The organism is Westiellopsis prolifica IICB1 (assembly GCF_004323185.1).
Classification (GTDB): Bacteria; Cyanobacteriota; Cyanobacteriia; order Cyanobacteriales; family Nostocaceae; genus Pelatocladus; species Pelatocladus prolificus_A.
The window spans coordinates 1918782-1976452 of record NZ_NAPS01000001.1; the positions used below are offsets into that span (position 1 = coordinate 1918782).

Annotated in this window: 50 protein-coding genes, 1 other RNA gene and 2 pseudogenes; 35 read left to right on the forward strand and 18 right to left on the reverse strand. The window is 40.4% G+C overall.

What is annotated here, in order from left to right; genetic code table 11:
- Positions 1-115: 115 nt before the first annotated feature.
- Together B4U84_RS08135 and B4U84_RS08140 are read right to left on the reverse strand one after the other, a co-directional pair.
- Positions 116-391 (reverse strand): TM2 domain-containing protein, encoded by a 276-nt coding sequence (locus B4U84_RS08135; RefSeq protein WP_017309078.1) that lies wholly within the window; start codon positions 389-391, stop codon positions 116-118.
- Positions 392-1231: 840 nt separating this feature from the next.
- Positions 1232-2809: a CPBP family intramembrane glutamic endopeptidase gene (locus B4U84_RS08140; protein ID WP_017309079.1), complete on the reverse strand. Its 1578-nt coding sequence runs from the start codon at positions 2807-2809 to the stop codon at positions 1232-1234.
- Positions 2810-3080: 271 nt separating this feature from the next.
- On the opposite strand from B4U84_RS08140, the gene B4U84_RS08145 reads away from it, so the two are divergent.
- Positions 3081-3260 (forward strand): Sec-independent protein translocase subunit TatA/TatB, encoded by a 180-nt coding sequence (locus B4U84_RS08145; RefSeq protein WP_016860062.1) that lies wholly within the window; start codon positions 3081-3083, stop codon positions 3258-3260.
- A 48-nt stretch (positions 3261-3308) separates the two neighbouring features.
- Here B4U84_RS08145 and cphA read toward each other — a convergent pair whose 3' ends face one another.
- The 3 genes from cphA to B4U84_RS30445 all read right to left on the reverse strand — a co-directional run bounded on the left by cphA (position 3309) and on the right by B4U84_RS30445 (position 7494).
- A complete protein-coding gene (gene cphA, locus B4U84_RS08150; protein WP_131118806.1) occupies positions 3309-6011 on the reverse strand; it encodes a cyanophycin synthetase in 2703 nt (900 codons plus the stop codon).
- A 171-nt stretch (positions 6012-6182) separates the two neighbouring features.
- Positions 6183-7046, reverse strand: coding sequence for a cyanophycinase (locus tag B4U84_RS08155; protein ID WP_016860064.1), 864 nt, complete (start codon positions 7044-7046; stop codon positions 6183-6185).
- 49 nt (positions 7047-7095) lie between these two features.
- A complete protein-coding gene (locus B4U84_RS30445) occupies positions 7096-7494 on the reverse strand; it encodes a hypothetical protein (RefSeq protein ID WP_165490260.1) in 399 nt (132 codons plus the stop codon).
- 415 nt (positions 7495-7909) lie between these two features.
- Between B4U84_RS30445 and trmD the strand changes: the two genes are divergently transcribed.
- The 8 genes and pseudogenes from trmD to B4U84_RS08200 all read left to right on the forward strand — a co-directional run.
- On the forward strand, positions 7910-8650 hold the full coding sequence (gene trmD / locus B4U84_RS08165; protein WP_017309082.1) for a tRNA (guanosine(37)-N1)-methyltransferase TrmD: 741 nt from the start codon (positions 7910-7912) through the stop codon (positions 8648-8650).
- Positions 8651-8730: 80 nt separating this feature from the next.
- Complete coding sequence (gene ispF / locus B4U84_RS08170; protein WP_131116826.1) at positions 8731-9210, forward strand: 2-C-methyl-D-erythritol 2,4-cyclodiphosphate synthase; 480 nt, start codon at positions 8731-8733, stop codon at positions 9208-9210.
- Positions 9211-9371: 161 nt separating this feature from the next.
- The gene (locus B4U84_RS08175; RefSeq protein WP_131118808.1) at positions 9372-11168 is read left to right on the forward strand and encodes an ABC transporter substrate-binding protein; all 1797 of its coding nucleotides are present in this window, start codon (positions 9372-9374) and stop codon (positions 11166-11168) included.
- A gap of 136 nt (positions 11169-11304) precedes the next feature.
- A complete protein-coding gene (larB, locus tag B4U84_RS08180) occupies positions 11305-12093 on the forward strand; it encodes a nickel pincer cofactor biosynthesis protein LarB (protein WP_131116829.1) in 789 nt (262 codons plus the stop codon).
- 217 nt (positions 12094-12310) lie between these two features.
- Positions 12311-12496: a hypothetical protein gene (locus tag B4U84_RS08185; protein ID WP_017309086.1), complete on the forward strand. Its 186-nt coding sequence runs from the start codon at positions 12311-12313 to the stop codon at positions 12494-12496.
- Positions 12497-12630: 134 nt separating this feature from the next.
- The gene (gene argH / locus B4U84_RS08190; protein ID WP_017309087.1) at positions 12631-14016 is read left to right on the forward strand and encodes an argininosuccinate lyase; all 1386 of its coding nucleotides are present in this window, start codon (positions 12631-12633) and stop codon (positions 14014-14016) included.
- A gap of 187 nt (positions 14017-14203) precedes the next feature.
- A pseudogene (locus tag B4U84_RS32095) lies at positions 14204-14885 on the forward strand (IS982 family transposase); the annotation flags it as partial.
- 112 nt (positions 14886-14997) lie between these two features.
- Positions 14998-15195: pseudogene (locus tag B4U84_RS08200) on the forward strand (transposase); the annotation flags it as partial.
- A 139-nt stretch (positions 15196-15334) separates the two neighbouring features.
- On the opposite strand, the gene B4U84_RS30450 reads toward B4U84_RS08200, so the two are convergent.
- Positions 15335-15499, reverse strand: a complete 165-nt coding sequence (locus tag B4U84_RS30450) for an Asl3888 family RNA-binding protein (protein WP_016860072.1) — start codon at positions 15497-15499, stop codon at positions 15335-15337.
- A 1405-nt stretch (positions 15500-16904) separates the two neighbouring features.
- Here B4U84_RS30450 and B4U84_RS08205 point away from each other — a divergent pair.
- Positions 16905-17399, forward strand: coding sequence for an NUDIX domain-containing protein (locus B4U84_RS08205; protein WP_017309088.1), 495 nt, complete (start codon positions 16905-16907; stop codon positions 17397-17399).
- A 99-nt stretch (positions 17400-17498) separates the two neighbouring features.
- Positions 17499-18308, forward strand: a complete 810-nt coding sequence (locus B4U84_RS08210) for an alpha/beta fold hydrolase (protein WP_044452316.1) — start codon at positions 17499-17501, stop codon at positions 18306-18308.
- A gap of 11 nt (positions 18309-18319) precedes the next feature.
- Here B4U84_RS08210 and B4U84_RS08215 read toward each other — a convergent pair whose 3' ends face one another.
- Positions 18320-19117: a pantothenate kinase gene (locus B4U84_RS08215; protein ID WP_044452315.1), complete on the reverse strand. Its 798-nt coding sequence runs from the start codon at positions 19115-19117 to the stop codon at positions 18320-18322.
- A 359-nt stretch (positions 19118-19476) separates the two neighbouring features.
- Here B4U84_RS08215 and B4U84_RS08220 point away from each other — a divergent pair, with 359 nt between their 5' ends.
- Together B4U84_RS08220 and B4U84_RS08230 are read left to right on the forward strand one after the other, a co-directional pair.
- On the forward strand, positions 19477-21195 hold the full coding sequence (locus B4U84_RS08220; RefSeq protein ID WP_017309091.1) for a diflavin flavoprotein: 1719 nt from the start codon (positions 19477-19479) through the stop codon (positions 21193-21195).
- Positions 21196-21394: 199 nt separating this feature from the next.
- Positions 21395-23104 (forward strand): diflavin flavoprotein, encoded by a 1710-nt coding sequence (locus tag B4U84_RS08230; protein WP_131116831.1) that lies wholly within the window; start codon positions 21395-21397, stop codon positions 23102-23104.
- Positions 23105-23242: 138 nt separating this feature from the next.
- Here the strand turns inward: B4U84_RS08230 and B4U84_RS08235 are convergent, their stop codons facing one another.
- Positions 23243-23779 (reverse strand): phycobiliprotein lyase, encoded by a 537-nt coding sequence (locus B4U84_RS08235; protein WP_131116837.1) that lies wholly within the window; start codon positions 23777-23779, stop codon positions 23243-23245.
- A gap of 1209 nt (positions 23780-24988) precedes the next feature.
- Here B4U84_RS08235 and B4U84_RS08240 point away from each other — a divergent pair.
- The 3 genes from B4U84_RS08240 (at position 24989) to B4U84_RS08250 (ending at position 30347) form a co-directional block, all read left to right on the forward strand.
- Positions 24989-26365 carry an efflux RND transporter periplasmic adaptor subunit gene (locus B4U84_RS08240; RefSeq protein ID WP_131116839.1) on the forward strand — a complete coding sequence of 459 codons (1377 nt, stop codon included), beginning with the start codon at positions 24989-24991 and terminating at the stop codon, positions 26363-26365.
- A 95-nt stretch (positions 26366-26460) separates the two neighbouring features.
- On the forward strand, positions 26461-29733 hold the full coding sequence (locus B4U84_RS08245) for an efflux RND transporter permease subunit (RefSeq protein ID WP_131116842.1): 3273 nt from the start codon (positions 26461-26463) through the stop codon (positions 29731-29733).
- A gap of 35 nt (positions 29734-29768) precedes the next feature.
- Positions 29769-30347 (forward strand): Uma2 family endonuclease, encoded by a 579-nt coding sequence (locus B4U84_RS08250; RefSeq protein WP_131116845.1) that lies wholly within the window; start codon positions 29769-29771, stop codon positions 30345-30347.
- A 46-nt stretch (positions 30348-30393) separates the two neighbouring features.
- Here the strand turns inward: B4U84_RS08250 and B4U84_RS08255 are convergent, their stop codons facing one another.
- The gene (locus B4U84_RS08255) at positions 30394-31755 is read right to left on the reverse strand and encodes a PrsW family glutamic-type intramembrane protease (protein WP_131116848.1); all 1362 of its coding nucleotides are present in this window, start codon (positions 31753-31755) and stop codon (positions 30394-30396) included.
- A gap of 670 nt (positions 31756-32425) precedes the next feature.
- On the opposite strand from B4U84_RS08255, the gene B4U84_RS08260 reads away from it, so the two are divergent.
- From B4U84_RS08260 to B4U84_RS08270, 3 genes are all read left to right on the forward strand, one after another.
- On the forward strand, positions 32426-34426 hold the full coding sequence (locus B4U84_RS08260) for a serine/threonine-protein kinase (RefSeq protein WP_131116851.1): 2001 nt from the start codon (positions 32426-32428) through the stop codon (positions 34424-34426).
- Between the two features lie 220 nt (positions 34427-34646).
- On the forward strand, positions 34647-35381 hold the full coding sequence (locus B4U84_RS08265; RefSeq protein WP_131116854.1) for a cytochrome c biogenesis protein CcdA: 735 nt from the start codon (positions 34647-34649) through the stop codon (positions 35379-35381).
- Positions 35382-35480: 99 nt separating this feature from the next.
- Positions 35481-36899 carry a cytochrome c biogenesis protein gene (locus B4U84_RS08270; RefSeq protein ID WP_242677572.1) on the forward strand — a complete coding sequence of 473 codons (1419 nt, stop codon included), beginning with the start codon at positions 35481-35483 and terminating at the stop codon, positions 36897-36899.
- Positions 36900-37035: 136 nt separating this feature from the next.
- Here the strand turns inward: B4U84_RS08270 and queF are convergent, their stop codons facing one another.
- The 5 genes from queF to B4U84_RS08295 form a co-directional block, all read right to left on the reverse strand.
- Positions 37036-37458, reverse strand: coding sequence for a preQ(1) synthase (gene queF / locus B4U84_RS08275; RefSeq protein WP_131116857.1), 423 nt, complete (start codon positions 37456-37458; stop codon positions 37036-37038).
- A 115-nt stretch (positions 37459-37573) separates the two neighbouring features.
- Positions 37574-37978, reverse strand: a complete 405-nt coding sequence (locus tag B4U84_RS08280; RefSeq protein WP_131116860.1) for a hypothetical protein — start codon at positions 37976-37978, stop codon at positions 37574-37576.
- Positions 37979-38300: 322 nt separating this feature from the next.
- A complete protein-coding gene (locus B4U84_RS08285) occupies positions 38301-38690 on the reverse strand; it encodes a phasin family protein (RefSeq protein WP_131116863.1) in 390 nt (129 codons plus the stop codon).
- A gap of 26 nt (positions 38691-38716) precedes the next feature.
- Positions 38717-38813, reverse strand: an RNA gene (gene ffs / locus B4U84_RS08290) — signal recognition particle sRNA small type.
- Between the two features lie 35 nt (positions 38814-38848).
- Positions 38849-39115 (reverse strand): YciI family protein, encoded by a 267-nt coding sequence (locus tag B4U84_RS08295; protein WP_026082222.1) that lies wholly within the window; start codon positions 39113-39115, stop codon positions 38849-38851.
- 62 nt (positions 39116-39177) lie between these two features.
- Between B4U84_RS08295 and B4U84_RS08300 the strand changes: the two genes are divergently transcribed.
- The 5 genes from B4U84_RS08300 (at position 39178) to B4U84_RS08320 (ending at position 42837) form a co-directional block, all read left to right on the forward strand.
- Complete coding sequence (locus B4U84_RS08300) at positions 39178-39741, forward strand: 2'-5' RNA ligase family protein (protein WP_131116866.1); 564 nt, start codon at positions 39178-39180, stop codon at positions 39739-39741.
- Between the two features lie 115 nt (positions 39742-39856).
- On the forward strand, positions 39857-40993 hold the full coding sequence (locus B4U84_RS08305; RefSeq protein WP_131116869.1) for a Gfo/Idh/MocA family protein: 1137 nt from the start codon (positions 39857-39859) through the stop codon (positions 40991-40993).
- A gap of 72 nt (positions 40994-41065) precedes the next feature.
- Positions 41066-41518, forward strand: a complete 453-nt coding sequence (locus tag B4U84_RS08310; RefSeq protein ID WP_131116872.1) for a DoxX family protein — start codon at positions 41066-41068, stop codon at positions 41516-41518.
- A 135-nt stretch (positions 41519-41653) separates the two neighbouring features.
- A complete protein-coding gene (locus tag B4U84_RS08315) occupies positions 41654-42127 on the forward strand; it encodes a TspO/MBR family protein (protein WP_017313839.1) in 474 nt (157 codons plus the stop codon).
- A 236-nt stretch (positions 42128-42363) separates the two neighbouring features.
- Positions 42364-42837, forward strand: a complete 474-nt coding sequence (locus tag B4U84_RS08320; RefSeq protein ID WP_131116875.1) for a TspO/MBR family protein — start codon at positions 42364-42366, stop codon at positions 42835-42837.
- 132 nt (positions 42838-42969) lie between these two features.
- On the opposite strand, the gene B4U84_RS08325 is transcribed toward B4U84_RS08320, so the two are convergent.
- Positions 42970-43677 (reverse strand): M15 family metallopeptidase, encoded by a 708-nt coding sequence (locus B4U84_RS08325; RefSeq protein WP_131116878.1) that lies wholly within the window; start codon positions 43675-43677, stop codon positions 42970-42972.
- Between the two features lie 630 nt (positions 43678-44307).
- Between B4U84_RS08325 and B4U84_RS08330 the strand changes: the two genes are divergently transcribed.
- The 3 genes from B4U84_RS08330 to B4U84_RS08340 all read left to right on the forward strand — a co-directional run bounded on the left by B4U84_RS08330 (position 44308) and on the right by B4U84_RS08340 (position 46214).
- Positions 44308-44913 carry a vWA domain-containing protein gene (locus B4U84_RS08330; RefSeq protein WP_016858573.1) on the forward strand — a complete coding sequence of 202 codons (606 nt, stop codon included), beginning with the start codon at positions 44308-44310 and terminating at the stop codon, positions 44911-44913.
- An 86-nt stretch (positions 44914-44999) separates the two neighbouring features.
- Positions 45000-45605, forward strand: coding sequence for a vWA domain-containing protein (locus B4U84_RS08335; RefSeq protein WP_017313835.1), 606 nt, complete (start codon positions 45000-45002; stop codon positions 45603-45605).
- Positions 45606-45815: 210 nt separating this feature from the next.
- Complete coding sequence (locus tag B4U84_RS08340; RefSeq protein WP_131116881.1) at positions 45816-46214, forward strand: salt stress protein, Slr1339 family; 399 nt, start codon at positions 45816-45818, stop codon at positions 46212-46214.
- 25 nt (positions 46215-46239) lie between these two features.
- On the opposite strand, the gene B4U84_RS08345 is transcribed toward B4U84_RS08340, so the two are convergent.
- The 3 genes from B4U84_RS08345 to B4U84_RS08355 form a co-directional block, all read right to left on the reverse strand.
- A complete protein-coding gene (locus B4U84_RS08345) occupies positions 46240-46824 on the reverse strand; it encodes a Uma2 family endonuclease (protein WP_131116884.1) in 585 nt (194 codons plus the stop codon).
- 75 nt (positions 46825-46899) lie between these two features.
- Positions 46900-47238: a winged helix-turn-helix transcriptional regulator gene (locus B4U84_RS08350; protein WP_131116887.1), complete on the reverse strand. Its 339-nt coding sequence runs from the start codon at positions 47236-47238 to the stop codon at positions 46900-46902.
- 108 nt (positions 47239-47346) lie between these two features.
- On the reverse strand, positions 47347-47628 hold the full coding sequence (locus B4U84_RS08355) for a hypothetical protein (protein ID WP_017313831.1): 282 nt from the start codon (positions 47626-47628) through the stop codon (positions 47347-47349).
- A gap of 477 nt (positions 47629-48105) precedes the next feature.
- Here B4U84_RS08355 and B4U84_RS08360 point away from each other — a divergent pair, with 477 nt between their 5' ends.
- The 8 genes from B4U84_RS08360 to dapB all read left to right on the forward strand — a co-directional run bounded on the left by B4U84_RS08360 (position 48106) and on the right by dapB (position 57651).
- Complete coding sequence (locus tag B4U84_RS08360; RefSeq protein WP_131116890.1) at positions 48106-48774, forward strand: class I SAM-dependent methyltransferase; 669 nt, start codon at positions 48106-48108, stop codon at positions 48772-48774.
- Between the two features lie 121 nt (positions 48775-48895).
- Positions 48896-50365, forward strand: a complete 1470-nt coding sequence (locus B4U84_RS08365; RefSeq protein ID WP_131116893.1) for an MFS transporter — start codon at positions 48896-48898, stop codon at positions 50363-50365.
- Between the two features lie 610 nt (positions 50366-50975).
- Positions 50976-53507 (forward strand): glycogen/starch/alpha-glucan phosphorylase, encoded by a 2532-nt coding sequence (locus B4U84_RS08370; RefSeq protein WP_131116896.1) that lies wholly within the window; start codon positions 50976-50978, stop codon positions 53505-53507.
- 54 nt (positions 53508-53561) lie between these two features.
- Positions 53562-53933: a cyclic nucleotide-binding domain-containing protein gene (locus B4U84_RS08375; protein WP_044452304.1), complete on the forward strand. Its 372-nt coding sequence runs from the start codon at positions 53562-53564 to the stop codon at positions 53931-53933.
- Positions 53934-54270: 337 nt separating this feature from the next.
- A complete protein-coding gene (locus B4U84_RS08380) occupies positions 54271-54759 on the forward strand; it encodes a DUF1269 domain-containing protein (protein WP_017313825.1) in 489 nt (162 codons plus the stop codon).
- Positions 54760-54943: 184 nt separating this feature from the next.
- Complete coding sequence (thiD, locus tag B4U84_RS08385; RefSeq protein ID WP_131116899.1) at positions 54944-55774, forward strand: bifunctional hydroxymethylpyrimidine kinase/phosphomethylpyrimidine kinase; 831 nt, start codon at positions 54944-54946, stop codon at positions 55772-55774.
- Positions 55775-55854: 80 nt separating this feature from the next.
- On the forward strand, positions 55855-56574 hold the full coding sequence (locus B4U84_RS08390) for a hypothetical protein (protein WP_131116901.1): 720 nt from the start codon (positions 55855-55857) through the stop codon (positions 56572-56574).
- Between the two features lie 240 nt (positions 56575-56814).
- A complete protein-coding gene (dapB, locus tag B4U84_RS08395; RefSeq protein WP_044452302.1) occupies positions 56815-57651 on the forward strand; it encodes a 4-hydroxy-tetrahydrodipicolinate reductase in 837 nt (278 codons plus the stop codon).
- Positions 57652-57671 lie beyond the last annotated feature (20 nt).

Below are 57671 nucleotides of genomic sequence, written 5' to 3' on the forward strand. Positions count from 1 at the left end.
ATTGGGGATCGGGGATCGGGGATCGGGTATTGGGGAAGGGAGAAATTAATAGCTACTAACGACTAATAACCAATAACCAATGACCAATAACCAATAACCAATAACCAATAACCAATTAAAACCAACCTTGTTTGTTAACAAAGTAAGTATCAACAAATTGGTTGTAGGACTTGTTGAGGTAGATCATCCCTTCTAGCAAACCCACAAGCTGCATGATGAATAAGGTTAAGCCGTAGGTAAAATAACCTCCCACCAAAGAAATCATGAGCATAATAAAGCCCTCTACGGTATAACCCAAAACAAACTTATGAATTCCAAGACCCCCTAACATAATGCCGCTATATCCAGCTAATAGTTGTTTGGTGGCATGACTGGGGTTGAGATTTGCCATATGAGTGCTACTCCTTTATGAACTATGTATAAAATTGAAATTCTATATTTTTAGCAAAAAGTAAATCTACTGACTATCTTATTTCCACTATGTTTCGGGAAAATCAACAATTTTTTACTTTTTATTCAGTATAAACACTGTTAAAAGTAGATATGCAGAAATGGCGTAACTTGAAATCGCAAGTACGCTTTCTCAGGAGATAAGTGTTCAGACATAGCCTGAAACTATGTATCTCCACAAAATTATTTTGAATAACAACAAAAAACCGCTACACAAATGTTTTGAATATTAAGCTATAAAACTCTGTTTTACAGAATTAACAGCTATCATCATCAAACAATTGCGTCGTACTACTTTTTACACATCAGATAGTATCATTTCCGGATTTTTTTATTTTTGCGGCAATAATTTAAGGATACTGATTTAAAGTAATGTAGACGCCTTATTTAAGCGGCTCTTTGCACATGGTTTTCTAAGTCTAGTCAAGCAATTAATTACAAACTAATGTGTGTAAATCTTCCGTAATCACTTAAGTGAACACGGAACTTAGAAGCTAGTATTCCCAAACCATAACTGGAAATAAGCAATCCTCAGCCACAAAAGACTAATTTCTTATTTTTTTAACTTTATTGCTTGAGTTTTTTATGAGATATGTATTTTCTCTCAACCTAGCATTTTTTTATAGTTAATATCAACATACCGTTGGTAGATTTTTGTGACATATACGGATAGGGGAGTGTGGGGAGACAAGGAAGCTCTTAGCAGGGAGCTCTTAGCAGGGAGACAAAGGAGAATAACCAATGCCCAATGCCCGATCCCCGATCCCCGATCCCCGATCCCCTAATTACTACTACCAAGGATAAATAAGCTAAGTAGGGTGCCGCTGTTCCAAAGGCTATGGAGAAGCATGGGAGCAAGGAGGTTGCGCGATCGCGTGTACACTATCCCTAAAACAACTCCCAGGGCAAACAGGGGTAAAACTTCTGATAAACTCAGGTGAGCGATCGCAAACAAAAAGGCACTGGTGATAATTGCCCACCACACAGACACGTAGCGAGTTAGGGAAGGTAACAGAAAACCACGAAAGAGGAATTCTTCAAATAATGGAGCAGCGATCGCGGCAGTTACAAAAAATATACCCAATGCTACAGAATCTTGACCTTCCAATGCTAACTGCAACAGAGGATTACTACCACCTTGACCTTGCCATATTTGTTGATTAATCAGGGATACCACTACAACCACTGGTAACGCTGCACAATAACCACCGAATCCCCACAAAAACCACTTACCACCTAAGTTGAAGCGAAACCAGCTAGACTCTAGCGGTAAAAAACGTTTAATAGATAAATACAATACCGATATCGCGCCCAATGCCACTAAGATGTAACTTAAAAATACATAGAATGCTTGGAGTCGCAGATTTCCGGCAGCACGGGGGATAGGAAGCAGCTGTAACACAATGGGAATCAATATTTGTCCCATGAAGAAAAAGCCCACGACAAATACTTGCAAAATTGTTTCGCCATCCCAAGGTACTGACCAACTGGTGTTAGCATTTTGCTCCAATAAACTAGCTTTCCCCTTGACAACACGTTGAGCAATCAGAAAAATCACTAGTCCAACACCAATAAAAGCTCCCAGGGCTGGAATAGTACCAATAATCGCTAATTTCACAAAAGCTTGTTCAGCAGCTTTTTGTTCTGCTATTTTCAGGTTTGCAACAGCTTCTTGACGTTGCTGGAGTTGGTAAAGTTGAGTCAAAGCAGTAAAGCGAAACCAGCCATCTAGATGATCTTGAATCAGTTGTTGAGCATTGGGAAGCAAACGAGGTGGATCACTCCACATTCCACTCAACGCCGTCGCAGTTTCACGTAATTCAGGTTTAATTTGGGAATTTTGCTGCAATTGCTTCCAACTTTTAACAGCTGCATCTGTTTGTTTTTGCTGTGCTTGTAAAATTCCTAAGCGCAAATCGATCTCAGCAATTGATTTTTGTAGTTGATCAATAGTTTTTTCTAATTCTTTTTGCTGTACTGAACGAGAAGTATTAGTCGCAGGAGGAATTTCCGGTTGAGGTTTAGGAGTTGTGGGAGTCGTTACAGGTTCAGAACTAAGCTCTATGAGTTGTTTTTTAGCTTTTTCCAAATTAGTTTCAGCCGATTTCCGTGTTTCTTGATACTGCTTAGTCGCGGTTTCCAGGGGTTTTTCACCTATAATTGCTTCCTTCGCTCCTTGCAAATTCTCATCTTTGCGATCTGAGGCTTGCCACTGGGAAGCTTCTAGGACAATATTTGTCTGATAAAGATCCAGACTATTTTGAAACTGTGGTTCTTGCCAACTATTTAGTAAAGACGAACCAGCAACAAAGATAGCTAATAATGTTAACAAAAATAAACCTAACCGCTTAGGTGTCATCTATTCTCCCCTTGACTCATACTGAGTTGCAATTAAATCATCATAATTAAAAAATATGGAGAACTGGGGAGGAAGGGAAGACCCATCAGCCTATCAGTCTCCACGACTAAATACTACTTTTTTTATCAGCATTTTGGAGTGGTTGCGGATGCGTGAAAATTTGCGATCGCTCTCAACAACTAGTCTCCCGTGTCCCCCGTGTTTCGATGTTTCAGATAGACATTCCCCACCCTACTATATTTTAAGTAGGGTTTTTCCACAGGAGATAGATATGTTTGGATTGGGATGGACAGAAGTCGGTGTAATAGCGATCGTCGCTTTGCTAGTTTTTGGGCCAAAAAAAATCCCTGAACTGGGAAGCGCACTAGGTAAAACCTTACGGGGTTTTAAAGAAGAACTGAATAAAACCACCAGCGATGAAGATTCCACGCCAGAGGAAGAAGAAAAATAGTCATTTGTCCTTGGTCATTTGTAAACACAAAGGACAAATGACAAATGACTAAATAATCGAATTGACAATGGATGAAGTCACACCCATTTGAGAATCTACAGTTGGGGGGGTGGTATTTTGTTGAGGAACTTCTTCTTTAACAACACCACGCGCCTTAATCAACTTGATGGCACGATTGACACTTTCTGGTAAGATAACCACCAAACTGTTCTCAGGGGCGATATCCAAAGCTTTATTAATTGCTTGGGTTTCATCCAGAATCGCTTCATATTCGTAATCAGGATTGACTTGTTTAATACCTTGAATAATTAATTCCGCAGCTGAACCCCGCGCCCTTCCTCTGGTGTCGTCGTCTTCTTTGATGATTACATAATCAAAAATTTCGGCTGACAGTTTACCCAAAGCCACAAAATCTTGATCACGCCGATCACCAGGGCCACCGATCACACCAATGCGATCGCCATTTGTCCAGTTACGAACAAAGGAACCCAAAGCTTGGTAGCTGTGGGGGTTGTGGGCATAATCTACCAAAGCGTGGAAGTTACCCAAGTTAAACAAGTTCATCCTTCCTGGCGTTTGACTTACCGAAGCTCGGAATGTGTTTAAACCAGATCGAATTTGCTCAATTGACACATTCTGGACAAAGGCCGCTAAGGAAGCTGCTAAGGCGTTAGCAATCATAAATGGCGCTCGTCCACCCATTGTCAGGGGAATATTTTCTGCCCGTTCAATCCGGTGTGTCCAATCGCCTTTTAATATTGACAAAAAGCCATTTTCATACACTGCTGCAACTCCGCCTTTTTGGATGTGGTTTCGCACCAGTTCCGATTCTGGGTTCATGGTGAAGTAAGCAATATTAGCTTTTGTGCGTTCTGCGATCGCCGCTACACGGGGATCATCGGCGTTGAGAACAGCGTAGCCATCAGGATAAACAGCTTCGGCAACTATACTCTTGAGGTGTGCCAACTGGTCAATTGTGTCAATGTCACCAATACCCAAATGGTCAGCAGCAACATTTAATACAACACCGACATTAGAGGCTTCAAAAGCTAATCCAGAGCGGAGAATCCCACCGCGAGCCGTTTCCAGGACTGCTACTTCTACCGTCGGGTCTTGCAAGATTAACTGGGCGCTTTGGGGACCTGTGTTGTCGCCTACTTCTACTAAGTAATCTCCGATATAAGTTCCGTCTGTTGTCGTATAACCTACTACTTTTCCTGTCTGTTTGTAAATGTGAGCTAGTAGGCGAGTAGTAGTGGTTTTACCGTTTGTCCCTGTAACACTTAATACAGGAATCCGGCTGGCTTGCTCATTGGGGAACAGCATATCAATTACTGCACCGGCAACATTGCGGGGGATGCCTTGACTGGGGGCAACGTGCATCCGGAAACCAGGAGCAGCATTTACTTCTACGATCACACCGTCAACTTCACGCAAGGGGCGGCTAATATCTGATGTCACAACATCTATACCAGCGATATCCAAACCAATAATCTTGACAATGCGCTGGGCTAACCAAACGTTTTCGGGGTGAATTTCATCTGTCCGATCTACAGCTATACCACCTGTACTTAAGTTTGCTGTTGCCCGCAAGTAGCAAATTTCGTCTTTCGCTAAGACACTGTCGAGGGTGTAACCTTGTCTTTCTAATAACTGATAACTGGTGCGGTCTAGTTCAATTTTGGTGAGAATCTTATCATGTCCGTCACCACGATTTGGGTCTTTATTGGTTTCTTCGATTAATTCCGCAATTGTAGATCTACCATCACCAACCACATGAGCAGGTACACGTTCTGCAACCGCCACCACTTTACCATTTACAACCAAGACTCGATGGTCACGCCCGCTGTAATACCGCTCCACAATAATCGAGCGAGAAACTTGTCTGGCTGCGTCATAAGCTGCTTCTGCTTCTTCCCAACTTTGAATGTCGATGGTGATCCCACGTCCGTGATTACCGTCTAAGGGTTTGATCACTATCGGATAACCACCAACGTGTTCTACTGCTTCTTGCAAATCATCCAAGAAATTAATCACCGTACCTCGCGGCACTGGTACACCAGTACTAGCAAGAATGCGCTTGGTGGCTTCTTTGTCGCAAGCCAACTCTACACCCAAGATGCCGGTGTTATCGGTCATGGTAGCTTGCATCCGCTTTTGGTTGACACCATAACCTAGTTGAATTAAGAAGCGCGCCCCTAGTTGCATCCAGGGGATACCTCTTTTTTCAGCTTCTTTGATGATTGACTCTGTGGAAGGTCCCAGGGCTGAATCACGCCATAAGTCTTTGAGGTCTTGTAAATCTTGCTCTAACTCTGCCTTTGGATAACGCCCTCGGTCAACAATGCTTTGGCACAGCCTGACTGCGGCTCTACCTGCATAACGTCCGGCTTCCTCATTTAGATACTCAAAGACGACTTGGTAAACTCCGGATGTGGACGTTTCACGAGTACGACCGAAGCCGACGTGCATCAGCGCTAATTCCTGTAGTTCTAAAGCTACATGCTCCACGATGTGACCCATCATGGTGCCTTCACGCACTCGCATCAAAAAACCACCACGACAGCCAGGCGAGCAGTAGTGACCCTCCAGACTAGGCAGAGCCTCAACTAATCCTTCATAAAAGCCGGGGATCTCATTTGAGGGCGTCTCGGCAAGATTTTCTAGATCAAGGCGCATGACGATTAGCTTGTGGCGTCGAATGCTCCAGTAGTTGGGGCCGCGTAAGGTCTGGATTTTGAGGATTCTCATGGGAATAGGTAGATGGAGATTCGGAACCAAAATTCTAGTTTCTTACTGAAATTGACCGCCAAACTGTTCATAGTAAACAGTTTTTTCTTCTTACATCGTATTACTCGCACTTTTTTGCTGCAACGCCGAATTACGCGGTCAATTCAGTGTAACTTCAGATACTTAAGTCCGTCAGCTGGAAATCCGGTAGACAGCGGGTAGAACGGTACGTTGGTAAAGGTGGAAGCGATCGCCATGACTGAGAATGTGTAGGCGCAAATTGTGAAGATTCAAAGGTTCAGTTGCTCCCACATGAGGTTCATTGGTGTGAGTCACTTCGGTCGGATCTACTATTGTAACCGAACCTTTACCCAAAACTTGTAGCCAACCATCACGCTCAAATAACGCACAAGTATCTTCATCAATGCCGATACCCAGGCGATCTGGATGAGAAGCGATCGCGCTCATCAAACGCCCCATACGATTACGATTGTTAAAATGTTGGTCTACAATTACTTCAGGTATAAATCCTAAGCCCGTCGCCATGTCCACCAAAGAACGATTGGGTGACTCACCGCTACCACCGCCTGCAATCATGTGATGTCCCATAACTGCCGCACCTGCGCTAGTACCTGCCAGAGTTAGTTCTCCAGATCTAACTCGCTGCCGGATAATGTCCATTGCTGGTGTGTCTGATAAGACCCCACACAGCCGCAATTGATCACCTCCTGTTAAAAAAACCCCGGTACAAGCTTCCAGGGACTGTTGGTAATCACGGTATTCACACTGTTCTCTTTCACGTATATCAAGAAGTTCAACCTTCTTGGCACCCATATCTTCAAAAATGCGAATATACCGACCACCAATAATCGAGGGTTCGCGAGAGGCAGAAGGAATAATAGCAATATGGGCGTCATTAGCACCAGCACGGGCAAAAAAAGTCCGCAGAATCTCGCGACCATGGACTTTATCTTCTGCGCCTCCGATCACCAGAACGGCAGTTTTGGTTGCTTGGGGTGTCCTCATTTCCAGCAATTTAGCTTGTAATTCCGGCATTGTGTTTCTCCTGTCAACAACTTCAGGTGAAAATTACAAGAGCAGCAGCCTAATTGTTTTTGCGCCTCGCCTCTTGCCAAGGACAGTGCTTTAGGCAATTGGTAATGGGTAATTGGTAATGGGTAATGGGTAATGAATTGGTAATTGGTAATGAATTGGTAATTGGTAATGGGTAATTGAAATATTGATGATTTTTCTCTACCCAATTCCCGATTCCCGATCCCTGATCCCTGATCCCTGATCCCTGATCCCCGATCCCCATGGCGACAGATTTATGGTTGTAGTCAATAAAATCCTGTTGTGATGACTGCCGTTGCAATGCCATTGTTCTGTAGACGCCTAATAGCGAATCCCTTGGGTGATAACTGTCTGTTTGAGTGTCTCCTCTAACTTTGGGAAACAGAAACAGATATTGACGCACTTTTTCTTTGAGGCTGGTTCGATGCATCCTGGAAGTTGTTAACCTAGTCAGAAGATTAATTTAAATTTAGATGTGACAATATTTAAACATAAATTAAGTAATTAGAAAAACTTTTGTTGACCCATACAATCCAACTATTTCTAGTACTCCATAGATACGCTCAAACAAGCTCTTGTATATTTTGTACAACATTAGCTAGTTGTCAGTGCTAAAAAGCAGCTATGCTGTAGACGCTCGTTCAGACAATGTATCTGTTAGATAGACAATCAGGGGAATACCAAAAGTCATCGCCTGCGGCAGCAATTTTTGGGAACCCCAGCAGAAAAAAATCAATCAGCATAGCATCTACTTTTTTAACTTGTTTATTAACTATCTAACTATTGCTGCCGTACTGTACCAGACATTCCAATTTTAAGATTAGTGTTCTCCAATACGAAATACTGTGCGCTTTGATATAGTTACGCTATTTCCTGATTGTTTTACCTCTATTCTTAGTTCAGGGCTAATTGGTAAAGCCTTGGCCAAACAGATTGCTCAGGTGAATTTGATCAATCCTCGCAACTTTACTACCGACAAGCATCGCAAAGTTGATGACGAACCCTACGGTGGCGGTGTCGGAATGCTAATGAAGCCAGAACCAATTTTTGCTGCGATTGAGTCTCTACCTGTTTTACCCAAAAGAGAGGTGATTATGATGAGTCCCCAGGGACAAACGATGAATCAACCTCTATTACGAGAATTAGCGACAAATTACGACCAATTGGTAGTGATCTGTGGTCACTATGAAGGTGTAGATGAGCGAGTACTGCATTTAGTTACCCGTGAAGTATCCTTGGGTGATTTTATTCTCACCGGCGGAGAAATTCCAGCCATGGCTTTGATAAATGGTGTGATGCGCCTATTACCAGGAACTGTTGGTAAAGCCGAGTCCCTCAAATCAGAAAGTTTTGAAGAAGGATTATTAGATTATCCCCAGTATACCCGTCCCGCAAATTTCCGTGGTTTGAAAGTACCGGATGTACTGCTGTCTGGTAATCATACTGAAATTGCTAAGTGGCGATTAGAACAACAAATTCAAAGAACAGGCGATCGCCGTCCAGATTTACTCCAAGCTTGGCTAGAGGAAAATGCAAAATTCAAAATTCAAAATTGGGACAAGGGAGACAACAGGGAGATGGAATGAATAACTAATGACAAATGACACTTGACTATTGACAAATGACCCTTGACTATTGACAATTGACCCTTGACTATTGACTAAAAATGAACATTCGGATTGGTAATGGTTATGATATGCATCGATTGGTGAGCGATCGCCCTTTGATTCTTGGCGGAATCAATATTCCTCACTCTCTGGGTTTGCTGGGACATAGTGATGCTGATGTCCTCACCCACGCGATTATGGATGCGATGCTAGGAGCATTATCCTTGGGAGATATTGGACATTATTTTCCCCCCAGCGATCCGCAATGGGCAGGAGCAGATAGTTTAGTGTTATTAAGTCAAGTAGACCAACTGATTCGTAAACAAGGTTGGCAAATAGGAAATATAGACTCGGTGGTAGTCGCAGAACGTCCAAAATTAAAACCTCATATTGAAAAAATGAAGGAAAAAATCGCAGAAGTTTTGCAATTACAACCAAATCAAGTGGGAATTAAAGCTACTACCAATGAAAAACTAGGTCCTGTTGGGGAAGAACAAGGTATTTGCGCCTATGCAGTTGTTTTACTATCACAGGAGTAAAAGATGAATAAGTTTTAAAGGGAACTTTTAACAGGGAAGCCCCATAATAAAAATTAGGGGATTTTGAATAAAACCAATTAAAGTCAGCTTTGAACTGACTTTAGCTATTAGCCCCAACTTTAGTTGAGGGCAAATAAAAATATTAAGAATATCAATTAATGATGAGCTTTGCTAATATCCTTCGTCCTATTAAGCGTTTTCGCTTGTTACTAATTCTGGCTTTGATCGGTGTCTTCATAACCGTTGCTTGTAACCCAAATAATTATGAAATAAAAGCTGCTCAAGTGCCGCAAATGATTAGTGCCATTCTGGGTGAGCCTTCAACTTTTAATCCTGCGCTAAATGAGTCGTTGTATAGCGTTTTTGGCCCACTTTATGACTCATTAATTAACGAAAATCCCCTGACGACTAAGCTAGAACCCGGTTTAGCTGAATCTTGGGAAGTATTTGATAATGGACAACGGGTTGTCATTACTCTTAAAAAAGGACTCAAGTGGTCAGATGGTAAACCGATGACTGCTGATGATATTGTATTTAGCTACAACGACATTTACCTAAATCCCAAAATTCCCACACCAACCAAAGATTCTTTGAGAATTAATCAGCGCGGTGACACTCCCAAAGTACGAAAAATCGATGATTTGAAAGTAGAATTCACCGTACCAGAACCATTTGCTCCTTTTTTAAGATGGGTAGGTGGGATTACAATTTTGCCCGCTCATGCTCTTAAAGAATCTGTCCATACAAATGATCCTGGTGGTAATCCCAAGTTTTTGACAATGTGGACAACGGGTACTGCTCCCAAAGACATTATTGGGAATGGACCTTATTTAATGGAAAGTTATGTACCCAGTCAACGAGTTATATTCCGACGCAATCCATACTACTGGCGTAAAGATGCTCAGGGAAATCCTCAACCTTACATAGAACGGTTGATTTTCCAGATAATTGAATCAACTGATAACCAATTAATTAGTTTTCGTTCTGGACAATTGGATGATCTCGAAGTTCCTCCAGAGGGTTTTAGTTTATTAAAGCGAGAAGAAAAACGGACAAAATTTAAAATTTATAATGGTGGACCGGATACTGGTACAACTTTTATTGCTTTCAATCTGAGTAAAGCTAAAAATTCTAAAGGTCAGCCTTTTGTAAACCCGGTCAAGTCTCGTTGGTTTAATAAAAAGGAATTTAGGCAAGCAATAGCCTATGCTCTTGATCGGGAAACAATGAAAACTAACGCTTTTCGCGGAATAGGCGAGTTACAAAACTCTTTTGTTTACGTCAAGAGTCCCTTCTATTTACCTCCAGAAAAAGGCTTAAAAATTTACAATCACGACCCAGAAAAATCAAAAAAATTACTCCTACAAGCTGGCTTCAAATATAATTCTCAAAATCAACTAGTTGATGAAGATGGTAATCAAGTCAGATTCACCCTGCTGACAAATGCCGAAAGGAAAGTCAGGGGAGATATGGCAGCACAAATTAGACAAGATTTAGCTAAGATTGGTATTCAAGTTGATTTACAAATTCTTAGCTTTAACGCTTATCTAGAAAAACTCAAAGTCAGCCAAGATTGGGATTGTTATCTTGGTGGTTTTGCTGGTGGCGGTGTTGAACCTCATAGTGCTAGCAATATCTGGAGAATTAACGGTGCATCCCACGCATTCAATCTTGGTCCCCAACCAGGCGACCCACCGATGACGGGCTGGGAAGTTTCTGACTGGGAAAAGGAAATTGACCGTCTTTATATCAAAGGCGCTCAGGAAATAGATGAAAACAAACGCAAGGAAATTTATTACCAATATCAGCGCATAGCTTCAGAACAACTACCATTTATTCACTTGGTAGAAAGATTAGACTTGCAAGCAGTACGCGATCGCTTCCAAGGTATCAAATATACTGCACTCGGCGGTCCATTCTGGAATTTGTATGAACTGAAAATTGCTGAAGAGAACTAACGGGATCGGGGATCGGGGATCGGGGATCGGGGATCGGGGATCGGGGATCGGGGATTGGGGACAAGGGAACAAAGAGGAAAACCAATGACAAATGACTATTGTAAAGACGCGATGTTCCTCGCGTCTCTAATGACAAATGACAAATGACAAAAATTTGCGATCGCTCCTTGAAGCAGTCGCTAATGGTAATGTTTCTCTAGATGTTGCACTAGATGAACTCAAACATTTAGCTTATGAACCTGTGGGTGAGTTTGCCAAAATTGACAACCATCGCGCTTTAAGAACGGGTTTTCCAGAAGTAATTTGGGGACCTGGTAAAACCCCCTATCAAATTGCTCAAATTATGGAGGTGATGCGTCTACGTAACTCTGTAGTGATGGCAACTCGCATCGAACCGGAAATTTACGCAGCACTACAACCCAAGGTGAGAGATTTACGATACTACGAATCAGCACGAATTTGTGCGATCGCTCCCACTACTATTGAACCAAGTTTTCCTGGCACAATTGGTATTCTTTCTGCTGGTACAGCCGATTTACCCGTAGCTGAAGAAGCTGCTGTCACCGCAGAACTTTCTGGTTTTCGCGTCCAACGCCTTTGGGATGTGGGAGTCGCCGGGATTCATCGCTTGCTGAGTAACCGCCATGTGATCTCGCAAGCATCAGTGTTAATCGTTGTCGCAGGTATGGAAGGCGCTTTACCCAGTGTAGTAGCAGGTTTTGCAGACTGTCCGGTGATTGCTGTTCCTACTAGTATCGGTTACGGTGCAAGTTTTGGAGGTTTAGCCCCTCTATTGACAATGTTAAACTCTTGTGCTGCGGGAATCGGTGTAGTGAATATTGATAATGGTTTTGGTGCAGCAGTCCTAGCAGGGCAGGTTTTGCGAACAGCCGAAAAATTACGGATGGCATCGTCTGATTCTTGAGTTATCACGGTGAGATTACTCTTATATTTGGTAAAAAATATTACTGAAAATGAAACTTTTAATCACATTATTTGCCTTTATCTTAAGCTTTTGGCTAAGGATCAGTATATCGACTTAAGAAGAGAACGGGGAACAGGAAACTCTTAACAAAGAACAGGGAACAGAGAACAAAAAAATCGACAATGTCTAATTTATTTTATTTAGGTACTTAATTTCGATGTCTCAGTTAATTTGGCATTTACCAGAAAATTTGACTATCTTAGCTCAAAATGTTACTGACCCAAACCTTATTGGTCAAATGCAAAAAGCCTTCACGCATTTTGTACAATCAGGCCAAGCTTGGGCGCTATTGATTGGATTGGCAATTGGTTATATGATCCGAAATCTCACAAGTTTTGGTTAGTAGTTAATGGTTAGTAGTTAATGGTTAGTTATAAATGATTAGTAGTTAGTGGTTGTTAACCAGCGCCGATCCCCTTTCCCCAGTTCCCTTTCCCCTTTCCCCAGTTCCCTTTCCCCGATCCCCAGTCCCCAAACATGACTGAACAGCAAACTTGGAGCCAGCGATTTGAATCAGCTTTACATCCTGCGATCGCTCGTTTTAATGCAAGTATTAGTTTTGACATTGAATTAATCGAATATGACTTAACTGGCTCTGTTGCTCATGCTCAGATGCTAACTAAATGCGGTGTCATTCCTCTTGAAGAAGGAGAGCAATTAGTTGCTGGTTTAGAAAAGATTCGCCAAGAATATCGCCAAGGCAAGTTTAACCCTGGCATTGAAGCAGAGGATGTACACTTTGCTGTTGAGCATCGTCTTGTGGAAATTATTGGTGATGTAGGTAAAAAGTTACACACTGGGCGTTCTCGTAATGATCAAGTAGGAACAGATACCAGATTGTACTTACGCGACCAAATTCAACAAATTCGTCGGCAACTACGAGAATTCCAAAGTGTCCTTTTAGATATTGCTGAGAATCATGTTGAAACTTTAATCCCTGGTTACACTCACTTACAACGCGCCCAGCCTTTAAGTTTAGCTCACCATTTGTTGGCATACTTTCAAATGACACAACGGGATTGGGAACGTCTAGGAGATGTCCAGAAGCGAGTCAATATCTCTCCTTTAGGTTGTGGTGCTTTGGCTGGAACTACTTTCCCTATTGATCGACATTACACAGCCCAACTATTGCATTTTGATAGTGCTTATGCTAATAGCTTGGATGGAGTGAGCGATCGCGATTTTGCGATCGAATTTTTGTGTGCCGCTAGCTTGATCATGGTTCACCTGAGCCGTCTTAGCGAAGAAATTATTCTTTGGGCGTCTGAAGAGTTTGGTTTTGTCACCCTCAAAGATAGCTGTGCAACGGGTTCCAGCATTATGCCCCAAAAGAAAAATCCAGATGTCCCAGAATTAGTGCGGGGTAAAACTGGGCGTGTCTTTGGTCATCTCCAAGGCTTGTTGGTAATCATGAAGGGACTACCCTTGGCATATAACAAAGACCTACAAGAAGACAAAGAAGGTCTATTTGATAGCGTCAATACTATCAAAGCATGTCTGGAAGCAATGACAATTTTGCTACGAGAAGGTTTAGAATTTCGCACCCAGCGTTTAGCACAAGCAGTGTGTGAAGACTTTTCTAATGCTACCGATGTCGCAGATTACCTAGCAGCGCGAGGTGTACCCTTCCGAGAAGCATACAATCTTGTAGGTAAAGTCGTAAAAACTAGTATTGCTGCTGGTAAACTCCTCAAAGATTTAACCTTGGAAGAGTGGAAACAACTTCATCCCGCATTTGCAGAAGACATTTACGAAGCAATATCGCCTCGGAAAGTAGTTGCTGCCCGTAACAGCTATGGTGGTACAGGTTTTGATCAGGTAAGAACAGCAATTATAAATGCCCGCACTCAAATTGCAGAATAGTGATTAGTAGAGATGTAGCATTCATTGCTACGTCTCTAAAAGGATTTATAGGATTTATACTTCAAACCAGCAGCGCCGGATTTATAGTCGTGCGCCGCTACCCAAAAGAGCTTGGATAACCTGAGTTCGGGATAAGGAAAGGGACAGGTAGTAAGCTGAAAATAACGTCAAATCCAGCACCTGTCCTATGTTTAGTTTAGAATCTTTGTTCTGCCATGTAGATGATTTCTGTAAAGCTTTTGAAGCTCAATGGCACAAAAAGCTATTACAGGGAGGAGGAATAAAACGCATTAGGGCCAAAAGCCTATGTTTGAGTGAAATCATGACGATACTTATTGCTTTTCATCAAAATCACTATCGGAATTTCAAGCATTTTTATTTAAATCACGTCAAACAGCATTGGAGTGATGCTTTTCCAGCTCTCCCGAGTTATCAGCGTTTTATAGAGTGGATACCATCAACAATCATACCTTTGTGTGTCTACCTAAAGCATTGTTTTGGACGATGTACGGGTATCGGTTTTATCGATTCAACCTGTTTGAAAGTCTGCCATAATCGTCGAATTTCTCGCCATAAGGTTTTTGACGGTTTAGCGGCTCGTGGAAAAACTTCTGTCGATTGGTTTTTTGGTTTTAAGCAACATAAAAGTCGTTAATGAACTGGGTCAACTGTTAAATGTAACTTTGACTCCTGGTAATATTGATGACCGTAAACCAGTCCCCGATTTACTGAGCGAGCTTTTTGGAAAAATATTTGCCGATCGCGGTTATGTCTCTCAAAAACTGGCTTCTCAACTTTTAGAAGAATTTGGCATCCAATTTTTTGCCAAACCTCGTCGCAACATGAAAAACATGCTTATGCGTGTTCATGACCTTCGATTCAATGAACTTAAAAATGGGGCAGGCTTGGTTTAGTCCATCCACTTGGCCCAACGAGTTATCTTTTTAGAAGCCTGCCCCATTTTTAAGAGGAGAAAACTGTGACAAGCTTTTGTCTCGTAAACGCTCCATTATTGAGACCATTAACGACCAACTCAAGAACATTTCTCAGATTGAACATTCTAGACATCGAAGTCCCGTTAATTTTTGCGTTAACGTTCTGTGCGGATTAATCGCTTATTGTCATCAACCCAAGAAACCCAGCCTTCAGATGGAGTGGCTTTTACCTCAATCTGCTTAACCCGAACTCAGGTTTGGATAATACAAAAACCTTGTATAGAGACGTGAAATTTCACGTCCCTACATGTAATGAAAAAAGGCGTATCTATATACGCCCTAACAACTAAAACAAAAAAAGAGCAACCTTTTGAGTAGGGAAATTATTCAGCATCAACTGCTGCTGCTCCCTCATCCTCTTCACTCTTCGGCGGTCTTTGTTGGAATCTTCTCTGCATCCTTCCTGTGGTAGTCCGTTTACGAAACTTTCGGGCATATGCCTGGTTCCGTAGCGCCTTTTCTTTTTTCGGATTGCGGCGCTTAGCCATGTTCACCTCATGAATAAACAACAAAAAGCCTTACTTAGGCGATATCTAGACAATTTCAACTAGGATTATCTTTACTTTAATTGTAGTTTGAGCCTAGTGAAGCTTTGAATAATCCTACGGCTGAAGGCAGCAGGGTTATTTATTGACACTCTCACCGCCAAGCTTTACGCTGTGGTGGGAGATTCTTGTTTCATCGGGTTTGTCTAGTTTTGGATCATCTCTGTTCCAAAACCCCGTCCAGATTCCCCTCCACAAGCATCTGTTTAAAGTTCACCGACTGCCCGACGGCAAACCATAAAATACTTGTTGACACCTATGAGCTTTGTTTAGCCTGCACGGGATGTCCTACAGCACAGTTGTAGCAAGATCCCTAAGGGTACAAGTACATATCTTCGTAGGAAGTCCCTAGCTTTAGACTCTTACCTCTAACGTAGTACGCAAGGTACTTAGTCTGGTCAGATTAAGGTTTTTTAAGACCCTATCTTTAGGCATGGGGTTTCTGACCCGGTAGGTTTTTATATCTTGTACTGTTAAACAGCAATACATCCTAACGTATGTTTATTGATTTTGTCAACTGAAATTCCGATTCTGTGTCTTATTAACTCTATCCTTAGTTAGAAGTATTAATGACAGTAAGTGATAAAATAGGACGCGAAATTAATATAAGTTATAAATTATCACCGAGCAAAAATTAATATATCAGCAATGTGCTTAACCCTAACTCTAGCTCACTTGTAATTTATAACTAGATAATACAAATTACTATTAATGTTATTTAACAAAAAAATATGATTGCAATTACTGTATACAATTAACACGGAAGAGTAAAATTTTAAATCATTACTATAAAACAATATATCTGTTTGTTTTAGAATTCGTGAATATATTTCTATATTAAAAGAATAAAATTATTTGTTATATGCAGAAAGCAAAGATTATTATAAAGTTTTTGAATAAGGCTTAACCCATCCTAGAATAAGGTTATACATCTTTATAAAAAATTAGATTAGCTTTAAGCTGTTATGCATTTAAATTGTATATTTTGCGATCAGGTTGTCAAGAGTCCAGAGTCAAAGACTAGCTTGGACTTTGGACCTTGACCATGGACAGTCCTAACGCAAGAATATTTAATCTAAGCGCACATCAGCTTATAGAAAAATCACTATACTTCTTTGTTTTTATCTAACTTATAGCTTGTTTAGCAAAACTAAATTATGTATACTCACATTCACTCTAATTCCTGCAAAGTAAATGTTAAAATTTGTATGTTCTAACCTAAGCATTAGAATCAATCCCAAAATCACAAATCTTATTGTATAAGAACATACTTAACAATTTAGTTGAGTAAATGTGATTAGTGGATAACTTCAAAGTACAACACACATAACTTACCAATATTTGAAGATTGAACGTTCTGGCTTTTTTTACTGTGGCAATCCAATGCACACGTAGTTTATGGCGATTTGGACAAACTGTACTGGGGATTATTTTCCGTCATCCGATCCCCGGTACAAGTATTATTCCTATTTTACCCGATGGTCAAATAGTGCTAATCCGAAGGCGAGATAATGGTCGTTGGGCTTTACCTGGAGGGATGGTAGACTGGGGAGAAGATATACCGAATTCAGTCCGTCGAGAACTGATGGAAGAAACGGGATTAGAATTAGTCAGGATTAGGCGATTAGTAGGAGTATACTCTGCTCCAGACCGTGATCCAAGAATCCATTCAATTTGTATTGTAGTGGAAGCAGACGTACAAGGAAAAATGGAGATTCAAGACACATTAGAAGTAATGGAAATCCAGGCTTTTCCTCTCGAATCTTTACCTCAAGAGTTTATGTCTCATGACCATAATCGCCAATTAGACGACTACTTAAAAGGTCTAACAACACTGGCATAATTTTTAGTGGTTAGTGGTTAGTGGTTAAAATTTTTCACTAACTACTATCTACTATTTACTATCAATTTACAATTTTAAAACTTAATTACTAAATTAAAAATGAATAACCTATTTCGTAACTCTCGGAGAAAGTTGTCTCAAGGGTTATTATTCTGGCGTGAAGTTGGGGATGGAATACCTGTAGTTTTCTTGCATGGTGCTTGGAATGATAGTAGTGAATGGGTAGCAGTGATGGAAATGCTTTCATTAGGCTTCCATTGTTTTGCGCCAGATTTATTCGGCTTCGGTGAATCGGACTATCCTAATATTCACTACTCGATAGATTTGCAAATAGAATGTCTGGCTGAATTCTTACAAGCTTTAAAATTAGAAAGAGTATATTTAGTAGGGCATTCTCTTGGTGGTTGGATTGCTACAAGTTATGCTTTAAAGTATCCAGAACAAGTATATGGCTTAGTATTATTAGCACCAGAAGGTGTAGAAACTGAAGCATTAGACAAAAATTGTCAAAAATTACAGGGTTTGATGAAACGTCCTTTGTGGATATTTAAAATATTAAGAATACTTCGTCCTTTGACTAAAATTCTGGGTTTAGAGACGCAAATAGAACAGGATTGGCAACAACAACAATTAATGCGGCAAAATCCAACAGGTAGTGAGTTATTATTCTTACGTCAATTACCAGAAATTCGTGCCGAATTAGTACAAGATAAATTAGATTTTATAACAGTTCCTGTTTTAATTTTACAGGGTGGGAAAGACTCTCCAGATGTCTTGGATAAGAGTAATTATTACGCAAAAATAATTCCACAAGCCAATCTGAAAATCATCGATCACGTAGGAGAAAATTTGCCGGAAAAGTGTGCGGCGATTGTTGCTGGAGAGATTCGGGATTTTATTAAAGGATAGATAATAAATAACTAACAACTAGCTACAATTTCTCGCATTCCCCAGAATACTAAATTTGGTTCTACAATTATGTGTGCTGCTATCTGTGGTAGATGGGATCGTAGATAGTTGATTAAAAAAGTGCGATCGCCCCCAGTAATAGCAATCTTACTTTGAGGAAATAACTGCAACCAAGCCTCAACAAAATCTTTGATTCCAGCTAACAAGGTATAAATCACCCCGCTTTGGATGGCCTGTGGAGTATTTAGTGCAAACCGTTGCGGTAAATCTGGGGGTAATTCCACATTTGGTAATTGTCCAGTCTTTTGGTTAAGAGTTGCTATTTGCAAACCCAATCCCGGTAAAATCGCACCCCCAACAAGATTTTGGTTTTCATCAGCACCAGTGAAAGTCAATGCTGTACCCGCATCTATTACTAACATGGGAAAACCCCAAGTTACCCCCGCACCCCATAACGCCAAAGCTCGATCTATTCCTAAAGTAGGATACATACCTTCGAGGGGTATTTCATCTATAGTAATAATACGTACATTTGGGTAAGTTAACCATAATGCTGTTTGACTAGGAACTACTGAGGTAAGCAGGAGGGGAATGGGGACTTCGGGAGTATGGAGGGTATGGAGGTTTTGGGGAGTCAGAGAAAGACTGTTGAGTATTTCGTTAAGGTTTCGACATTGAGATAATTCATATACAAACGACTTAGGAAGACGTTCTGTATTCCAGGTATGGCAAAGTTTTTTACCTTCAAACCAACCCCAGTGCAAGCGAGAATTACCAATTATTAAAGCTAACCAATTTTCTGAGTACATCTACGTAAGAATTTTCCTAAAATTTCTTAGTAATGCCAGAAAGAGAGCAATCGCAATACAATCTTTGTGGATGGCACTTTCAATGTTGCTAAAACCATACTATAAGAATACAGTTATACATTTCTTCTATCTAAGGTTACTTAATTAAGTGACAAGAGACTCTAACCATCTTCAGTAGACAACACCCAAATTTTTGAATTTTAGCCAGTTGTGAACTCTGACTCACTCTTTTTATTAGTAGAAATTTATACTTTTAGCTTTTTTTAACTAATCTATAAATTATTTAATAAATATTTACAATAACCTCGTGTCAAAATATAAATACAGGAAAAAATACTCATTCGCTATGGAGGGCAGTTATGGTAGCACTCGCCGAAAATCCGAAAAAAAGACTGACCATCCAGGTCACTGATATTGCGTTGGAAACAACAGCTATTCGTTCTCTGGACTGGGATCGCGATCGCTTCGATATTGAATTCGGTCTGCAAAACGGTACTACCTATAATTCGTTTATCGTACGCGGTGAGCAAATAGCTTTAGTTGATACCTCTCACGAAAAATTTCGCCAGCTATATCTAGATACCCTCAAAAATCAAATAGACCCAGCAGACATTGACTATTTAATTATCAGTCATACTGAGCCAGATCACAGTGGTTTAGTTAAAGATGTCCTGCAACTCGCCCCAGATATCACCGTTGTTGGTTCCAAGGTAGCGATTCAGTTTTTGGAAGACTTGGTACATCAACCCTTCAAACGGCGGATTGTGAAAAATGGCGATCGCCTAGATTTAGGTAACGGTCACGAATTAGAATTTGTGATTGCCCCAAACTTACACTGGCCTGACACGATCTTTACCTACGACCACAAAACCGAAATTCTCTTCACATGCGATGCTTTTGGGTTGCATTATTGTTCAGATGCCACATTTGACGAAGATTTAGAAGCCATATCCCCAGATTTTGAATTTTACTATGAATGCTTAATGGCTCCTAATGCCCGGTCAGTGCTGTCAGCCCTCAAGCGCATGGGCGAACTGGAAAAAATCGGTATGATTGCCACAGGTCACGGGCCGCTACTTTCCCACAACGTTGAAGAATTAACCGGACGCTACCGCACTTGGAGCCAATCTCAAACCAAAGCAGAAACTATGGTTGGCGTATTTTACGTTCCTGGTTATGGTTGGGGCGATCGCCTAGCACAAGCTGTTGCTAATGGTATTACCAAAACAGGTGTAGCAGTAGAATTAGTAGACCTCAAAACCACAGACTTGCAAGAACTCCGGGAAATTGTTGGTCGTTGTGCAGGAATTGTTGTTGGTACACCACCAGTATCTAACCCAGCAACACAAACCGCCCTCAGCACTGTTTTGGGTTCTACGAAAGAAAAACAAGCTGTGGGGATTTTTGAATCCAATGGTGGTGATGATGAACCGATTTATCCCTTGATGAATAAATTCCGGGATTTGGGTTTAACACCAGCCTTCCCAGCGATTCAAATTCGAGAAACACCCACAGAAAACACCTACAAGCTGTTAGAAGAAGCGGGAACAGACTTAGGACAATGGGTGACACGGGATAAAAGCATCAAACAGATGAAAGCCCTGGATGCTGACCTAGATAAGGCTTTGGGTAGAATTAGCGGTGGATTGTACATCATCACTGCTCAAAAAGGCGATGTTAAAAGTGCCATGCTAGCATCTTGGGTGAGTCAAGCTAGCTTCAAACCCTTGGGAATCTCGATTGCAGTAGCAAAAGATCGGGCGATCGAATCACTGATGCAGGTGGGCGATAAATTCGTGTTGAATGTGCTGGAAGAAGGTAATTACCAAAATTTAATGAAACACTTCCTCAAACGTTTCCCCCCCGGTGCAGATCGTTTTGAAGGAGTGAGAACTCAGCCAGCCCAAAACGGTACACCAATTCTCACCGACGCTTTAGCATACATGGAATGTGAAGTTACCAGTCGGATGGACTGCGGCGATCACTGGATTGTCTACAGTACAGTTGAAGCGGGACGGGTGAGTAAGCCAGAAGCTTTAACTGCTGTACATCATCGCAAAGTTGGAAATCATTATTAGAAGGGATCGGGGATCGGGGATTCTCCAGAGGAGACGCTACGCGAACGGGGATTGGGGATCGGGGATCGGGGATTAGGAAATAAATTAGTCCCCAGTTCCTGATCAGCTATTTCTAATTCCCAGTTCCCAGTTCCCGATCCCCAATCCCCAATCCCCAATCCCCGATCCCCGATCCCCAATCCCTTACCCCTAAAAAACCATGACATTCACAAAACCTCGCGACGTTCAAATTCTCCCCATTGCAACAGATACAACCATATTGCGATCGCGTAGTTGGACTCGTCTGAGATTTGAAATTGAATACGCCCTCGCTAAGGGTACAACTGCAAATTCTTATTTAATTCAAGGGGATAAAATTGCCCTGATTGACCCACCAGGGGAAACGTTTACGGAAATTTACTTAGAGGCACTCCAAAAACGGTTTGATTTAAAACAGATAGATTATGTGATTCTTGGTCATGTCAACCCGAATCGTGCTGCTACTCTCAAAGTTTTACTGGAACGTGCGCCGCAGATAACTTTTGTTTGTTCTAATCCAGGAGCTATCAATTTGCGGGGAGCATTGGAAAATCCAGATTTGCCAATTCTAGTTAAACGTGGGGAAGAAACCCTCGATTTAGGCAAAGGTCATCATTTGCAATTTATTCCCACGCCTAACCCCCGCTATCCAGATCAACTTTGCACTTATGACCCCCAGTCAGAAATTTTATACACAGATAAACTATTTGGGGCGCATATCTGCGGCGATCAGGTATTTGATGAAGGTTGGCAAGCTTTTCTTGAAGACAGACGCTATTATTTTGAGTGTCTCATGGCTCCCCATGCCCGTCAAATCGAAACTACATTGGACAAATTGGTCGATTTGCAGGTGAGAATGTACGCGCCCAATCACGGGCCTTTGGTGCGTTATGGCTTAATTGATCTAACTAAAGCTTATCGGGAATGGAGTCAGCAGCAGACATCTTTAGATACTACAGTGGCATTAATTTATGCTTCCGCTTACGGAAATACCGCAACATTAGCACAAGCGATCGCCCACGGAATTACGAAAGCCGGTGTCAGCGTTGAATCTATTAACTGTGAAGTCGCCGAACCTAGTGAGATTCAAGCTGCTGTTGAGAAAGCAGCAGGCTTTATCATTGGTTCTCCTACCCTTGGCGGACATGCACCTACACCAGTACAAACTGCTTTGGGTATTGTGCTTTCCACGGCTGCTAAAAATAAACTCACCGGTGTGTTTGGTTCCTACGGTTGGAGTGGCGAAGCTATTGATCTAATTGAAGGTAAACTTAAAGATGCTGGTTATCAGTTTGGCTTTGAACCTATCCGAGTCAAATTCAAACCCAACGATGTCACTTTACAAACTTGTGAAGAAGCTGGAACAGACTTTGCTCAAGCACTGAAAAAAGCCAAAAAAGTACGTAATTCCAGCCAACCTGCTACCAATGTCGAACAAGCTGTTGGGCGAATTCTTGGTTCTTTGTGCGTGATTACAGCTAAGCGAGAGGATGTATCTAGCGCTATGTTAGCTTCTTGGGTATCTCAAGCTAGCTTTAATCCTCCTGGCTTTACTATTGCTGTTGCTAAAGATCGGGCTGTTGAACCTTTAACACACTCTGGTAACAAATTTGTCCTTAATGTTTTAAAAGAAGGGAATCATATAGGGTTAATGAAGCACTTCCTAAAACCCTTTGGCCCAGCACAAGATCGTTTTGAGGGTGTTGCTACTACAGAAGCCGAAAATGGTAATCCCATTCTTACAGATGCGTTAGCTTACCTTGAATGTACCGTAGAAACTCGGATGGAAGCAGGCGATCACTGGCTAGTTTATGCGACTGTAGATAATGGTCAGGTTCTAGACGATGGTGTTACAGCTGTGCATTATCGCAAGTCAGGGAATCATTATTAAATATTACATCTTAAAGTTAATTAGTGGTTAATATGTTTACTTTTTAACCACTAATACCATTTCACGTTAATAGCGATACATATGAATCTTGTAGAGACGTGCCATGGCAAGACGTGCCATGGCACGTCTCTACACACCTTAAATCCGTTTTTCCAAATATTGACCAATCATCAACTGTTCACCCGCGCGAGAAATGATAGATTGGCGTGTGCGGTACTTGGTACCGACTAGCTTTAATTCTTCCTCAAATACTGAATTATTGTACTCGGTTCGCAAACATAAGGTTGTGGGATTGGGGAAGTAATACTGGGCTGTGACTGGCTTAGTTGTGGCGAAACCGCGATCGCGATACAGTATGTTACCTAAAGCCCCAAATAAAGTTGTTCCGTTGGATTCTTTCTTTCCTGAAATCGAATTAGTGCTTTCCCATATGACTTCAGCACCACAGGTTAAGTTTGCTGTATCCGGTAAGCCGTGTATCTCAGCTAAGTTACGTAATTTTTCGCATCCATAATCCAAAAATTTGATCGTAATTACACTTACCATTTCTTTGGTTTCTCCCTCTGGAAGAGTGTAATAGCGGCGTTCTGAGTACCATTTACCCACAGATGCTTGAAAAAATTCCGCAAGCAGAGATTCGTCGGTTGTTTGTAATATTTGTAGTGGTGATGTCACAGTTAGCCTTCCTCGCGCCCAGTTAATTAGAATTGGTTATACAAGGACATTCACATTGTGTATCCTATTTTCCAAAAGTTTTACTTTTTTTAATATAATCTCAAAGCAGGAAGAGTTATTGATATATTTGCTACAACTCTAGAAAAAATTTCTACAAAATTTAGCACAGACGCGACTATACTCCGGATTGTGGGCTGATTACCAAGCGTATTGGACTATACTCTTACGCCGCTCTTACGAGCGTTTACGCCTCTGTACAAAGTAAATCAGGTTTTGGAGTTTTAAATCAGGTTTGGGAGTTTTAAATCAGGTTTGAGAGTTTTAAATCAGGTTTGAGAGTTTTAAATCAGGTTTGAGAGTTTTAAATTAGCTTCACAACTCATAAAACAGATTTTTGTGTTAAAAATGTGGCTTAAATCCCATTGGTCTCTTCGTTTCATCCAATTTCACTTGAATGCTTTTCAATACTGCTTCTTTGAAGATAAATCTATTGGCATTTAAACCTGTAGAGACGCGCCAATAGCATTGTCGCGCATGGCTTCGCTAAGGCGTGTCTCTACATGACCAAGCCCCTACAGGAGTCCCCTCATCCGCTCCACTCCCCAATCAACGGTTCGGCTTCGCTCACCGTCAACCCTGAGCGAAGTCGAAGGGTCATCGCTAGCGGTTGGGGTATTCCGCCAAATTTGGTAAAAATATGACTTAAGTCATGGGTGTACACATGACTTTCTTCTCATGTACTTACTAGGTGTGGTTTCTATGATAAATAAAAATGCGGTTATTAACATCAAGGCGCGTGGGATACACGCCCTCAAAGCTCAATTAATGTCTTCATAGAAGAGTAATTGACAAGCCCACACTCACCGTCGATAGGAGTGTGTGGAGTATGTCACTCTTATGCCTTTAAGTAGAGACAAGTTAAACCATAAATATTTATACTGTATTAATAATTGTATCAGGTAGATGAAATTTTACCGAGTTTGTAATAGGGACATCTTCTTTGATATGCTTTGTCTAATAATAGGTAATTAAAAATACATAAAATTTAGTAAATGTAATGAAATAAAAGTTACGCTTTTGTGTTTATTCAAGGGTATTTTCCCTTGTTCTCATATAGCCTGAGTAATATTCACAACAACATCTATAAATTAGGACTAGTTATCGGCGGCTGTGATTAGGCAAAAACCGCCTCAGTAGGAGCCAAACATAATGATTTGCGACGGAAATAAGCTGCGTCTATTAGTTAAAAATTCACCTTTATTGCCAAACTCATCTGTATTCTTGGTGGTTTCCTGGCTGAGTGTAGGATTGTTGATGGGGGGTTGTGGATCACTTCCCAAAGAATCTGCGGAAGCTCAACAAGAACGTCGTGGTGTATCTGGACAAACAGATAGTGCAACACCTGTAGATGTGGCGATCGCTCGTCAAGATGATCTGCAACAACTATTAGAATACACTGGTACTACTACACCATTCCGTACCGTGTCGCTGCGATCGCAAATTGAAGGGCAGCTTTTGGATTTAAATGTAGATGTCGGCGATGTTTTAACCAAAAATCAAGTAGTCGGACAGGTAGATGAGACGCTACTACGAACAGCCTTAAATCAAGCTGAAGCCGAACTCGCAGCTCTCAAATCAGAAGTCGCAAGGGCGAATGCTCAAGTGAGTAATGCGCGTGTTGAGGTAGAACGGACGCGATTAGAAGTAGCGCAAGCCCTTGCCGATGCCCAAAGACAAGATAAACTCCTCAAAGAAGGAGCGATCGCTCAACAAGCAGCTGAACAAGCACGCACCAACGCTCAAACGGCGACACAAGCTTTCCGCGCCGCACAGGAACAAGTACGTACAGAACAACAAGCTGTTGCTGCTGCGAAAGGAAGATTAACAGCTCAACAAGCCTTAGTAGCAGAAGCCAAAGAACGCCGATCCTATGCCAAACTAGTATCTCCGATTGCGGGCGCAGTCTTAGAAAAAGTTACAGAACCCGGAAATCTTTTGCAACCAGGGAATGAAGTTCTAAAAATCGGCGATTTTAGCCGTGTCAAAGTTATAGTCCAAGTTTCCGAATTAGAACTGGCAAATATTCAGGTGGGACAATCAGTACAAGTACGGTTAGATGCTTTTGGTGATAATACATACGCTGGAAATGTGACACGTATCTCCCCAGCTGCTGACAATACAGCTCGTTTAGTACCAGTAGAAATAGTGATTCCCAATAATGGAGCAAAAATCGGTAGTGGACTTTTAGCAAGAGTGAATTTTGCTCAAAAGGGACAACAACAAGTAGTAGTACCTTTAACTGCAATTCAGACAGGAGGGGGAAATAAGCAAAACCGAAATCCAAACTCGAAACCAGAAAGTAATCAGGGTAAGGTGTTTGTCGTGAAGCGAGAACAAGGCAAAACAACGGTTGCAAGTAGAACCGTAAAATTAGGTAACACTAATGATGGCAATGTAGAAATTATCTCTGGTTTGCAACCGAATGAGGAGTACGTAGTACGCAGTGGTAAGCCTCTCAAAGAAGGGGATGCTGTACGTCTTTCAATACTTTCGGAAAAATTGGACGCTATGACGACGGGGAAATAAATATAAGTAGGGGCGAAGTATTTGTATAAATATCTTCGTAGAAATACTTTGCCTGTACAACAAAAAATATTTTTATCTACTCTAAATATAAAAAAATGCAGGCAACAAAAAAAAGTGGGGGATTTAGTGTCAGCGCCCTCTCGATTCGTCAACACATAGGTACACTGATGCTTACTTTGGCAGTCATGGTAATGGGTATCTTTTATATTACTAATTTACCAGTAGATTTACTGCCATCAATTACTTATCCCCGCATTGGTGTGCGATTAGAAGCCCCTGGAATTTCACCAGAGGTAGCGATTGATGAAATCACCAGACCACTGGAAGAAGCTTTTGCGGCTACTGAGGGTGTGGTGCAAATTTTTTCTCAAACCCGTGAAGGACAGGTAAATTTGGATCTGTTCTTTCAAACAGGGGGTAATATTGACCAAGCCCTCAACGATGCTACAGCCTCATTTAATAGAGCTAGAAGTGGCTTACCAGACACAATTGAAGAACCCCGTATATTTAAAGTTGATCCTTCTCAATCACCAATTTACGAATTAGCGCTCACTTCACCTTCGCTAGAAGGTGTAGATTTACGTGTATTTGCTGAAGAAGAACTAGTCCGTGAACTCAGTGTTGTATCTGGAGTCGCGGGAGTAGATGTATCGGGGGGAGTGCAAGAAGAAGTTAGAGTTAATATTGATTTGGATCGCTTGCAAGCCCTTGGTGTTGGTTTAACAGATGTACTCGACGAACTCACCAACCGTAACCAAGATGTTTCTGGTGGTCGAATTTTTGGGCAAAATTCTGAACCTCTCACTCGCACCGTCGGACGCTTTCAAAGTGCGGATGAAATCAGCAATCTTTCTTTTGAAGTTTCTTCTTCTCCCTCGAATTCCTCAACTTCCTCCACTACTTCCACTACTTCCACTACTTCTTCTACTTCCACAACTTCTACTCCAAGTCGCCGCGTCTACCTACGTGACTTTGCGGAAGTGATTGATGGTACAGAAAATCAACGTTTGTTCGTTTTACTCAATAAACAACCAGCAGTAAAAGTCAGCATTCAAAAGCAACCGGATGCTAACACCATAGATGTTGTAGATGGAGTCAAAAAGCGAATCGAAGAACTGAGAAAATCTGGCGTTATTCCAGAAGGAACAGTTCTCACACCTACCTTGGATGAATCACGGTTTATCCGTAATTCTATTTCTAACGTTACCAGTTCTGGTTTAATCGGAGCAGCACTAGCCGCGATCGCAGTTCTGTTATTTCTGGGTTCGGTGCGGCAAACTCTAATTATTGTAGTTGCAATTCCCTTGGCAACTTTAGCAGCGATCATTTTGATGGGATTATTTGGGCTATCTTTAAATATTTTCAGCTTGGGTGGTTTAGCCTTGGGCGTGGGTATCGTGGTGGATAACTCTATCGTCATGCTGGAGAATATTGCCGAAGGTGCAGGTATGACTCCTGGTAAAGATACCAGAACTCGCCTCAGTTCATGGCAACTGATTCAACAAGCAGAACAAAGTAGCCAAGAGGTAGAATCAGCTTTGCTAGCTTCTACTAGCACCAACTTAGTTTCAGTTTTGCCGTTTTTGCTGGTTGGCGGCTTTATTTCGCTGTTATTCAATGAACTAATTCTGACAATTAGCTTTGCTGTTGCTGCTTCTATTTTAATTGCAGTAACTGTAGTACCGATGCTGACTTCTCGGATGCTATCATGGCGAATTTCCAGCGGTTTGAGTAATTTTTGGTTTCTTCGGGAGTTTAATCGCCGTTTTGATGCTGCAACTAGAAGTTACGGTGGTTTTTTGAGTAAAATTTTGCGTTTTCGCTTGATCACAGTAGCGATCGCGATCGGTTTATTAGGTGGTGGCAGTTTTTGGGTAGCACCGCAAATTCCCCAAGAAATTCTACCCCGGATCAACACTGGACAAGCAAGTTTATTTGCTCAGTTTCCTCCCGGTACTCCTTTAGAAAATAATCAAAAAGTCATGGCTGCGGTTGATGAAATTCTCCAAAATCAGCCGGAAACCGAATACGTATTTTCCACAATTGGTGGTGGTTTGTTTGGTAGCAACACTAGCGAAAATCCCCTACGGAGTTCTAGTACCATTACCCTTAAACCTGGTTCTGATGTAGAAGCCTATGTGGAACGAGTTACCCAAGAATTTAACAAACTAAATTTAGCAGGTGTGCGTTTGCGCGTTGCTCCTGGACAAGTACGCGGTTTAATTCTCACCAACTCTCCAGTCAGGGGAGCAGAAGTTGACATAATTCTGCAAGGAAATGATGCAAACACCTTACAGCAAGCTGGACAGCAACTACTAGGAACTTTAGAAGAAAAAGTAACCTTAGCCAGATTCCGTCCCGATGCTGATGCACGTCAACCGGAACTGCAAATCCGTCCAGATTGGGAAAGAGTTGCAGCAGTGGGATTAACTGCTAGAGAAATCGGTGACACAATTGCAACCGCCATTGAAGGTAGCATACCAACACAGCTCCAACGCAATAATCGGCTTGTAGATGTGCGGGTGCAATTAAATGAAGAATCTGTGCGATCGCCTTCCCAATTACAAAGATTACCTTTATTTGTAGAAAATAATCGCCAAATCCGTCTCAGCGATGTTGCAAAAATTGTCGATGCTCAAGCTCCTTCAGAAATTCAACGCATTAACCAGCGTCAGGTTTTCATTATCGCTGGTAATTTGAGCGAAGGAGCAAATCTCAGTGATGCCCAAGCACAAGTGAATGAGGTATTGAATAACTTAAAATTACCTCAAGGTGTGAGCATCCTACCTAGTCAGACAGCAGAAGCTAATCAGCAATTACAGAACTCTTTATGGTTGTTGGGAGGATTAGCCAGCTTTCTAGTCTTCGTAGTTATGGCTGTGCAGTACAATTCCTTAATAGATCCCTTGGTAATAATGTTTACAATTCCCTTGGCATTAGCAGGGGGTATTTTCGGACTTTACATTACCAAAACTGCCATTGGTGCAACAGTGATTGTCGGTGCAGTCTTGCTAGTAGGTATCGTTGTGAACAACGCTATTATCATGGTGGAGTTAGCAAATCAAATTCGCGAGCAGCAAAGCGTTGATCGTAAAACAGCGATTTTGCAAGCTGCTCCCCAACGTTTACGCCCAGTGTTAATGACTACAATTACCACAGTTTTAGGTATGTTTCCTCTAGCATTGGGAATTGGGGAAGGTTCGGAATTTTTACAACCTTTAGGTATTGTAGTGTTTGCAGGATTGTCCTTAGCAACATTGTTAACCCTGTTTATCATTCCTTGTTTTTATACTTTGCTCCATGAGATATTGACCTGGAAATGGATAAACTCTGTGATCATGCGTTTGGGAAAGTTGAGAAAAATCTAAACTAAAATTATCTGTGTTGCTCAGGTCAAAGCATTATGACTGCTATTACATTTAACCTCAACAACATCATTAAATTAACCGACGACCAATTTTATCAATTGTGTCGAGATAATCCTGATGTTAAATTTGAGCGTAATGCTTTGGGAGAAATCATTATAATGTCACCGACCGGGGGAGAAACTGGGAGATACAATGCTAGATTGACTGCTAGATTTGTTTTTTGGAATGAAAAAACTCTATTGGGTGAAGTGTTTGATTCTTCGACTTGCTTTAAATTACCCAATGGTGCAGACCGCTCCCCCGATGTTGCTTGGATCAAAAAAGATAGATGGGATACACTAACATCAGAACAAAAGGAAAAATTTCCCCCCATTGCTCCTGATTTTGTTTTAGAGTTAATGTCCCCCACTGATAGCTTGCAAGAAACACAAAAAAAGATGCAAGAATATATCGATGCAGGGGTAAAACTTGGTTGGTTAATTGATAGAAAAACTAGCCGTGTCGAAATTTATCGACAAGGAAAAGAAACAGAAATATTACAGCTTCCTGCTAGTTTATCAGGAGAAGATATTTTGCCTGGATTTATTTTAGATTTGAAAACAGTGTGGCAGTAGTTTCAGTTATACAAATTTGCAAAAAGTAATTAGTGACAGAAACTTTTTACTTAAAAAAGCGAGTCGCGAAATTCTGCTCACGCGTCGGCGATAAAGCCCGTGCTTTGATAATTGCTGTCACCAATAAAACGTAAGATATTCCCCCGACTACTACCAATAACCCTAAAACAAACACTCCCAACGAACCCGCCAAACCTGCACTGCTGTTCCATAAACCGTGTAACCCAGAAGCACTTAAGTAACCTATGGGTAGAATTCGGGAAGCTAGACGCGGTTTGAGGATACTTAAACCAATACAATATCCAAACCAGCCACTCCAAGCCATGTGTCCTGCAACTTCGCCTAGTATTCGCGGAATCAGTAACTGCAACCCTGCTCCCAAACCAGCTTCTGTTCCCATCTCTTGAGCTACTTCTGCAATCCTACCAGGTACATATTGACCCAAGGTTTCAAACAAAGTAAATCCCACTGCGGAAGCTGCACCGAGCAAAATTCCGTCTAAGGGTTCCCAAACACCGATCCGTTCTCGCTTAGGAGATGCTAGGGATTTGCCAATCAGATAAAATCCAATAATGGGTAAAGCTTTGAGTAATTCTTCTAGCAAGCCAGCACCAAAAAAGAAGCGAATAAATAACTCTGGAAAGCTGAGGTTACTGGGATCTTCAGGTATGCTTCCTGGTAAAATACCGCGAAACACGAATATAAAAAGATTTAGTATTGGACTAACCAAAACAACTATTGTGGTTATTGCTGAAACAATTAGTACCCACCAAGGTTTTGGTTTGCCACATAACTGGTAGATAAAATATAGGGTCGCACCACCTAAGTAACTTCCTAGTAATATTTGATATAAATAACCTTGCACAAAAAATAGTAGTACTACGAAGACAACAGTAATAATTCCTGGTACTAAGTACGCTTTTTGAGTTAAATCTTTGGGTGCAGACAAAAGCGGGATGAGTTGCGATAAGCTAGTGTCGTCATTATTACTGGGTGAAGGTGGTGAATAGTTAAACGCTGCTGTCGTTTTTGGGGGTTCTGGCTGTGGTGTTCCTAAAGGTGGTTGGGGATTGTACTGATACTGATACTCGAAAAAGAATTGTGGGCCGTTACTTCCTAGAGTAATGCGATCGCCATGTTGCAGTTCTTGACACCCCTGCAAAATCTGTCCATTTAAATAAGTTCCATTCGCACTACCGAGATCGCATAGTAAAAAGCTAGTTCTTCCATCTGGTGTTGGAGATGGGCGAATCGTCGCATGACGCCGCGAAACCATCGTGTAAACATTGGAATCTAGGAGTATCTGACAACTATTAGGATCACGTCCCAGTACCATTTCACCAGTAGTCAGCAGTGAATAAGAATACTCTTCACTACCAGCAACCATACGTAGAAATGCATTACTCATTAGGCTATTCCTCTACCAGCCAATAGTAATTATCTATACACAAAAAATATGTGTTTTTTACACATTTTGTGTAAAAAATATAGTAAGTTTTTAAACATTAAGATAATTATAAAAGTATATCGAACAGTTTCAAAGTTGATTTGATACAGCTAAAATTATTGATTATTTATCATCAAAATAATAACAATGATTGTTCGTATATTAAACCATCAAATAAAACGACTAGAAATTTTGTGTGACACTTATTGAGCATTTAGCCAGTGCTATTTCACACAACTTTTGATACAAATCCTCTCCTTCTCTTATCCTTCTCGTCTCCTTGGTAGCTAAATGTATCAAACTTAATTAGTGAAACAGTATAACCTGTGGATGCACTCAATCAAACTTAATTTATTCTTACTAAACTTCCGTAATTTGAAGTTGGTCAATTGTTTGAATTACTAGATAGCTAGTATCAGCAGTCAAAAGGCAGTCCCAATGAAAAAAAAATTACCGCCAAGCATGAAAATAGGACTCCTCCTACACCCACTTTCAAGTCAGGAGGTATAAGGCAAAAAACGATCGCTTTAATAAATTGTCTGTATTTTCAAATGTCTAATTATTTCCACTGTATTCTACTAGATACTCGCTAGATACAGTCAGAAAGATAACATAAAGGTTGTGTATTATCATGTTACAAACTATTATCAACAATCGTTACAAGATTGTGAAAGTTTTAGGAGAAGGTGGTTTTGGTAAAACTTTTCTGACAGAAGATACACATTTGCCTTCAGGTCGTCGTTGTGTGATCAAGCAGCTCAAGCCCGTCACAGAGAATCCGCAAATATATAAAATGGTGCAAGACAGGTTCCAGCGAGAAGCGGCGATTTTAGAAGACTTGGGAAACAGTAACAACCGAATTCCTAATTTGTATGCGTATTTTGCTGAACAAGGTCAGTTTTACCTAGTCCAAGAATATGTGGAAGGCAAAACTCTCACGCAAAAGATACACACTGAAGGAGTGATGAGTGAAAGTGCTGTACGGGAAATCCTCAAGAGTTTGTTATACGTTCTGAACTTCGTACACAGCAAACACATTATTCATCGGGATATTAAACCAGATAATATAATTTTGCGGGATGCAGATAATGTACCTGTGCTAATTGATTTTGGCGCAGTCCGGGAATCGATGGGTACAGTTGTTAATTCTCAGGGAAATCCTACTAGTTCGATTGTCATTGGGACCCCGGGATTTATGCCTCCAGAACAAGCAGCTGGTAGACCTGTTTACAGCAGCGATCTCTACAGCTTGGCGATCACAATGATTTACCTGTTAACTGGGAGAATGCCACAAGAGTTGCAGACAGATCCTAGAACCGCAGAAATCATGTGGCACCAGTATGCGATGAATGTTAGTCCTAGTCTGCGGATGATTCTGGATAAAGCGATCGCATATCATCCAGGCGATCGCTACCCCACTGCTAGAGACATGATTGATGCTTTGCAGTCTCCTGCTGTTAATCCTGCTGTTAATAATTACGTAGCCCCCACAGAACCTGCTCCGCAATACAACCCACCTGCATCACCAAACCCCGATGCATATTCCCCACCCCCCACAATCATCAACTCACGCGGTCAAAATCCTCAACACATCCAACCTGTTGTTACTCCTGTGGGTTCAAACCCTAATTGGTCAGGCGGAAGTTACAATCCTCAGCAGTATGTCTCACCTGCTGCAACCACCAATCCTAGTTTCTTAGGTGGTGGTGGCACATTTAACACTAATGTTCCCGTACCTCCAGAAATTCAAGGTTGGAACTGGGGAGCATTTTTGTTGTCACCTTTATGGAGTATCACTAACCAAGTTTGGATCGGACTATTATCTTGGGTTCCTTATGTAAATCTACCAATGCCTTTTATTTTGGGTGCAAAAGGCAACACTTGGGCTTGGAGAAGTCGCCAATGGAGTAGCATTGAAGATTTTAAAGCCCATCAAAGAGCTTGGACAAAAGCAGGAATTATTGTTTATTCTAGCTTTGGAGTTCTCATCGTACTATTGGCTGTAATTGGTGGCATTGCTTCACAGCAAGAAGACTCTGATACATCACAATCAACTCCAACTCAGGTAAGTCCTAGTCCTAATGAATCTTCTTCTCCCAGTTCTTCAAGTTCTCCATCCTCAGAAACCACAACTAACAACTCCCAAAAACTGATAATAGGCGATTTAAAAACTTATTCCTACGCAACTCGTTTATTTTCTATCGATATTCCTGAAGGCTGGAATCTTAAGGATAACAGCAATGATAACGAAGTCATTATATATTGGCTTGATCCAACCGAAAATGGTCTCATTCAAGTGAATGTCTTCAATACTCAAAATAATCCAAACCAGGAAGAATTAACTAATATTTTGAAGCGATTTATTAACAAATTTGCTGATGACGAACAAGACTTTAAAATGGATCAGCCCGTCAGACAAAAGGATGGTAGTGTCAGAATTACTTGGAGCTATACCGCTAAAAGCGGAAATTCTTCTATATCACTCACAGCTAACAGTTTTATCAAATCCCAAGAAGACAAAATTTCCATTGATTCTTACATTGTACCTAGCGAGCAATACAAAGAACTACTACCAACTGTTAATCAAATTATTGGCAGTTACAAACTGAATGCTTCATTTCCTTTGAAGTAATACCAATTCCCAAAATGATTGATACAGATAGATTGATAAAAGTCGGGCGCAGACAGCAATTGTCAATTCCATTTTCCAAAATCCAAAATCCATAGACGCGTCAGCGGCTTCTCGTAGAGTAATCCAAAATCCAAAATGGTATAAGTAGGCTCACTCCCACCCCTGAGCGCAAATTAAGCTAAAATTCAAGCAGTGCAAGGACTTTCCATTTATCTAGCCCATGCTTGAAAACCTGCAAACCCAATTTTACGAAATAGAACAATTCGCCAACTCCCTTGTCTCTAATCAGTTGACGCATTTGAGTTTATTAAGCGTTGGTATAATTTTTTTTGCCGGACTGATTACCAGTCTGACGCCCTGTATGCTATCTATGCTGCCGATTACTGTCGGTTACATTGGCGGTTATGAAGCGAAAAGTCGTCTGCAATCAGCCGCCCAATCTACTTGGTTTGCTTTAGGATTAGCGACCACTCTTGCAAGTTTGGGGATAGTAGCAGCTTTGGTTGGAAAAGTCTACGGACAAATTGGTATCGGTTTGCCAATTATTGTCAGTGTGATAGCTATCCTCATGGGGCTAAACTTACTAGAAGCTTTGCCATTGCAAATGCCCTCTTTTGGTGGTACTGATTGGATTTCTCAAGAATTACCTCAAGGTGTGCGAGCCTATGCTATCGGTCTGAGTTTTGGTTTAGTCGCTTCTCCTTGCAGTACTCCTGTTTTAGCAAGTTTATTAGGTTGGGTTGCTAATACACAAGACCTAATTTTAGGTGCAGTTTTACTCATTTCTTACACCGCAGGACATGTAGCACCATTAATTTTGGCAGGTACGTTTACTGCTTCCATTAAAAAAATACTCGAATTACGCCGTTGGTCTAGTTGGATTAACCCAATTAGCGGAGCTTTGTTGGTAGGATTTGGTGTTTTTTCCCTCGTTTCTCGTATTCCTTTTTCATAACAGTTGTTGATTGGTAGTTGTTTAATATTTGGAATCAACCAAGCACCAACTACTGTAGGAGCGTAGACGCGCTACCCACTAACCACTAAGAATTTACAAATGACTTTAGACAATACAAAGAATTCAGTTTCTGAAAGATTACCTGAAAAATCTACAGAACAATCTACTGAAAAATCAAATTGGTGGTCGGTTATCGTACAATTTTTACGGCAGGAATTTTTACCTGTACTGACAGATTTACGTTTAGCGATCGCACTCTTACTCATCATTGCTCTATTTAGTATCACTGGTACTGTCATTGAACAAGGTCAATCACTCGATTTTTACAAAGCTAATTATCCAGAAGACCCAGCTTTATTTGGTTTCCTATCTTGGAAAGTAATTTTAACTGTGGGGTTAGATCATGTTTATCGTACCTGGTGGTTTTTTGCTTTACTCATATTTTTTGGTACTAGCTTAACTGCTTGTAGTTTTACTCGACAGTTACCAGCTTTAAAGACTGCGCGTCGTTGGAAGTTTTATGACCAACCCCGACAATTTACTAAACTTGCATTGAGTGCAGAATTAGATCATGGTTCTGTTGATTCTCTGATCCAAATATTACACAAGCGCAGCTACAAAGTTTTTCAAAAAGAAGAGCAAGATAATATTCTTTATGCGCGTAAAGGAATCATTGGACGCATCGGCCCCATCATTGTACATATTGGTATTGTCACGATTCTTGTAGGGTCAATGTGGGGAGCAATGACTGGGTTTATGGCCCAAGAAATAATTGCTAGTGGTGATACATTCCAGGTTAAAAATATTATTGATGCAGGCCCTTGGGCTGCAATAAACAAAGCTCAAGATTGGTCTGTGCGTGTGAATCGTTTTTGGATTGATTATACTCCTAGTGGCAGTATTGACCAATTTTATTCAGATTTATCTGTTTTAAATAACCACAACCAAGAGGTTGATCACAAGACAATTTTTGTGAATCAACCTCTGCGTTATCGGGGTGTAACTTTTTACCAAACAGACTGGGGAATTTCCGCTGTACGGGTACGGGTTAACCAAAGTCCAGTTTTTCAAATTCCCATGGCGCCACTCAACACTAATAATGGGCGCATCTGGGGAACCTGGATTCCGACAAAACCAGATTTAAGTGAAGGTGTCTCATTACTAGCCAAAGATTTACAAGGAACAGTATTAATTTATGACGCCGCAGGTCAACTTTTTAACACCTTGCGGACGGGTATGGCCACCGAAATCAATGGTGTGAAACTAACAGTTTTGGATGTCGTTGGTAGCACAGGTTTACAGATAAAAGCCGACCCAGGAATTCCGATGGTTTATTCTGGGTTTGCTTTGTTGATGTTGGGTGTGGTAATGAGTTATTTTTCTCACTCACAAATTTGGGCGTTACAAACAGATGGACGCTTGTATGTAGGTGGAAAAACAAATCGCGCCCAGGTAGCATTTGAACAGGAAATTTTGGGAATTTTGGATCGCCTAAGTCAAGAAGGGGATAGGGGATAGGGGATCGGGGATAGGGATCGGGGGAAGGGGGACGCAAAAAATAAGCAATGACCAATGACTATTGTACAGACGCGTAGACGCTCGTAAGAGCGGCTTCTCTTAAGAGTATCATCGCGTCTCTACCAATGACCAATGACTATTGACCCTCAGATTTCACATGATGAACTTCAATCACTGTGTGTACGTTACCACGTGGTGCAAAATCTGCTTTAAGGGTGATTTCTAAAGGATCACAAGCAGCGACAAAATCATCCAAGATTTGATTGGCTGATTCTTCGTGAGAAATGTAGCGATCGCGATAACTATTAATGTAAAGCTTGAGGGCTTTTAATTCTACCACCAGTTGATCAGGTATGTAGGTAATATGAATGGTGGCAAAGTCTGGATAGCCGGAAAATGGACATTTACAAGTAAATTCCGGCAATGTGATATCAATGTTATAGCGTCGTCCGATGCGCGGATTAGGAAATGTAATTAATTGTCCTTCGGCAATTTCGCGTTCGCCATACTTTATTTCTTGACTTGGCTGTGACACACTTTCAGACAAAGAGTTACTCATAATAGTAATGTTTAATGGTCATTAGTCATTAGTCATTAGTCAATGGTCAAGGTTCAATCCAAAATCCAAAATTGTTTGACTCTGGACAATTAACATTTGACATTTGATTTTTAACTTAAAATTCTTCTGATTGCCAGTCTGGGCAATTGTCACCATCCCAACCATAAGGATGCATACCACAGACTAATAAGTTACCACCATATGCTTGACCGTGGTAGTGGTAGCAACCAATGCAAGCAGGATTTTTTTCAGATGAGGGTTCAACTGGATAGGGAAAACCGGGATCTAAATCATCACCCATAACATCTTCCAATTCCCAGTACATTTCCAAAAATGGTTCAGTCAATTCCTGAAAATACTGATCTATTTCGACAGCGATTGTATTTTGTAATTCTTCGGTAACTTCTTCTGTAACTTCAACAAAAGCGTCTACCATTTCACTGATCCCCAGGAAAAAACCTTCAACTTCATCGCTTACTGTTTGTACCATTTCCCAAAAATCCTTTTGCCAATTTTCCATATCATTAATGCTTTAGTAGGTAGTAGTGGTTTACTATATAAAGTCTGTAGAGTCTCAGACCTTTCAACGTATAAATTTGAAAAATTAAAATTTCTTGGTGTCTTAGTGCCTTAGTGTTTCAAAAATTATTTTTTCACCACAAAGGCAGTTTTCTAAAGAGTAATATTTTACAAAAATTAAATATTACTCTGACTTAAATGCTACCTAACTGACAGCAACGAACAACAGCTAAACAAACAGGCTTTAACTAAATTCTACGTCATATAGCAATGGGTTGATCTCAGCAAAACAAAGCTAATATCAACCCAGCATAAATTTATAATTAATCATCGCGTTGCAAACGCTTTAACTCGTTTTCTAAATCCAGAACTTGCTGGCGTAGTTGATCTACATTCTCATTATCGCCTTGAACATCTTTCGCCGTCGGCTGATCGTCTTCTTCTATAATTTCGATGCGGCGCGGTTCAGATGGAGTCGTTGTTGGTGGAGCAGAATCATCACTTGCTTGCTGCTGGGCTTGTTTCATCATGTCTTCTACGAAACGGCGAGCCTCTTCTGTGGTCATTTCGCCTCGTGCTACCATTTCGTCTGCCAGCTTTTGGATTTGCGATCGCACGTCTGCTAGTGTTCCGCCTGCTTTCTCGCCCGCGTAAGAAGCTAACCCAACACCAAGGTAAAAAGCTTTTTTAACAATATCTCCAAAACCAGCCATTACAGCCTTTACGCTCCTAGAAATAGGGCGACCCGGAGATTACGCCTACCATAAGCATCCCGTGTTGCTGCTACCTTCCGGTCCTGACAAGATTTGGGCGTTACAGTCGCATAAGTCCAGGTCTAAAAATAATCATAGCATCAAATATTGTATATGTGTTATTCGACTACAATTTTCCATTCATATAGTTTGTAGCTAACACAGTCGTTTATTATTAATGGGTCGTTGGCTACAATTGCTTGTGCTTCTGCCATTGATGCAGCTTCAAACACCATCATCCCGCCTCCCTTCTTTGCCCAGTAGCCAGTTTTAGCATTGTGTCCTTTGGCAATTAAATCTTTGACGTAAGCTTTGTGAGCAGGTACATATTGGTCAAAAATAGATTTATCAACTTTGCCTTCCTCAATCTTGACAAAAATCGGCATGTACTTGTCAGTTCCCATATAAATAGACTGTAAATTGATTATCTTATAACTGATAAACTCCCTTGTTAAAATCACAAACTCTTTTTTTCATAGCCCTGCTACCACCACAGGAAATTCAGGATTATGCTAACCAAATCAAGCAGCACTTTGCTCTTAACTACGCCAGTCGTCACGCCCAAAAATCTCCACCTCACATTACCCTACAACCACCTTTTAAATGGTCTGATCAAAATTTACCAGGGTTAGAAGCGTGTTTGCAGGAATTTGTCAGCACTCAAAATCCAATACCAATTACCTTAAGTGGTTACGGCGCGTTTATTCCCCGCGTTATCTATATTAATGTGGTGAGAAGTTCCGAACTATTGGCTGTGCAAACGAATTTAATGACACACTTAGCCAACCAACTGGGAATTGTTGATCCAGTATCTCAAACCCGACCTTTCGCACCTCACATGACAGTGGCGTTTAAAGATTTAACACGTCAGAACTTTAAAGCTGCTTGGCCAGAGTTTGAAAAGCGTGAGTTGTATTTTGAATTTACAGCAGATAATTTAACGCTACTGCGACACGATGGTCAGCGGTGGAATGTGAAAGCAGAGTATCCGTTCGTAATTGGCGATCGCTAATTGTTATTTACTCTGAAGCGAACTTACCAAACCTCTTCACCTGATAAATGATTCTCAACGCTGTAAAATTTTTTATGTCTCTACATTTTTTACTCAGCGAAAGCTTCATAAACTTATGTCATCCACATCCCATTACAGTTCAGCTAAGGAGCAATCTATCGGCGTTGCAGTTGTCGGTACAGGGTTCGGTCAAAAAGTCCACATACCTGCATTTAAGTCTCATCCCCGTACCCAAGTGGTTGCTGTTTATCACCGAGATTTAGAAAAAGCCCAAGCTATAGCCCAATCACAAAACATTCCTTACGCTTGCGATACTATTACAGATATTATTTCTCTGAGTGAAGTTCAAGCAGTCAGCATCGCGACACCGCCGTTTCTCCACTACGAAATGGCTAAGGAAGTTTTGCAAGCTGGAAAACATATATTACTAGAAAAACCTGTAACTTTAAATGTAGACGAAGCTAAAGAACTTTATTTTTTGGCAAAATCAAAAGGTGTGATTGCTACTGTAGATTTTGAATTCCGGTTTGTACCTGGATGGCAATTATTTGCTGAACTTTTATCAGAAAACTATGTTGGCAATAAACGTTTAATTAGAATTGATTGGTTGGGTTCTTCTCGCGCTGATGCTGGCCGTCCTTGGAACTGGTATTCGCAAAAAGACAAAGGTGGTGGTGCGTTAGGTTCTTTAGGTTCCCACACTTTTGATTATATTAACTGGTTGTTTGGACCTGTACGCAGATTAAGCGCTCATTTGAGTACAGCTATACCCCAACGACAAGATGCTAACACAGGTGAATTCAAACCAGTAAATACCGATGACACCTGCATGTTGATGCTGGAATTAGCAGATGGGACACCTTGTCAAGTTTCCATTAGTGCGGTGGTACATGCATCTCGTACACATTGGTTAGAAGTGTATGGCGATCGCGCTACTTTAGTTTTAGGTAGCGAGAATCAAAAAGATTATATCCACGGTTTTCGTGTTTGGGCATCTCAGCCTGGTAAACAATTAACAGAAATAGAAGTTCCTAATCGTTTAGTTTTTCCAAAAAATTACGCCGATGGTCGTATTTCTGCATTTCTCAGAGTAGTAGATCAATGGGTACAGGGAATTGATCAAGGAGAAGAAATTGTTCCATCTTTGCGAGAAGGAGTTTATTCTCAGTTATTGATGGATTTATCACATGAATCAAATATGAAATCAAACTGGGTTGATGTGCCTAGTTTAGAAGAAGTTTTAAAGAGATGAAAAGCTAACTTGGGATAGAAGTACGAGCAAGTGTCAACATTTAAAATTTCACTAGCGTTTGTGAAATTTTCCATGTCTTTCTTACCTAAATTAGATCATCGTCGCAAAGAAATTCTTCGCGGTGTTCTGGCAGTTGCTATTATCATTGTTGGGACTACACATTTTATCAGACCTGAGCAATACGCCCGCATCGTTCCACCACCATTTCCACCATTCGCATCTGTTTATATTAGTGGTTTTTTTGAAATTCTTGGTGGTATTGGTTTAATGATTCCATTTGTCAGTGTAGCCGCAGCCTGGGGATTAATTGCCCTATTTATTGCTGTGTTTCCTGCCAATATTTATATGACCATACACAACATTAAAGTTGAGGGAATTCCTCACAATCAGTTACTTTATATAGCAAGGCTACCTTTGCAAGCAGTGTTAATTGCTTGGGCATATTGGTATACTCGCAAACCAGAAGCTCAAAGTGGAGCGTCGGAAGTTACTAAAGAATTAAAAGATTCTTCTTTGGTTAAGTAAAATCATGAAATTATCGTCCATTTTATTTCTAATGTTAGATTGGAAATTGCGAATTGTTCAAACCAAGGATGGATGATTAATAAACGTGGAAATTGACAAAATCTGACTAGATCGCAAAGGATGAGGCAAGAATGCATGATTAAATCTTGGATGGTAATTGGTGGGGTTGCTTTCTTAGTTGCTTTAGGTGCAAACTTTATCACTCCTGGCGATCGCAAATGGTTTAAACGCCTACAAAGACCGAGATGGCTAACATTTGAAGCAGCAATTCCTGTGATTTGGACTGTAATATTTATTTGTGGTGCTTGGTCTGCTTATATTGTTTGGGAAAAGAACCCAGGAACGACCACAACCTGGTTATTAATGGGGTTATATTTGCTTTTAGAAATAGTTACTATTGCTTACACTCCTGTAATGTTTAGGACTCGTCATTTGCGAGTAGGTACGATTCTTGGTGGAACAGGTTTTGTGATTGGGGTGATACTAGCGATCGCAGTTTTTCCCGTTTCTGTTTGGGCAACATTATTACTTGTACCTTATTTATTATGGAGTCCAATTGGTACATACACAACTAAAGCTATGGAACGCCTCAATCCTCAAGATGTATAAGTTTTGTTTGCAGAATTTACGCACAGGTAATGGAAAAACAAACCGCAGAGGACGCAGAGTACACAGAGAAATAAGAGTTTGAGAGGTTTTTTGGCTAAATTCTAGTTTGTTGATGTTGTTTGGAAGTAACAACAATTAACTATTAACAATTAATAATATGACTAATGACTGATTAAACTCATATCCTAAATTGCCAAAATTGCTGTGTAAAACTCATACACACCAAAGAAGAGAAAATGATTCAATCTTGGATGGTAATTGGGGCTGTAACTTTTTTAGTTGCAGTTGGTAGTTTTTTGATCACACCACGTGATGTGAAATGGTTCGCACAATTAAGTCGTCCGCGTTGGCTAGTTTTTGAACCATTCATCCCTGTAATTTGGACTACGATTTTTATTAGCGGTGCTGCTTCTGCTACTATTGTTTGGCAAAAAAATCCAGGTAGTTTAATAACTTGGTTATTAATGGGTTGTTATCTATTGCTGGAAATTATTACTGTCACCTACATACCTTTAATGTTGAGGTTTCGCAGTCTCAGAACCGGAGAAATTATTGGTTCAGTTGGTCTTGTTTTGGGTATAGTGCTAGCGTTATTTGTTTTACCTATTTCTCGACTGGCTAGCTTATTGCTTGTTCCTTATTTGGTTTGGAGTCCAATTGGAACTTATACAACTGAAGAATTAATTCAGTTGAATCCTGAAGATGCGTAAGTTTTGTTGGTTGTTGGTTGTTAGTGCTTGATAACAACCAACAATCAACAATTAAGTATTTACCAGGACTTACGCAAAAGTTGCCAAGGGGCCAAGAACGCCAAGGATTTTGAGAGTGTGCGTAAATTCTATTTAAATTAGCCTAGCGTAGTGTGCGATAAAATTTTTACTTGGATCGGCTTGATTATGTAACCAAGCCCACATTTGATCACCTATGGAAAAATGCCACCATTCGCGTGGATTGCGTTTAAAATCGGCTTTTTCCATGACATTTTTTAGTAGTAAACGATGAGCGTGATATTGTTGTGCTTGTGGTTGTTCACTATTAGCATAATAATCAGGAAGCGATCGCTCTGACATTTCATCAATAGGCGAACCCATATCTACAATTTCCCCATTCTCATCCACCAAAGTTATATCCACAGCAGCACCAGTACTATGAGGTGGTGGTGCGTTTTCATCTAAACTAGGTTCAGCCCAGATTTTGTAAACTTCTTGCCAAATTTCTTGACGCTGAGTTGCTGATAAATTTACCTCAACAAGTCCTTTTTCTCGTACCGCTTCGGCAAAACTGTACTCTACCATAAACTGTTGCACAGCTACAGGACGATAAGCATCAAAAATTTGAATCTGCCAGTCAGGACGCAGCAATTGTAAATGATTTTGGGCTGCAATTAAACTATCAACAACGCTTTGGCGAAGAAAATAAGGTGAATGTTCCCCATAAGGTGCGCCTAATTTCTCATAAGGATGGGGAGATTCCACCGCAAACATTTCTAGGGGAATAGCTACTAGCGGTTCGCCACACTCTTGAATGGGAATATGATGATAAGGTCTCATGGATTGTGAGGTAAAAATTTGATTTTCCAAATGTTAGCTTGTGACATTCTCAATTAGTTTAAAAGATCGCTTGATAATAATTAGGACCAACCCTTTCAAGGTGACTCATAAAATCTCTTTTTTCCTGTCTGCGCTCTCTGCGTTCTCTGCGGTTTAAAAGTAATTTATTTAACCGCAGAGGCACAGAGAACACAGAGATAAGAGCTTACAGAGGAGTTGATTGTCGAGAATTTTGCTCCACCTTGAAAGGGCTAATAATTGGGACTAGCCCTTTCAAGGTGACTCATAAAATCTCTTTTTTCCTGTCTGCGCTCTCTGCGTTCTCTGCGGTTTAAAAGTAATTTATTTAACCGCAGAGGCACAGAGAACACAGAGATAAGAGCTTACAGAGGAGTTGATTGTTGAGAATTTTGCTCCACCTTGAAAGGGCTATAATTGGGACTTATCCATTGACAAAATGAGTTACTTATGTTTTCAGTGTCCGGTGTGTCTGATTGTCTTCGTGTCTTCTTTTACAGATGAGCTAAGGTTGTAGATAAGTAGCAAAACTCGTAAAGAAGCTTGAATAGCTAGTCAATACTTAAGAAGCCTAGACTAGACTAGAGACGTCGAGTAATCAGTAAAGGAATTATGATGAGCGATCGCGACTACACCTTAATCATCGATAAAAGTGGTAGCATGTCAACTCCGGATCAAGTCGGTGGTAGAAGTCGATGGGAAATTGCTCAAGAATCTACCCTCGCTTTAGCACGTAAATGTGAACAATTTGACCCAGATGGTATTACTGTTTACCTATTTTCTGGGAGATTTAAACGCTACGACGATGTTACCTCCGCTAAGGTAGCACAGATATTTTTGGAAAATGACCCATCTGGTACAACAAATTTAGCAGGTGTACTTCAAGACGCAACCAATAATTACTTTCAACGCAAAGCAGCAGGAAAAACTAAAGCCAATGGTGAAACAATCTTAGTGATCACGGATGGTGAACCAGACGATCGCAAAGCCGTATTTGAAGTTATCATCAGTGCAACTCGCCAGATGGAACGCGATGAAGAACTAGGAATTTCCATCATTCAAGTGGGTAATGACGCGCAAGCAACTAAATTTTTGAAAGCTTTAGATGATCAAATGCAAAGTGTCGGTGCAAAATTTGATATTTGCGACACAATCACCCTTGATGACATGGAAGATATGAGCCTTGCAGATGTTTTAATGAATGCAGTAACTGATTAATTGGTTATTGGTCAAGAGTTAACACGCAACAAGCAATTATCAAGTATTAATAATCAACCAATCATTGCTAATTGGAGAAGAAAACAATGCTAGAAAATCGTGACTATACTCTAATTATTGATAAAAGTGGCAGTATGGCAACGCCGGATCAAAAAGGTGGTAGAAGTCGGTGGGTAACTGCACAAGAATCTACTTTTGCTTTAGCAAGTAAGTGTGAACAATTCGATCCAGATGGTATTACTATTTATTTATTTTCTGGTAGATTCAAACGCTATGAAAATGTGACATCAAGTAAAGTTTCACAAATATTCCAAGAAAATGATCCCGCAGGAACTACTGATTTAGCAGCAGTGTTAAAACACGCTACTGATAATTATTTTGAACGTAAATCAGCAGGTCAAACTAAACCAAATGGTGAAACAATTTTAGTTGTCACAGATGGTGAGCCAGATGATCGCAAAGCAGTCATGAAAGTAATTATTGAAGCTTCTCGGCGTATGGATAGAGATGAAGAATTAGCTATTTCTTTTATTCAAGTTGGCAAAGATGCTCATGCAACCCGTTTTCTAAAAGTATTAGATGACGAATTGCAAACTGCTGGTGCAAAGTTTGATATTTGCGATACCGTGACAATGGATGACATGGAAGACATGAGTTTATCTGAAGTTCTCCTGAATGCGATTAATGATTAAGTAGTTAGACAAAATTACATTTATTCGTGAAGGTTAGGGAATTATTAATAGCTTGAATAATGTGTAATTAATTTTGTAATGCTACTTAACTACCCAATCTTTCAAAATCACAAAATAAACCTCTACAAGTGAATCGCCACACTATTTTTTTACAGCAGATAACTAGAATAGTGAATATTTTGATATGCAGTAAATCAGGAGTTAAATATCATGGACTCTATTGATAAGCTGTTAGCTGAACTGCAAGCTGAATATCAGCAACAAAGCAATGAACAGCCCAAACAACAACCAAATACAGCAACACCAAATATTCCTCAATCATCTTCAAAGTCAGCATCTTTAATAGATAAACTTTTAGAAGAAGTAAAGACTGATTTTGAAGAACAAGACCAAGCAGAAAAGTTAAGAATTCAGCAAGAATTAGAACAAGAAAAGATTAAGCAAGAACAAATTCAAGCCAAGCGAAGGGAAGCTTTGAAACAAAAAGCTGAAGATTGGTTGGCTAAGTTAGATCCTTTCTCACCGGAGGGATTATGGTTTGAAAGATTCGCGGAAAGATATTCATCAAAATTAGAAGCAGCTATCGATTATTTACAAGCTAACGAGTAGAGTTTAGAGTTAGTGGTGATATCGCCTATTCATTTTCGGTTGCTTCGGCTTCAAATTGAACTTGTCGGTACAAATCAGCGATCGCTATTTCTACGTTAACCGATTCAAGTCGTAATTTATCGCTCAAATTATACTCCCATAATACCCATTGTCCCTGTTGATTGCGTCGAAAGACTTCCACACTCGGTTGTCCTATTTGTACTAAGACATATTCTTGCAAAGTTGGAGATTGACGATACGCAGCAAACTTTTTTCCTCGATCAGCTGCTTCTGTTGAAGGTGATAGCACTTCGATAATTAAGCAGGGAAATTGTATCAATTGTGGATCGCGATCGCGCTCGTCGCAAGTCACCACCACATCAGGATAAAAATACTTCAGCCCCGGTTCTACCTGCACCTTCACATCAACAATGTATACTTCCCAAAAGTGATTTGCTAGGGCATCATCTAGGAGTTTGAAGAAATTTCCAGAAACCCGATTATGGTTACGTGTCCCACCACTCATTGCTATAACTTCGCCATCCCAATATTCGTAGCGTTGTTCTTGGGTGGATTCCCAAATCAGATATTCTTCTGCGCTCAGTAAAATGCGATCAGGTAAAGCAACCATCGTTCAATCGAGCAAAGATTTTTTTCTAGTTTTCTAGCATAGCGAAAAAAAAGAAGCAATCAACTACCAAGACAATTATTTATTGATTTTCTCGTAATATTGAACTGCCCAATCATGCATTGCATAGAGAATTGGTTGGAGACTTTCCCCTAGAGGTGTGAGTGAATATTCTACTTTTGGCGGAATTTGTGCATAAACTTGACGATGAATAATCCCATCTTCTTCCATTTCTCGCAGTTGCTGCGTTAGCATTTTTTGTGTAACTCCTGGTAAGGCTCTTTGCAATTCACCAAAACGCTTTATCCCCGTCATTAATTCTCTAATAATTAATACTTTCCAACGTCCACCGATGATATTCAGTGTAGTTTCTACTTCACATGTCAGTCTGGTAGGATTTTCGGCTTCAGCTTTCATAGTGGATTGGGGGTTAGGGAAGATGGGTTTTTATGCTTTATTATTTTACCTAAAGGTTGTTGCCCTGTAAGAAGCCCGGTTTCTTAAAGAAACTGGACTTCCGTGTTTTTATTTTGGACAAGCTGGTAAAGATTTGTCACCATAGTAGCAGTCAAAATGTTCTAATGCTTCCTGACTAGACTCAAAGTTGCTGCTAGTTGTATAAGCGTCTTCTTTACCGTAAGATTCCCGTTTCCAGATTTTAAGATAGTACCGTGTATTATCTTGCCAGAGTTCGTAACTATAATCACCACCAGAACCGTTGCTTACTAAAGTATCAGCCTTTGCAACTGTGGATACACTTATGAGAGTCAAAGTCGTTAATAAAGGCAATAAAAATTTTTTAACCATATTTTAGATGCATGTAACTATTACATTCACATTGATAATTTATTTAGCAGCCAAAATGGTAAATTTATGCCTTTAATATGATAAATTTGGTTTAAAATTTTACAGATATTTTCGGTCTGAATTATGTATATATAAGTAAGTTGGCGCAAATAAACCTAATTATGTTTCAGAATGTAAATTTAACAAAACCCTTGGGATTGCTTCGTTTCACTTCGTTCCACTCGCAATGACATACATTGAAATTTTCACGCCGATTTACTTACTGAAAATAGAACACTTAAAAATGTTTGTAGTGGTGTAAAGAACACCAACTACAAACAACCTGTAGCTTTGAATCAGAGAATGTAGTATGAGATTTTCACAGAAGTTTAAGTTTAAGAACTTTCCCTTCTATTTTTTATGGGCAAAACAAAATCGACTTATGCAGTTTTGCGATAGAAACAGAGAAGAATACACAAAGAGCAATGATCGCATCTCATGAGTAATCACAATAAAATTCTTGGACTAGATAAATCTCTTTATGACTACTTGCTTTCAGTATCGTTGCGAGAGCCAGAAGTTTTAACTCAATTGCGCCAAGAGACGGCGCAGCAATCTATGGCTATTATGCAGATTGCACCTGATCAAGGACAGTTTTTAGCTTTGCTAGTCAAGTTAATTGGAGCTAAAAAAACTTTAGATATTGGTGTATTTACTGGCTATAGTTCTTTAGTAGTAGCTTTGGCTTTACCAGCAGATGGTAAAGTTGTAGCCTGCGATATTGATGAAGAATATACAGCGATCGCTCGCCGTTACTGGCAAAAAGCAGGTGTAGCAGATAAAATTAGTTTGCACATCGCTCCAGCTTTAGAAACTTTAGAAAAATTAATCGCAGCCAAAGAAACTGAAACATTTGATTTTGCTTTTATTGACGCCGATAAAAGCAACTATGACAACTACTACGAACTAGCTTTGCAACTTGTGCGTCGGGGCGGACTGATTGCGATCGATAATGTTTTATGGTCAGGTCGAGTCGCAGATCCTCAAGAACAGGACAATAGAACTAACAAAATTCGGGCTTTTAATCAAAAACTGCATCAAGACCAAAGAATCACACTCAGCATGATTGCGATCGCTGATGGTTTGACTTTAGCAATGAAAAATTAAAGAGGGAATAGGGGATAGGGGATAGGGGATAGGGGATAGGGAAGACTCTAAATTTAGCATCGACGATCATCCGAGAGAAAATGGAAAGAGGAGAACTTTCAAGCTTGTTGGTGGTAGTACCTTGAATAGCGAACCAGTAGCTCAAAATATTTCTGATTCTAAGCGATCGCCATTTCAAATCTGGTTGGCTTTGTTAAGTGTAGGACTGGGCTTGACAATGTTTACGCTTGATAGTACCACAGTCAACATTGCTCTACCTACAATTACAAAGGCTTTTGATACTCACTTAGCTATTACCCAATGGGTGATTATCAGCTATCTAATTTTTTTTACGGCTCTGATTTTCACCGTTGCTCGTTTGGGTAATATACTTGGCAGACACAAATCATTCCAAGCTGGATTAATTTTGTTTACCATCAGTTCATTACTGTGTGGGTTAGCACCTGGAATTGGCTGGTTGATTGGCTTTCGAGTCTTACAAGGATGCGGTGCTGCGCTCATTGTGGGATTAGGAATGACAATTATTACTGACTTGTTTGCTCATACCTCGGAATATGGATTAGCTCTAAGTCTTGCTGCGGTGACGCTTTCTATCGGTTCTGTGTTAGGTTCAGCGATTGGTGGTTTACTGGTTACACTTGGTGATTGGCAGGCGATCTTTCTAATTAATCTTCCCATAGGAATGATTGCGATTTTATTATTCGCTTGGTGTGTTCCGTCTTCCCCAAATCCCCGTAGTCACCAAGAAAGCTTTGATGGACTGGGAGTAATTTTACTCGCGCTAGTGATGCTTAACTTAGGGTTGGCAATTAGTGAAGCACAAAAACAAGGCTTTCACAGTGCGATCGCTCTGATTTTACTAATTATTGCCATCATCGGTTTAATTGTTTTAGTTTTGGTTGAATCTCGAACCAGACAACCAATAATTGACTTGTCTTTATTTCACAACCGCACCCTCAGTATTAATCTCTTGACTATGGTAGTAGTTTACATAGTCATGGCATCTCGGTTATTAATCTACCCTTTTTTCTTAGAATTAGTTGTACAGTATCCAACCGAGCAAGTTGGAATGTTAATGATCACCTTACCAATCAGTAACGCCATAATTGCACCGATATCAAGACGTTTCGCTGATCGGTTTGGTAGTCATCGCTTGATTCCCATTGGTTTAATACTGTTAGCATCTGGATGTATGCTCGCTAGTACCTTTAGTACCCAGTTAACACCCTTGGGTTACGTACTTAGAGATATGGTGATGGGTGCAGGTTTAGCGATGTGGCGATCGCCCAATAATGTCGCAACCATGAGTATTGCTCCCCAAGATAAAATTGGTATTGTTTCGGGGTTACTAAACGAATCATCTTTAGTTGGTCAAACTCTCGGAACTCCCTTAGCAGCAACTTTATTTGTCACATTTATTTTAAGTGTTGTCAATCTACCTCATACAACACCGCTTGGATCTGTACCACTCCCAGCATTAGTTTTTGCCATGCACAGGACATTTTTGATTTTGGCAATCTTCCTGGGAATTATGCTTGTTGTTAATATTGTGTTTCAAATTAAACAAAAATTTCTCAGCAATAATTCGTAAACATGATTTCTTCGCATAAGTAGCCGTATTAACGTGAAATGTGATTACCAGTACTAACCCTTTCAAGGTGGGTAAAAATCTTCACAAAAATACCGATTTTTGGTCTTTTCACCTTGGTGTCTTGGTGTCTTGGTGTTTCAAAAGTCGATTTTTTAACCACCAAGACACAAAGACACAAAGAAAAGTATGTCAATTCATGCAAGAGATCTAATGTATTGACTTACATTGTTAATGTATCGACTTACATTGCTAATGTATCGCCCTACATTGTTAATGTATCGCCCTACATTGTTAATGTATCGACTTACATTGTTAATGTATCGGCTTACATTGTTAATGTATCGACTTACATTGTTAATGTATCGGCTTACATTGTTAATGTAAGCTAAAACACATCTAATTTGTACATTTTAGAATTTTAATAAAAATCATCAAACCCTTTGGAGTCTTACTCTACATTCTGTTGTGTCTGGAGCGGTTTAACCAATCTTTCCATCAAACATTACCATCCGTTAACAATAGGAACGTAGGTTTAATTTATAGTGAATCCCCGATCCCCGATCCCCGATCCCCAATCCCCGATCCCCAATCCCCGATCCCCTATTTTCTTATGACTGCAATTGATCCCAACAAAATAGCGACTTTACAAATAGAAGACGATCGCACAGGTTTAAATATTGAAACCCTGCGGCGAGCGATGGCGGATAATCTTTTCTATATTCAGGGTAAGTATCCTGAGATTGCTACAAAAAATGATTTTTACATGGCGCTGGCTTATACAGTGCGCGATCGCTTACTCAAACGCTGGATTAGTACAACAAAATCATATATTGAAAAAGATGTCAAGGTTGTTTGCTATCTCTCAGCTGAGTTTCTCATGGGGCCGCACCTAGCAAATAACTTAATTAATTTAGATATTTATGAGCAAGTACGCAAAGCAGTTGTAGAATCAGGATTGAATTTAGAAGAATTAATTGAGCAAGAAGAAGAGCCGGGTTTGGGTAATGGTGGTTTAGGTCGTCTTGCTGCTTGCTACATGGATTCTCTCGCTTCCTTGGAAATTCCAGCAATTGGCTATGGTATTCGTTACGAATTTGGTATTTTTGACCAAGAAATTCGTGATGGTTGGCAAATTGAAATTACTGACAAATGGTTACAGTGGGGTAATCCCTGGGAAATTCCGCGTCCAGAATTAGCCTATGAAGTTAAATTGGGTGGTCGTACAGAATCTTACACTGATTATCAAGGAAATTACCGAGTACGCTGGATTCCTGATCAAATAGTCAAAGGTATTGCTTACGATACACCGATACTAGGTTATAAAGTCAATACTACTAATATCTTACGCCTGTGGAAAGCAGAAGCCCCCGAATCATTTGATTTTCAGTCATTTAATATCGGTGATTACTACGGTGCTGTTAATAAAAAAGTCGTTTCCGAAAACATTTCCAAAGTTCTCTATCCTAACGATGAACAAGTCCAAGGTAAACAACTGCGTTTAGAACAGCAATATTTCTTTGTTTCCTGTTCTCTCCAGAATATGATTCGCATTCATCTAGATCGTGCTGGTAAGAGTATGGAAAGCTTCCATGAATATTTTGCTGTTCAACTCAATGATACTCACCCTGCAATTGGTGTAGCAGAACTAATGCGGTTGTTATTGGATGAACATGAATTTGGTTGGGAACAAGCTTGGGATATTACCCAAAAAACTTTTGGTTATACAAATCACACTTTACTACCGGAAGCTTTAGAAAAGTGGTCTATTAGCTTATTCGGTAAATTGCTACCTCGTCATTTGGAGATTATCTACGAAATAAATCACCGCTTTCTTGATCAAGTGCGGTTACAAGATCCCTACGACCAAGGTAAAATTGCCAGACTATCGCTAATTGATGAAACAGGTGATAGATATGTGCGTATGGCTAACCTCGCATGTGTTGGTAGTCATGCAATTAATGGTGTAGCAGCGTTACACACACAATTGTTAAAACAAACAGTTCTGCGAGATTTTTATCAATTGTGGCCAGAGAAATTCAGCAATAAAACTAACGGAGTGACACCACGACGTTGGATAGTTTTAAGCAATCCCAGCTTGACTAGTTTAATTTCTAGTAAAATCGGTGATAACTGGATTAAGGATCTTGAAGACCTCAGACAATTAGAAAGCTTTGTTGAAGATAGTAATTTCCGTCAACAATGGCGACAAATTAAGTTAGAAACTAAGCGTAATTTAGCAAAATATATTCAAAGGAAAACTGGTATTGTTGTTAATCCAGAATCACTGTTTGATATTCAAGTCAAGCGCATTCATGAGTATAAGCGTCAACATCTGAATGTACTGCACATCATTAGCTTGTATAACCGCATTAAGCATAATCCTGATGTTGAGATTACCCCGCGTACATTTATTTTTGGCGGGAAAGCTGCACCGGGTTATTATATGGCCAAGCTGATCATTAAATTGATCAACTCTGTAGCAGAGATTGTTAATGCTGACCCCCATGTACGCGATCGCATCAAAGTTGTCTTTTTACCAGATTACAACGTAACTTTAGGTCAAAAAGTATACCCTGCTGCTGATTTGTCGGAGCAAATTTCCACTGCTGGATTAGAAGCTTCTGGTACTGGGAATATGAAGTTTTCGATGAATGGAGCGTTAACTATTGGTACTCTTGATGGAGCCAATGTTGAAATTCGTCAAGAAGTCGGCGAAGAAAATTTCTTCTTATTTGGACTACGAACACAAGAAGTTCAAGCACTCAAAGCCCAAGGCTACAATCCTTGGAATTATTATAATTCCAACCCCAAACTTAAAGAAGTCATAGATTTAATTGCTTTCGGGATTTTCTCTCATGGTGATTTAAATCTGTTTCGTCCTCTACTCGATTCTCTACTCCACCACGATCCATTTTTACTACTTGCTGACTACCAATCTTACATTGATTGTCAACAGCAAGTAAGTCAAGCCTATGGGAATCAAGATAATTGGACTCGGATGTCAATTTTGAATGTAGCTCGCATAGGCAAATTTTCCTCAGATCGCTCAATTCAAGACTATTGTCAGGACATTTGGCAAGCACAACAATTAACTATCGAATTAGAAGAGTACGTTCAGTCAAAAGCTAGTTTAAAAGTTTAACTTTCACAAAAATACTATATTTTGAAATGTGGTGTAGTTAAAAAATGCATATTTATGCTTGAACCAGCAGAAACCGTAAAAATCTTTCAAAAACAGCCAACCATCAAAACTTTTTCCAGTGGTCAAACCATCTTTACAGATGGAGAAATTGGAAATTGCATGTATGGCATTTTGAATGGAGAGGTAGAATTATATGTCGATGGCAAAGTAGTCGAAACTATTAATCGGGGAGATGTATTTGGGATGGGAGCATTGGTAGTTCCAGAACAAACTAGAGCATCCACAGCAATTGCTAAAAGCGATTGTGAATTGGCGATTTTAGACCGAAACGGTTTTCTGTTCGCCGTCCAAGAAACCCCCATGTTTGCACTACTGGTGATGCGAAGTTACTCAGAACGTTTACGTATACTAAAGCGTTCTGTTTAATACTTTTGGGGTAATGGGTAATTGGTAAATAATGTCTTTGATACATATCAATGCCCATTGCCCAATGATTACGCTAAAATAATGACATTGTTGCGATGTTGCGATCGCTCGAAAAAAACAAAACACTTTGGTGACTGATTACTTCCGAGTAGAGTGCAAAAAAGCGGATAAATCCTGGGACTTAATCTGCAATCTAAAATTCAACTATCCTCAAGTCTTTGGATAAATCCTCAAGGTCAATCCAAAATCCAAAATCCAAAACTGTTTCATTCATCGTGCTACAAAAATTGCAATGCCTAGTTAGTGGTTGAATTTCATTAAATTCAGGAGATTACTAATGGCACATCTTACTGTATTAGAATTCCCCACGGCTGATGGTGCAGAGAGAATGGAAAGTAAACTGCTTGAACTACAGCAGCAACATTTACTAGATATCCAAGACGCAGCTATTGTTTCATGGCCAAAAGGTAAAAGAAAGCCCAAAACTCGCCAGCTACATAACTTATCTGGATTAGGTGCATTAGATGGTGCTTTCTGGGGATTACTGTTTGGTATCCTTTTCTTTATCCCGATTCTGGGAATAGCAATTGGTGCGGCGATTGGTGCTTTAACAGCCTCCTTTGCAGATGTTGGTATTGACGATAATTTCATCAAAAAAATCCGTGAAGAGGTTACTGAAGGAACTTCTGCACTTTTCCTACTCACCTCCAATGAAGTAGTTGAACGCATTGCAGAAGCTTTAAAAAACGAAGATTTCAAGATAGTTGCTACTAATCTACCCAAAGAGCGAGAAGACAAACTTAAAGAAGCCTTTGCTCATTCCTAGTTACGACTTCAGTAGCAATTAATACCAATTTGAAAAAAGAATGCGACAGATGAATTCTGTAGAGACGCGATAAATCGCGTCTCATATTCTGAAGGTGTCGCAAACATTTTTTGAATCGGTATAAGTTATAGATTGGGGACAGGTTTACAAACCTATCCTCATTTTTTTATGTCATGGAGGTTCTATGAACGCCGAAACAACATCTCCTATACCTGTTGCTTTAACTATAGCTGGTTCAGATAGTGGTGGTGGTGCAGGAATTCAAGCAGATTTGCGGACTTTTGCTTTTCACTGTGTCCACGGAACTAGTGCGATTACTTGTGTTACCGCCCAAAATACTTTGGGTGTGATGCGCGTTGATGCGATGTCACCAGAGGCAATTGTTGCCCAAATCCAAGCTGTATGTCAAGATATCAGTGTCCAAGCAGCAAAAACAGGAATGTTGCTGAACAAAGAAATTATTGCAGCTGTTGCCCAGCAAGTAGAAGCTTTAGAAATTCCAAATTTGGTAGTTGATCCGGTGATGGTATCACGAACGGGAGCGCAATTAATAGACGATGAAGCTATAAATACACTTTGCCATACACTTATACCTCTCGCTGCGATCGCCACACCAAATCGTTACGAAGCCCAAATTATGAGCGGTTTACAAATTAATACCCTCGATGATATGCGCGACTCTGCCCAAATTATTCATGATAAATTCCAAGCCAAGGTGGTATTAGTCAAGGGTGGTGGGATGTCGGGGAATGGACGCGGTGTAGATATTTGGTTTGATGGGCAAAAATTCGAGACTCTGAGTGTGAAGCAGGTAGAGACAAAAAATACTCACGGTACTGGTTGTACTTTATCAGCTGCGATCGCAGCTAATTTGGCACGTGCTTATGATTTATTTACAGCCGTGCAGCAAGCAAAAGAATATGTTACTAATGCTCTATCCTACGCCCTAAATATTGGTAAAGGGCAAGGTCCGGTTGGACATTTTTACCCATTGTTGCTAACGAGCAAAAATTAAATTACAAAATCTTTGCTCTCAGGTAATTTTTCTATTATTCTTGGGCTTAGTTTGTATCATTATTTGCTTTTCAACTAAAAATGCGAACAGCTAACGGCTCTTTTTATAGTCATACCCCTAGTACGACTACTCAGCATTATTCACCCTCTGTACCCTTATCTGTATATCGAGATTTGGCAGCAGAGTTACAAGCCGCACAGTCAAAAATCAACGCCCTGACCGCCCAACAAGCACAAGTCACTCAAGAAAATCAACTTCTCAAGGAAGAAATTGCCAAAGCAATCCAATCTGTTTTAAAGTTACAAAAATTACTTGATGCTTCTAGTCAGTCTCAATCTCAGCAGGTTCCCCAAACTCAAGTCACAGCAAACGTAGAGACGGTATCCCCATCAATATCTTCTACAAGCAATAATCAAAAGCCACCACAGGAAACACAAAAAGTTGCCCAAACCAAAGAACTTTCAGGGAATCCGACAAAAAGCAATCAACAGGTAACGACTTCCCCTGCTAATAAACAGCAGGTAAATAAGACTAGTAAACCTCAAGCAAAAAAAGGACAACCGCGCCAGCAGCCTCAGCCACGTCCACCTGTTGTTTACACAGAAATGGAAATTCCTCTATCCATGTCAGAACCAGTGTTGATAGAACAGCAGGAAGTCGTCGCCTACTCCAGCAGCGAACCAGAATCAGAAAAAGTAAATGGTTGGTGGTTCTTTTTTATGATCGTATTGATCATATTTTTGGGTTTTGGTGCTGGTTATTTGGTTGTGCGTCCCTTTATTGAACATCAAAATCGATAACTCATACTAATTCAATTAATGATTGCAACATATCCTTGGTAAAGACGCGATCAATCGCGTCTCTACAGAAATTGGTATCAAATTTTGGTGTTGCTCAATCAAAACTTGTTATGGCTACTAACTACATGTACGGGCGTAGACTGATTTTGTGCGGCTTTAAGGTGGAGTACCTTCGCCTCTGCTAACCACCCCAAATTCTCCTACAATGCGCTTGTTGGGTATAAAAGCATAATTCAAGCTATGACGAATCAAAATCTGATCCCTGTAATTGTCAATGGTGCTGCTGGTAAAATGGGGCGCGAGGTGGTCAAAGCAGTTGCACAAGCATCTGATATGAGTCTGATGGGTGCGATTGATACAAGTTCAGAACACCAAGGTAAAGATGCAGGCGAACTGGCTGGTTTAAGTGAACCTTTGGAAGTACCAATTACCAATCAATTGGAACCGATGCTAGGTTACGTAGCTGGTGAAAGACATATGCAACCAGGGGTAATTGTAGATTTTACTCATCCTGATTGTGTATATGACAATATTCGCAGTGCGATCGCCTACGGTATTCGTCCAGTTGTAGGTACTACAGGCTTAAGTCCTGAACAAATTCAAGATTTGACAGCGTTTGCTGATAAAGCTAGTACAGGATGCCTACTAATTCCTAATTTTTCTATTGGTATGGTACTGTTACAACAAGCCGCAGTCACAGCATCTCAATATTTTGACCACGTAGAAATTATCGAACTGCATCATAATCAAAAAGCTGATGCTCCCAGTGGTACTGCGATTCAAACTGCCCAAATGTTAGCAGAAATGGGTAAAACATTTAACCCGGCAGTAGTTCAAGAAACAGAGAAATTACCAGGGGCAAGGGGGAGTGTTGCAGACGAAGGTATTAGAATTCATAGTATACGTTTGCCAGGGTTAATTGCTCATCAAGAAGTTATTTTTGGCGCACCTGGTCAAATTTATACCTTACGACATGACACAAGCGATCGCGCGGCTTATATGCCAGGAGTACTACTAGCAATTCGCAAAGTCTTGGAGTTAAAGTCGTTAATATATGGATTAGAGAAAATACTTTAAGTTTTTCATCTCAAATCCAT

Excerpts from the sequence above, each read along its gene's own strand:
- B4U84_RS08295 (WP_026082222.1), bottom strand. The coding sequence starts at position 39,115 with ATGCCGATTTTTGTCAAGATTGAGGAAGGCAAAGTTGATAAATCTATT.
- B4U84_RS08215 (WP_044452315.1), bottom strand. The coding sequence starts at position 19,117 with ATGTACTCAGAAAATTGGTTAGCTTTAATAATTGGTAATTCTCGCTTG.
- B4U84_RS08270 (WP_242677572.1), top strand. The coding sequence starts at position 35,481 with ATGACTTTAGACAATACAAAGAATTCAGTTTCTGAAAGATTACCTGAA.
- B4U84_RS08315 (WP_017313839.1), top strand. The coding sequence starts at position 41,654 with ATGATTAAATCTTGGATGGTAATTGGTGGGGTTGCTTTCTTAGTTGCT.
- B4U84_RS08145 (WP_016860062.1), top strand. The coding sequence starts at position 3,081 with ATGTTTGGATTGGGATGGACAGAAGTCGGTGTAATAGCGATCGTCGCT.
- B4U84_RS08155 (WP_016860064.1), bottom strand. The coding sequence starts at position 7,046 with ATGCCGGAATTACAAGCTAAATTGCTGGAAATGAGGACACCCCAAGCA.
- larB (WP_131116829.1), top strand. The coding sequence starts at position 11,305 with ATGACAAATGACAAAAATTTGCGATCGCTCCTTGAAGCAGTCGCTAAT.
- B4U84_RS08325 (WP_131116878.1), bottom strand. The coding sequence starts at position 43,677 with ATGAGACCTTATCATCATATTCCCATTCAAGAGTGTGGCGAACCGCTA.
- B4U84_RS08360 (WP_131116890.1), top strand. The coding sequence starts at position 48,106 with ATGAGTAATCACAATAAAATTCTTGGACTAGATAAATCTCTTTATGAC.
- B4U84_RS30445 (WP_165490260.1), bottom strand. The coding sequence starts at position 7,494 with ATGCATCGAACCAGCCTCAAAGAAAAAGTGCGTCAATATCTGTTTCTG.
- B4U84_RS08370 (WP_131116896.1), top strand. The coding sequence starts at position 50,976 with ATGACTGCAATTGATCCCAACAAAATAGCGACTTTACAAATAGAAGAC.
- B4U84_RS08310 (WP_131116872.1), top strand. The coding sequence starts at position 41,066 with ATGTCTTTCTTACCTAAATTAGATCATCGTCGCAAAGAAATTCTTCGC.
- thiD (WP_131116899.1), top strand. The coding sequence starts at position 54,944 with ATGAACGCCGAAACAACATCTCCTATACCTGTTGCTTTAACTATAGCT.
- B4U84_RS08220 (WP_017309091.1), top strand. The coding sequence starts at position 19,477 with ATGGTAGCACTCGCCGAAAATCCGAAAAAAAGACTGACCATCCAGGTC.
- B4U84_RS08250 (WP_131116845.1), top strand. The coding sequence starts at position 29,769 with ATGACTGCTATTACATTTAACCTCAACAACATCATTAAATTAACCGAC.
- B4U84_RS08260 (WP_131116851.1), top strand. The coding sequence starts at position 32,426 with ATGTTACAAACTATTATCAACAATCGTTACAAGATTGTGAAAGTTTTA.
- B4U84_RS08240 (WP_131116839.1), top strand. The coding sequence starts at position 24,989 with ATGATTTGCGACGGAAATAAGCTGCGTCTATTAGTTAAAAATTCACCT.
- argH (WP_017309087.1), top strand. The coding sequence starts at position 12,631 with ATGACTGAACAGCAAACTTGGAGCCAGCGATTTGAATCAGCTTTACAT.
- B4U84_RS08135 (WP_017309078.1), bottom strand. The coding sequence starts at position 391 with ATGGCAAATCTCAACCCCAGTCATGCCACCAAACAACTATTAGCTGGA.
- B4U84_RS08340 (WP_131116881.1), top strand. The coding sequence starts at position 45,816 with ATGGACTCTATTGATAAGCTGTTAGCTGAACTGCAAGCTGAATATCAG.
- B4U84_RS08265 (WP_131116854.1), top strand. The coding sequence starts at position 34,647 with ATGCTTGAAAACCTGCAAACCCAATTTTACGAAATAGAACAATTCGCC.
- B4U84_RS08185 (WP_017309086.1), top strand. The coding sequence starts at position 12,311 with ATGTCTCAGTTAATTTGGCATTTACCAGAAAATTTGACTATCTTAGCT.
- B4U84_RS08335 (WP_017313835.1), top strand. The coding sequence starts at position 45,000 with ATGCTAGAAAATCGTGACTATACTCTAATTATTGATAAAAGTGGCAGT.
- B4U84_RS08375 (WP_044452304.1), top strand. The coding sequence starts at position 53,562 with ATGCTTGAACCAGCAGAAACCGTAAAAATCTTTCAAAAACAGCCAACC.
- B4U84_RS08320 (WP_131116875.1), top strand. The coding sequence starts at position 42,364 with ATGATTCAATCTTGGATGGTAATTGGGGCTGTAACTTTTTTAGTTGCA.
- queF (WP_131116857.1), bottom strand. The coding sequence starts at position 37,458 with ATGAGTAACTCTTTGTCTGAAAGTGTGTCACAGCCAAGTCAAGAAATA.
- cphA (WP_131118806.1), bottom strand. The coding sequence starts at position 6,011 with ATGAGAATCCTCAAAATCCAGACCTTACGCGGCCCCAACTACTGGAGC.
- B4U84_RS08345 (WP_131116884.1), bottom strand. The coding sequence starts at position 46,824 with ATGGTTGCTTTACCTGATCGCATTTTACTGAGCGCAGAAGAATATCTG.
- B4U84_RS08175 (WP_131118808.1), top strand. The coding sequence starts at position 9,372 with ATGAGCTTTGCTAATATCCTTCGTCCTATTAAGCGTTTTCGCTTGTTA.
- B4U84_RS08210 (WP_044452316.1), top strand. The coding sequence starts at position 17,499 with ATGAATAACCTATTTCGTAACTCTCGGAGAAAGTTGTCTCAAGGGTTA.
- B4U84_RS08255 (WP_131116848.1), bottom strand. The coding sequence starts at position 31,755 with ATGAGTAATGCATTTCTACGTATGGTTGCTGGTAGTGAAGAGTATTCT.
- B4U84_RS08285 (WP_131116863.1), bottom strand. The coding sequence starts at position 38,690 with ATGGCTGGTTTTGGAGATATTGTTAAAAAAGCTTTTTACCTTGGTGTT.
- B4U84_RS08350 (WP_131116887.1), bottom strand. The coding sequence starts at position 47,238 with ATGAAAGCTGAAGCCGAAAATCCTACCAGACTGACATGTGAAGTAGAA.
- B4U84_RS08230 (WP_131116831.1), top strand. The coding sequence starts at position 21,395 with ATGACATTCACAAAACCTCGCGACGTTCAAATTCTCCCCATTGCAACA.
- B4U84_RS08245 (WP_131116842.1), top strand. The coding sequence starts at position 26,461 with ATGCAGGCAACAAAAAAAAGTGGGGGATTTAGTGTCAGCGCCCTCTCG.
- B4U84_RS08140 (WP_017309079.1), bottom strand. The coding sequence starts at position 2,809 with ATGACACCTAAGCGGTTAGGTTTATTTTTGTTAACATTATTAGCTATC.
- ispF (WP_131116826.1), top strand. The coding sequence starts at position 8,731 with ATGAACATTCGGATTGGTAATGGTTATGATATGCATCGATTGGTGAGC.
- B4U84_RS30450 (WP_016860072.1), bottom strand. The coding sequence starts at position 15,499 with ATGGCTAAGCGCCGCAATCCGAAAAAAGAAAAGGCGCTACGGAACCAG.
- B4U84_RS08280 (WP_131116860.1), bottom strand. The coding sequence starts at position 37,978 with ATGGAAAATTGGCAAAAGGATTTTTGGGAAATGGTACAAACAGTAAGC.
- dapB (WP_044452302.1), top strand. The coding sequence starts at position 56,815 with ATGACGAATCAAAATCTGATCCCTGTAATTGTCAATGGTGCTGCTGGT.
- B4U84_RS08305 (WP_131116869.1), top strand. The coding sequence starts at position 39,857 with ATGTCATCCACATCCCATTACAGTTCAGCTAAGGAGCAATCTATCGGC.
- B4U84_RS08355 (WP_017313831.1), bottom strand. The coding sequence starts at position 47,628 with ATGGTTAAAAAATTTTTATTGCCTTTATTAACGACTTTGACTCTCATA.
- B4U84_RS08390 (WP_131116901.1), top strand. The coding sequence starts at position 55,855 with ATGCGAACAGCTAACGGCTCTTTTTATAGTCATACCCCTAGTACGACT.
- B4U84_RS08330 (WP_016858573.1), top strand. The coding sequence starts at position 44,308 with ATGATGAGCGATCGCGACTACACCTTAATCATCGATAAAAGTGGTAGC.
- B4U84_RS08380 (WP_017313825.1), top strand. The coding sequence starts at position 54,271 with ATGGCACATCTTACTGTATTAGAATTCCCCACGGCTGATGGTGCAGAG.